This window comes from Roseibium aquae (assembly GCF_008711285.1).
In the GTDB taxonomy this organism is placed as follows: domain Bacteria; phylum Pseudomonadota; class Alphaproteobacteria; order Rhizobiales; family Stappiaceae; genus Roseibium; species Roseibium aquae.
Genome location: NZ_VXDC01000003.1, coordinates 285956 through 343626, shown reverse-complemented (window position 1 = coordinate 343626; position 57671 = coordinate 285956). Strand labels below are relative to the sequence as shown.

Here is a 57671-nt window from a genome sequence, read left to right as displayed (position 1 = left end):
TTCTTGCTGTTCAGGCGCTGAACGGCCTCCAGCTTGGCGTGCTTTTGTTCCTGATCGCCGCCGGTTTGACGCTGGTCTTCGGCGTCATGGATTTCATCAATCTGGCCCATGGGGTTCAGTACATGCTCGGGGCCTATCTGGCGGTTGCCATGTACCAGGTCACCGGCACCTTCTGGGGCGCTCTGATCCTCGGCCTCGTTCTTTCGCTGGTCTGCGGGCTGGCGTTGGAATTCCTCATTTTCCGACATCTATACGACCGGGATCACCTGGATCAGGTGCTGGCCACCTTCGGGGTGATCATCTTCGTCAACGAAGCGGTCAAGGTGATCTGGGGAGCCGCGCCGCTGGCCTTGCCGGGACCGGCTTTGTTCGACGGATCCATTCAACTGATGGAAAACCTGAAATACCCGGTCTACCGCCTTGCGTTGATCGGGTCAGGCCTGGCCGTCGCGGTGCTGCTGTATGTGCTCGTCACACGGACGCGGATCGGCATGCTGGTGCGCGCGGGCGCCACCAATCCGGACATGGTCGCGGCGCTTGGGGTGAACATTCGCCGCCTGTTCATGATTGTCTTCGGCTTCGGGACCATGCTGGCCGGGTTCGCCGGCATCATGGCGGCCCCCATTCTCTCCGTCGAACCGGGGATGGGCGACAATCTTCTGATCCTGGCCTTCGTGGTGATTGTGATCGGCGGAATCGGCTCGATCCGCGGGGCGTTCATCGCCGCGCTTCTCATCGGCCTTGTCGACACGCTCGGGCGTTCGATGGCCACCGATATCGCCCGTCTCCTGTTGCCGCCTTCGGCCGCAAACGATGTCGGCCCAGCCATTGCCTCCATGCTGATTTACATCCTCATGGCCGGCGTTTTGTTCTTCCGCCCAAGCGGGCTGTTTCCGGTAGGGCGCTCATGAACGGTATTCGCGAGATAATGCGCAGCCGCGCCGTGCCGGTGATCCTGTTTACCGTCCTTGCGCTCGTTCCTGTTTACGCGGCCGTCTTCGACGACCGCTTCCTGATGCTCTTTGCGACGCGGATCCTGATCCTCGCCATCGCGGCCCTCAGTCTCGATTTCATCCTTGGCCTTGGCGCCATGGTCAGTTTCGGACATGCGGCCTTCATCGGACTGGGAGCTTATGCGGTCGGTATCCTGGCCTATCACGACATATGGGCAGCCTGGATTTCCTTCCCCGCCGCCATTTTGGTCTGCGCCCTGTTCGCGGCCATCACGGGCGCCATCAGTCTGAAGACACGGGGCGTCTATTTCATCATGATCACGCTGGCCTTCGGGCAGATGGCCTATTACACGGCGACATCGCTGTCGGCCTATGGCGGAGACGACGGTTTGACCATGTGGGGCCGGTCGGAATTTCTCGGGACAGGCCTGTTTGAAAATGACACCGCCTTCTACTGTCTGGTGCTCGCCATCTTGCTGGCGGCCTATGTCTTCCTGAAGGTTCTTGCCGCCTCCCGGTTCGGCCGTGTGCTGAAGGGCGCAAAGCAGAGCGAGGCCCGGCTGCAAGCCATCGGGATCGATCCGTTCGGTTACCGCCTCGCGGCCTATGTCATTGCCGGCTCGATCGCCGGCATCGCCGGCGCGCTGCTGGCGAACCAGGCCGAGTTCGTTTCCCCCGCCTACATGTCCTGGCACCGCTCGGGCGAATTGATCGTGATGGTCGTGCTGGGCGGGCTTGGCTATCTTCACGGCGCCATTCTGGGCGCGATTGCCTATCTTGTCTTTGAAGAGGTGCTATCCCACTACACCCAGCACTGGCGCCTGATTTTCGGCCCCTTGCTCATTCTTGTCGTGCTGTATGCGCGCGGCGGCATTCTGGGCGCGATCAAGGGGAAATCGTCATGACCCGCCCCGTGCTTGAACTCAAGGAACTGAACAAGTCCTTCGGTGCCCTGCATGTGACCAAAAACGTGTCGTTGGCGGTCAATCCCGGGGAGTGTCATGCCGTGATCGGGCCGAATGGGGCGGGCAAGACAACGCTGATTGGCCAGATCTGCGGTGCCTTGCCGTCGAGCTCGGGCGATGTCGTCTTCGACGGTGAGAATGTCAACGGCCTGAGTGTGGCCAACCGCGCCTTGCGCGGTCTGGGGCGGTCGTTTCAGATCACGGCGATCCTGCCTGCCTTTTCGGTCCTGGAGAACGTGGCTTTGGGCGTCCAGGCCAAGGCCGGGCATTCCTATCGCTTTTTCAAGCCGGCCGCGCGCGACCGCGATCTGAACGCCAAGGCGGAGCACTGCCTTGACCTTGTCGGCCTGTCGGGCCGGGCCGGGGTGCGGGCGGGCGATCTGAGCCATGGCGAAAAGCGCGTGCTGGAACTGGCGATCGCCCTTGCGGGCGAGCCCAAGCTTCTTTTGCTCGACGAACCCATGGCCGGGGCCGGGCCGGACGAAACGGCGCGCCTCGTCGAGGTCTTGTCCGATCTGAAACGTCAGACGCCCATGCTGCTTGTCGAGCATGACATGGATGCCGTGTTCAAGTTGGCCGACCGCATTTCAGTCCTGGTCTATGGCGAGATCATCGCGTCTGGCAGTGTCGAGGAGATCCGCGGCAATCCCGCGGTGCGTGAAGCCTATCTGGGAACGGAGGAGGGGGTATGAGCACACCGCTTCTGAAGGTCGCCGGCCTGCAGGCAGGCTATGGCGAAACCCGCGTTCTTTTCGATGTGGGCCTCCTCGTCAATCCAGGCGAGGTCGTGACCCTTATGGGCCGCAACGGCATGGGCAAGACAACGACCATCCGAACGATCATGGGCCTGTTGAAGCCGCTGGGCGGGGGCATCGAAATCGAAGGCAAGGCCATGGCAGGTGCCCCGGCCTATGTCGTCGCGCAGGCGGGTCTCGGGCTGGTTCCCGAAGGGCGGCAGGTGTTCCCGACACTGTCGGTCGAGGAGAACCTGATCGCCACATCGGCCAATCGCAGCGGCGGGACCCCGCGCTGGACCCTGAAGGCCGTTTACGACTTTTTCCCGCGGCTGGAGGAGCGGAAAGCCAATCTGGGGTCGCAGCTTTCGGGCGGCGAACAGCAGATGCTGGCCATCGGCCGGGCGTTGATGACAAACCCAAAGTTGTTGATCCTGGATGAGGCCACGGAAGGATTGGCGCCGATCATTCGCGGCGAAATCTGGCAGTGCCTGAAAAACCTGAAGCAGGCGGGCCAGTCGATCCTGATCGTCGACAAAACGGTCTCCGCGCTGGAACGGCTCGCTGACCGGCATGTGATCCTGGAAAAAGGACAGACCGTGTGGACCGGAACCAGTCCGGAACTGGCGGCCGATCCGGGGCTCAAGGAGCGCTATCTCGGGGCATGAGATCTGGGCCACGTCCCATCGTCCGCCCCGTCCGCCTAGCCTGCGGAGCGTTCCTCGCAGCGTGGCGGGGCGGGCCGTGCGACATCTCCGCCATGGGAGGGTGGCAGCGCCATTTTAAACCTTTGTTAAGCATAATAAGCGAAAAAAGATAAGGAAAACATATCATTATTTGAAAGCGATAATCGATGGGTGCTCGACCGGTACGCGCCATCCGATGGCCCGAGCACGGCTCCTCTTTGCGGCGGAGGGTGCATGCCATCTGCTATCCGTTCGCCGCCATTCTTGCGCTGGCTCTTGCGGGCTGCGCCAACACGCCGAAGGTCGCGCCGCTGTCCAATTCCACCTTGCCGCCAAAGGAGCAGGCCTTTGTCACGCCCCCGCCTGGCGGACCGGCAGTTCTGGGTATTGTGCAGAAGGACTATTCCAACGGCGTCCAGCAGGACATCACGCTCGCCAACCGCAGCAAGACGCCGGGGCAGAACCTGTTGCGGGTTCAGGTCATTGGCGGGCATCCCGAGGCGCCGGAAAAGGCCGGGCGCCTGTCCGACGCCTTTCCGGACGAGCAAGAGATTTCGCGTGAAATCAAACAATTCTTGCCGGGCATGCGCCTGACGCGGGCATCTGTCCTTTTGCAAAACAGCTACGGCCCGTTTTCCTATGCCGCCGGACGGTCCGCGTCCGGGGACATTTGTCTCTATGCCTGGCAGCACCTGAGCCAACAGCTTTCGCGGAAGACAATCTTCTCACCGCGCGGGACGATTCAGATCCGGTTGCGGCTGTGCGATCCGAAGAAAAGCGAGCTGGACCTGCTGCGGACCATGTATGGCCTGAGCATCAATGTGGCGGTTCTGGAGTCCTCTTGGGATCCGTATCTGCGGCCTTCAAGCCCCCCGGATGCCTGGGGCCGGGCGGGGCATCCCATCTTGCCGCAGAGCATGGAGGGGTTCGTCGGCGTGGTTCCAGCCCGTCAGGTGCCCGCAAGATCGGCCCCAAGGCTGGCGCCGCCGCCGGTGCCCGTTGCGCAGCCTGTCCAAGCCGTCAATCCCTCCGGCGCAGTGCGAGGCGATGAGCCGAAACCGGCTATCTCGGTGATCGTGCCGCCGCCGCCATCCAGCGCCATCACCCTTCCAAGTCCGCCCGCTACATCTAATTTAAACGAAAACACTGTTTCTACTGGCGGCTGAACAAACCGTGTTCGGCATGTTGTGAGTTGATTTGATGAAACTCGTTCGAGTTCTTTTGGCCATTGGCTTGGGAGCGGCCTTCTTGTTCCTGTTGACGCTTCCGGTGAGCGCGGAGGCGCAGCTTTTCATTGGCTTGACGATTGTGCTGTCGATCGTTGGCTTGAAAATGATCGCGCCTGAAGGAACGTTTCGCGTCGTTGTCATTATGTTCGGTGCGGCCATCGTCATCCGGTATCTTTACTGGCGCACGACCAGCACCCTGCCGCCCGTTTCGGAGCTGCAGAATTTCGTTCCCGCGATCCTGCTCTACTCGGCCGAGCTCTACAGCATTCTCATGCTGGGTCTGAGCATCTTCATCGTGTCCAAGCCCCTTCCATCGCGCGCCCCGCGCCGGTTGCGGGAGGATGAGCATTTTCCAACGGTCGATGTGTTCATTCCCACCTACAACGAGGACGAGGAACTGCTGGCGGGAACGTTGTCGGCGGCCCTTGGAATGGAGTATCCGGCGGACCGCATGACGGTGTGGCTGCTGGACGATGGCGGGACCGCCGAAAAGCGCGGCGCTGCGAATATCCAGGACGCCCAGGCCGCGCAGCGCCGCTACGAAAACCTTCAGGTCTTGTGCGAAAAACTGGGCGCGAAATATCTCACCCGCGAGCGGAACGAAAGCGCCAAGGCGGGCAACTTGAACAATGGTTTGACACATTCGTCGGCGGAACTCGTCGTGGTGTTCGATGCCGATCATGCCCCCACCCGCGATTTCCTTCTGGAAACGGTTGGCCACTTCAACGACGATCCCAAGCTGTTTCTGGTTCAAACGCCGCACTTCTTTCTCAATCCCGATCCGCTTGAAAAGAACCTGCGGACCTTCGAGAAAATGCCGTCGGAAAACGAAATGTTCTACGGCCTGATCCAGCGCGGGCTGGACAAGTGGAACGGTTCGTTTTTTTGCGGCTCCGCAGCGGTCTTGCGCCGGAAGGCGCTGGAAGAAACCGACGGTTTCAGCGGGATCACCATCACCGAAGACTGTGAAACGGCGATCACGCTGCATGCGCGCGGCTGGAACAGCCTTTATATCGACCGGCCGTTGATTGCCGGCCTGCAGCCGTCGACCTTTTCCAGCTTCATCGGCCAGAGAAGCCGGTGGGCCCAGGGGATGATGCAGATCCTCATTTTCCACTTCCCGCTGTTCAAGCGCGGTTTGACGCTTCCGCAAAGGCTTTGCTACCTTTCCTCAAGCCTGTTCTGGCTGTTTCCCTTTTCCCGGATGATCTTTCTGCTGGCGCCGCTTTTCTATTTGTTTCTCGATCTGCAAATCTTCGTGGCCTCGGGCCAGGACTTCTTTATCTACACGTCCGTGTACATCATCGTGAATCTGATCATTCAGAACTATCTCTACGGCCGTTACCGATGGCCGCTGATCTCTGAGCTTTACGAGTACATTCAGTCGGTCCACTTGCTGCCGGCGGTGATCTCGGTGTTTTTCAATCCGCGCAAGCCGACCTTCAAGGTCACGTCCAAGGAGGTGGCTGTGACCGAGCGGCGCATGTCCAGCCACAGCATGCCGTTTTTCATCATCTTTGCCGTGCTTCTGGCCGGTGTCGCGGTAACCTTGTACCGGCTTGAGACGGAACCCTACAAAGCCGATATCACGGTTGTCGTGGGGATCTGGAACTTCCTGAACCTCATTCTGGCCGGCTGCGCTCTGGGGGTTGTCTCCGAGCGGGGCGAGCGGCAGGCCACCCGGCGCGTCAAGGTCAACCGCAGGTGCCAGATCCATGTTGGCGACGACTGGCTGCAGGCCGCCATCAAGAATGTGTCGACCCAGGGGATCCGCATCGATGTGATCGGCAAAAGTGCGCGAACCGTTTCGGTTGGCGAGGAGGTCGAGTTGCGCGTCACACCGCTCGCGGACCTGCCCGAAGACACCTTGCCGCTGACGATCACCAATCTCGAGAACACGCGCGAAGGCGCAATCTTTGGCGGCCAGTACGTGACGCAAAGGCCGGCGCACTACCGGATCGTCGCGGATCTTGTCTTCGCCAATTCTGCCCAATGGTCCGAATTCCAGACCCACCGGCGCTACAATCCGGGTGTCATCGGCGGTATCTTGCGCTTTCTGCGGATGTCGCTCTATCAGACCGGCCGGGGTCTTGCCTATTTTGGCGCGCAGTTTGGAAAAACGCAGGGCCGCTTGCCGGCCGGGGCCTCCCGGGAGGCCCGGTCATGATCTGGCGTATCCCGGTCCCGTTGCTGAACGTTTCTGTGTTCGCGCTTGCCGTTGCCGCCGCACCCATGACGCCGCTTGCGCAGCCTGCGCCTTTCAGCATGGAGCCTGAGCGATACCAGCAACTGGAAAGCGGCGGCGGTCCCGGGGGGGAGGTACCCTCCGGTGCTGCGGGGCGCGAGGACGCCGGCGCGTCCTCCATGACACCTTCGCCGGAGATGACCGCCGCGGGTGGTCTGCCGCTTCCAGGCGCGGATCAGGACAACGCGCGGCACTACATCGTCCCGGACCAGCAACTGCAATTGCGCGGAGAGATCGACCGGCGGTCATGGTCCGTCGTGCTGACACGGGCGCAGGCGGCCAGCCCGGCCTCGCTCACTCTGGGCTACCAGAACTCCGTTTTCGTCGCGCCGGAGTTTTCGGAGTTGAGCCTTTCGGTCAATGGCGAGCCGATCCTGCGGGAGACGATCTCGTCGCCCGATACGCCCCGCAATTTGCGCGCCGAGATTCCGGCCGGTTTGCTCCAGGCCGGACGGAACACATTCGACCTGTCCGCCCGGCAACGCCACCGCACGGATTGCAGCGTGGAATCGACCTTTCAATTGTGGACCGACATCAAAACGGCGGACAGTTTCCTGTCCTTTGAAGATCCGGCGGCGAACCGGTTTGGGGAGATCGCCGATTTGGCGGCCATCGGCAACGACCCCCAGGGTCTGACAGAAATCGTCATCGTCGCCCCAGGCCTTGATGAGGCTGGCTATCGCGATGCGCTGTTCCAGCTGACGCAGACCATCGCGCTTATCATTGACATGCCGCGCCCCTCCGTCTCGGTCACATCTTCCCCTAAGGGCACCCCGGCGGAGCTGACGGTTTATTTCGGAACCGATGCGCAACTGGCGCCCTTCGAAGAGCTGAGCGGCTCTCTTGGCAGTGCGCCGTCCGCCGGGTTCGTCGACAGTCCATCGGATGGCCGCCAGTTCCTGCTGGTCACCGGCGGGACCCTTGCGGAGCTCGAGGAAGCGGTGAACCGGATCGGCGCTGTGGCGGCCCAGGTGAACGATGACCGGGAAGCGGGGAGCCTGCGAACCCAGAACCGGTTCGCACCGGCACCGCCGCTGATCGAAACCGCCCGGCGCTTCGCGCTTTCGGATGTGGGAATTCCAACGCAGGAGTTTTCCGGCCGACTTTTCCGGGCGCAGTTCGAATTCGGGCTGCCGGCGGATTTTTATGCCGATGCCTATGGATACTTCCAGATCCTTCTGGATGCCGCCTATGCGCCCAGTGTCCGCCCCGGGAGCGCCTTGTCGATCTATGTGAACGGCAACATCGCCGCCAATGTCCCGATCAATCAGGTGGGCGGTTCGATCATGAACAAGTTCCCGGTATCCGTGCCGATGCGAAATGCCCGGCCGGGACTGAATACGGTCACGATCGAGGGGCGCTTCGACACGGCCGAGGACGCGGCTTGCGCGGCCGGGACAACCGGGACCGCCGACCGGCGCTTCGTGCTGTTCGACACGTCACAGGTTGTGTTTCCCGCGTTCGGCCGTATCGCGCAACTGCCCAATCTGGCGTCTTTTTCCGGTTTCGCGTATCCGTACAGCGCGCGGGACGACGCGACGCGGCTCTTCCTGCCGGATTTCGGGGACCTCACCTTGTCCGCTGCGACCACGGTGATCGCCAATCTTGCGGTGGCCGCCGGGCGTCCACTCGCGATCGACAGCGGTACGTCGGCACCGATCACGGCCCAGGACAGCGCGATCCTGATCGGCAGCATCTCCGACCTGCCCAGTCAAGCTCTGGCCTATGTCGGGCTTGAGGGGGCTGCGGACACGGATTGGGCGCACTCCGCGGGCCGGCCCGCCGACAATCGCGGTCTGACCCTGGACAACCGGGAAACGCTGGAGAGCTGGCGGAACCGCCTGGCCGAAGAGGGATGGCATGGCCGGTTCATGCGGTTCATGCGGGACATGCAGCGCAGCTTCAACATCTCCGAACAGAACCTGGCGCTCCGACCGCCCGCTCAGGGAAGCTATACGCCACCGCCGGGCACGAATGTGCTGGTGGCGCAGAATGCGGCCGGCGGCGTACCCGTCGCCTGGACGGTTCTCACCGCGCCGGACGGCCAGAGCCTTGAGCAGAGCATGGATGCCTTTCTGACTTATTCGGATCGGCTCAACGGGAGTGTAAGCGCGATCCAGGCCGGGCTTGGCGAAGTCGTGTCCGTCCGGCATGAACGCACCACCCTGATCGCCACCGAGCCGCTCGGCTTTTCGAACCTGCGTCTGGTCCTGGCAAACTGGTTGTCCATCAACGCTCTTGTGTTCTGCATGGTCTTGTTCGCGGTCATCGTATTGTTCGGCATGGCGGTCTCTGGACTGCTCAAGGTTTCGGGGAGGCGGTCATAGCGCTTTTGTCCACCCGGATCCGTGTTGCCTGGCGCGTGGCGGTGTTTTTGCTGCTGCAAGTCCTTTGGCTCGGGGGGGCGGAGGCTCAGATGCCGCAACAAGGCACGATTTCGCCGGAGAACTGGGCCGCTTACACCAGCCGGTTTCTGACGTCCGATGGCCGCGTCGTGGACGATGCAAACGGCGGCATCAGCCATAGCGAAAGCCAGGGCTACGGATTGCTGCTGGCCTTTCTGGCCGATGATGAAGCGGCATTCGACCAGATCTGGACTTTTACAAAAACCAATCTCTGGCTGCGCGACGATGGGCTCGTGGTGTGGAAATGGGATCCGCGAACCACACCCCGCATATCAGATGTGAACAATGCCTCCGACGGCGATCTTCTGATCGCCTATAGCCTGGTCCTTGCGGATCGGGCCTGGGAGCGTCCCGACCTGAGAGCGGCGGCCGAACGGATCACGCGCGCCATGGAACGTGAACTCTTCTTCGAAAAGGACGGTGCCGTTCTGATCAGGCCGGCCGTTGACGGGTTCGACGGGGATGACAGGCCGGACGGCCCGGTCGTGAACCTGTCCTATTGGATTTTTGAGGCGCTGCCCGTGCTGGGCGATTTGACGGGAGACGGGCGGTGGGCCGAGTTGTCGAAATCGGGGCTCCGCCTGGTGCGGGAGGCCAGGTTCGGGCCGGACAACCTGCCAAGCGATTGGATCAGCGTGCGTGCCGGGCTTGAACCGGCCGCCGGATTTCCTCCAGAATTCGGCTACAACGCGATCCGGGTCCCGCTTTATCTGCTGCGCGCAGGACACGTGTCGCCGGCGTTGTTGTTGCCCTTTCTCGACGCCATGAGCGCGCCGGACAACCGGGTGCCCATCTTGAATGTGGAGACAGGGGAAGCGAAGGACCGCCTTACCGATCCCGGATATCTCGTGATCGGCGCGGCCCTGCGGTGCATCTTCGAAGGTGTGCCGCTCGACAAGGCGCTCACGACGTTTCGCCCCACCCACTATTATCCCTCAACGCTCCATCTGCTGATGTTGTCCTATCTTGCCGAGAACCATCCGAGGTGCCGATGAATGCCTTGACCAAGCTTGGACTGCTTGCGGCCGTAGCCTTCTTCGCCCACACGGTCCTGTCCGCGGATGAAACCGATCCGGCCGGCAACGGGGCCGCGCGCAACGGGCCGGAGATCCGGTCGGTGGGACCCGCTTTCTTGCCGGAAGAGCAAGTGGCACCCGCTAATGGCGCTCTCCCGTCCAGCGCGGATGCGGCGGGGACACCTCTTCCAGCGGCCGATCTCTCGGGCTTGCGCTACTTCTTGCAGACCGGGGACGCGGAGCGCTACCAGAAGGAAGTCGAACGGCTCCAGCGGTTGTATCCCGGTTGGGAGCCGCCCACGGATCTGTCGGTCCTGCGGAACGGGGGCGATCCGGAACTTGACCAGATGTGGTCGTTGTTCGGGGAAGGTCAGTATGCGGAGGTTCGCAGACGGATCGACGAACGGCGCACGAGGGAGCCCGGCTGGGTCCCGCCTGACGACCTTTTGGAGAAGCTTGCGGCGGCCGAAGCCCGTGTCCGGCTGGTGAACGCCTCGGATCTGGCCCAATACGCCACCGTGACCCGGATCGCGGCCGAGAACCCGGACCTTTTGACCTGTGCCAATGTCGATGTGATCTGGCGGCTTGCGGAGGCGTTCGCCCAGACGGACCGGCGGGATCGCGCGCAGGACGCCTATTCCTACATTTTGCAGAATTGCGAGGTGCCGTCGGAGCGCATCGCCACCATCCAGAAGGCCATTGCCGATCTGCCGCCCGAAGTGGTGGATGAACTGGTTGCCGAGGAACAGGAAAAAGCCGGCTCCACGGAGGAACTGGAGGCAGTGCGCGCCGATCTGGCCCGGTTGAACGTCTCCCGAAGCCTCAATGACGGATCCAAGGCGGACCCGGCCGATCTCGCCCTTGTGGAAGCGCAGGCAGTAGACGGCGGGTCGGCCGACAATGCCATGCTCTTGGGGTGGTACCATCTGGATCAGAAGGACTTTGAAACAGCGCGATCGTGGTTTCAACGCGCTTTGGACGCCGATGGGCGGAACGAGGCCACGCAGGGGCTTGGGCTCGCGCTGATCGGCGAAGACAAGCCGTTCGAGGCCGAGCAGATCCTGCGTCCGGAATGGCAAGGCTCCGGGGAGGCGCGCGACAACTACCTCGCCGCTGCGTCAGCAGTTCTGGCCAAGCGGCCCGTTGTCGAGGTCAGTGCCGCGGCCCTGGCCCAGATCTCCGAGGCGACTGCGGCAGCCCGCGATGCCAACACCGCCCAGGAAATCGGCTGGTATGCCTACGAGATCGGGCAAATCCAGACGGCGGCGCAATGGTTCGAGGTGGCGCTGTCGTGGGATGCGGATTTCGAGCCGGCTGCCTTCGGCCTGGCGCTTTCGCTCAACAATCTGGGCGACCGGGACCGCTTGAGCGCGCTGGTCGCAAGCTGGGCGGGCCGCTCGGCCAGGATTTCCGAGGTCGGCGCGACAGTGCGCGTGCGGACATCCGCGGCCGGTGGGAGGCAAGGCGGGCAAGGCGGTGCGCCGGTTGCCCGCGGGTGTGCGGCCCCGGTCAATCCGCAAACCCTGTCGCCGAATGCCGCTCTTGCGCGCGGTTGGTGCCTGATGGACAAGGACAGGGCGCTGGAAGCCGCTGATGCTTTCGCTGTCGCCCTGGCCGGGGGAAGCGAACGGGTCCGGAGCGAGGCGGTGTACGGCCAAAGCCTGGCTTATCTTCGCATCGGTGCGGTCAACCGGGCGGCCGTTGCCGCGACCCAGGCCAGTTTGCCTCCCGAACGCGCGCGGGAATTGCAACTCGACCTGTTGGCGAAACGGGCAAGCGTGGCTTTCGAGGCGGGCCGCTACACCGAAACGCTCCTGATTCTGGATGAACGCCGCCAATACGCGCCTGAACCTTTCGACTTGTCGGAACTGCGCGGCTACGCCTATCTCGAGATGCGCCGGTTCGATGACGCGCTCCAGGTGTTCGAGGCCCTGGCCGCGGTCGGGCACAAGGGCGGCGAACGCGGCGTGCTGACGACACTGGAAACGCGCAGCGCGAAATTGAGCGTGCCGGGAGACTAATTCCCGGCAAAACGCCGGCCAAGACCCAACCACGGGCGGCTGCGGCGGTTATCGGCGCTTTTTCAATGCTGAAAACTGGGTGTCCGGCCCAATCCGGGGCACGGATCACTGTGTTCCTGATCCCCGTTGCCCCGGTCGCCCGGGATGGGCTGGAAACGCCCCCCTTGCATTTCGGACTGAACAGTCCACATAAGGGCCATGACCGAACACCACCTCCTCGAAAAGTCCGCCAAGACCGGGGCCGCGAGCCCCGGGCGTCCGCGCGCGTTCGATGAGGCCGAGGTGCTGGAAGCCGCCTTGCAGGTGTTTTGGCGGCAAGGTTTCGAGGCAACATCCCTGGACGACCTGACATCGGCCATGGGGCTGAGCCGGTCGAGCTTCTATGGGGCGTTCGGGTCCAAGCGCGGCGTTTTGGCCGCCGCTCTCGAATGCTATTCGAATACCGCTCTGTCGCGCTTGAAGGCTGTTGCCGACGAAGTGCGCGAGGATCCGGCCGGCGCCATGTTGATCGCGCTGGCGGATCCCGCCGGCGGGCAAAAGGGCTGTCTTCTGGTGAATTGCATCACGGAATTGGCGCCGCACCATGAAGAGGTCGCCGGGTTGGGCCAGCGCCATCTGTCGGAAATCGAGCGGCTGTTCGCCGAAGCGATCGATCCGTTGGCGCCGGACCAAGCCCGTGACCGGGCCCGGGCGCTCACCGCGCTTGCGATCGGCACGGTGACCTTGCGCAAGTCGGGTGTGGCGCCTGATCAGATTTCCAGAAGCCTGGCGGCGGCCCGCGCCATTCTTCATCCGCAACGATCGCAGGACTAACGAAAGAGACGCATCGCGCGGCCCTTGAGCCGCGATCACGCCTATTTATGGACTGATTGGTCCATAACCCGTTTCCATCCCGCCCGGGCTTGACATCGAGCGCCGGGTAAAACCGACCAAAGGAGTGTATCCATGGCCAAAGCCAAACTCTTCACCCCCGTTCAACTCGGCGACATCGCGCTCAAGAACCGGGTCCTGATGGCACCGTTGACCCGGAACCGCGCCCGCAGCGGGGACGACGCGCCCTACGACATTCATGTCACCTACTATGGCCAGCGGGCCGGCGCGGGTCTGATCTTCACCGAGGCCACCCAGATCTCTCCGCAGGGCAAGGGATACGACAACACGCCCGGCATTTACAGCAAGGCGCAGATCGAAGGCTGGAAGGCGGTGACGGACGCGGTCCATGCCAAGGGTGGCAAGATCATTCTGCAGCTCTGGCATGTCGGTCGCATCTCGCATCCCGACATTCAGGAGGGCGGGTTGGATCCGGTCGCCCCATCCGCGATCGCCGCGCAAGCCCAAACCTTCGTCAACGGCACCTTTGTCGACACGCCGACACCCCGGGCCCTTGAGACATCGGAAATTCCAGGTCTGGTCGAGGACTTCCGCAGGGCGGCCGAAAATGCCAAGACAGCCGGGTTCGACGGTGTGGAGGTCCACGCGGCCAACGGCTATCTTCTCGATCAGTTCATCCGGGACGGCGCGAACAAGCGTGACGATGCGTATGGCGGCTCGGTCGAGAACCGTGTGCGTTTTCTCGCCGAGGTTCTGGATGCGGTGATCGATGTCTGGGGCAGGGGCCGGGTCGGCGTTCGCCTCAGCCCGTTCAACGGCTTCAACGGGATCGAAGACAGCGATCCGGACACCACATTCGCACATGTGATCGACGTGTTGAACGAGAAAGGTGTCGCCTATCTGCACATGGTGGAAGGACAGATGGCGACGCCGCAGGCGGACAAGGAGCGCGAGGCGGTTGCCCGGCTGCGGGCCCGTTTCAAGGGGGCCTATATCGCGAACAACAGCTATGACAGGGCGATGGCGATCGATGAGGTGGAAACGGGAATGGCCGATGCGGTCGCGTTCGGGCGGTCCTACATCGCCAATCCGGATCTGGCGGAGCGACTTGAACGCAACGCGCCGCTCAACACACCGGACCATACCACCTTTTACGGCGGCACCGAGAAAGGGTATACGGACTACCCGTTTCTCAATGACACGAAGGCTGCCTGACCGGTCCGCCCTCCAGTTGACCGCATGACCACCCGCCGGGTATCGGGCGCCGTTGGAAAAACCGATGCTCTGGTGTGGTTGGTCTGCCCCGGGCCGGCCGGCAAGCCATCTTGGCGCGGCGGGTTTGCGCGGTCAGGCCGCGGTTTTCCGGTTTGTCGCAAAAGCACCGCGGAGCAGGGATCGCTTCTTCCCTTCCGCGGTGTCATCGATATAGACCATCCGCCGGCGCCCTTCGGACTTGGCATCCGACAAACACTTTCCCGCCAGTTCGAGGGCGCGGTCGACTGGTGTGGAGGCACGGCCGGTGAACACGCCCGCACTGAGCGTGACTTCAAGCTTGTGCGCCGAGACCTCGGACATCTGGACCGTCAGTTGCCGTCCGATCCGGTCGGCAAGCAATCCGGCCGCGTCGCGCGAAAGATCCAGGGTGAAGATCGCGATGTCTTCCCCGCTCACCCGGCCAGCCACCGCATCCGGGCTTATGGATTTCTTGCAGAAATGTCCGAGCAGCTTGAGGATGGCATCGCCCATCGGGCCGCCGAACCGGTCGACGATGGTTTCGAACCGGTCGATGTCCAGCAGGATGACGGTATACATGGCGTTGCGGTCAGTCCGGCTTTCAAGGCGCTCTGCTGCCTGCGCCAGGAAAGCGCGGCGGTTTGCCAGCCCGGTCAGATCATCCTGCAGGGCCTGGGCCCGGAACCGGTCTTGAATGCGTTCCAGTGCCATGGCGGCGATCAGGGCCGTCCCGACGATCATGGTTATCAGCAGGATCGCCAGGAAAACGGTCATGATATGGGTGTTGAACGATTGCAGGAAATCTGTGTAGCCCGCGTTCAAGTGGTAGGCGATGAAGATCGTGAAACCGGCTGCCTCCAGGAGCATCGTAGCGCCCAGAAGGCGGCCGGTCAGCAGCCCTTCTGTGTTCCGGCGGAAGCAGATCCAGGCCATCACAAGGGCCGTGACGAGAAAGAACCCATTGACGAAGACGACACGTGCGGCCACCGAGGCGCGGAAATCGGGCACGAAATACAAAGCTGTCCAGGCGCTGGCCATGACCAGAGGAAGCCAATAGAGCGTCCGTCTGCCGAAGAAGACCGCGATCGCGTTGGGCCGCAGCCCGGCGCCGATGATGCAAAGGGCATTGGCAAGACCGATGCTGATGTCGTCGGGAATTGAACCGCGCATTCCCAGCAGCAAAGTTCCAAGGGCGATAGACAGCAAGGCCGACGCCCAAAGCCACAGGCTTGTCGTGATCTCGCCAGTCCGGTGCCTCAAGGCGACGACAAAAACACCGAGAACAGCCGCTCCGGCGAAATCGGCGAGTGTAATGCTGGTGTAAAGGGTTGCAGTATCGAGAGCCATTTGCTCGTTTCGGTTGAAGCCTCAGCGCATACGTTAGATCTGCCGCGGTTAACACGGGCTTATTCAACGGTCACGATTGAGGGCGGAAAGGCCGCGGGCGGAAATGAAAAAACGTACCCAAGCGTACGGTTTTTGATCCCGCCGGCCTTTTCACTCCTTGCAAAAGCTGCCAAACCCCATGCCGACCCGATCAGCGACGGTCAGGCATCGAAAGGCGGTGTCTGCCTGCTGGCCCATAAAACCAAGAGGGAGTTTGAAACATGCCCCCCTATCGTTCCAGAACCTCCACCCATGGCCGCAACATGGCGGGTGCCCGCGGCCTGTGGCGCGCGACCGGCATGACGGACGATGATTTCGGCAAACCGATCATCGCGATTTCCAACTCCTTCACCCAGTTTGTCCCGGGGCATGTCCATTTGAAAGATCTCGGCCAGCTGGTCGCGCGCGAAGTGGAAAAGGCCGGGGGCGTCGCCAAGGAATTCAACACCATTGCAGTGGATGACGGCATCGCCATGGGCCACGACGGCATGCTGTATTCGCTGCCCTCGCGCGAGGTGATCTCCGATGCGGTCGAATACATGGTCAATGGCCACTGCGCCGATGCGCTGGTCTGCATTTCCAATTGCGACAAGATCACGCCGGGCATGCTGAATGCCGCCATGCGGCTGAACATTCCGGTGGTGTTCGTGTCCGGCGGGCCGATGGAAGCGGGCAAGGTTGTCCTGGAAAACGGCCAGATGAAGTCGATCGATCTCGTTGATGCCATGGTGGCGGCCGCCGATGACACCATGTCCGATGCCGATGTTCTGGAAATGGAACAGAACGCCTGTCCGACATGCGGGTCCTGTTCGGGCATGTTCACCGCCAATTCCATGAACTGTCTGACCGAAGCGCTCGGTCTGGCGTTGCCGGGCAACGGCTCGACGCTGGCCACCCATGCCGACCGCAAGCGGTTGTTCGTCGAGGCCGGGCACCTGATCGTTGATCTGGCCAAGCGCTACTATGAGCAGGACGATGAAAGCGTGCTGCCGCGCAACATTGCCAGCTTCAAGGCGTTCGAAAACGCCATGACGCTGGACATTTCCATGGGCGGGTCGACGAACACGATCCTGCATCTTCTGGCGGCGTCCTACGAGGGGGAAATCGGCTTCACCATGGACGACATCGACCGGTTGTCGAAACAGGTTCCCGTCCTGTGCAAGGTCGCGCCAGCGGTCGAGAACATCCACATGGAAGACGTGCACCGGGCCGGCGGCATCATGGGCATTCTGGGCGAACTCGACCGGGCCGGGCTCTTGCACTCCGACATCCCGACCGTTCATTCCCCGACCATGAAGGACGCGCTGGCCCGGTGGGACATTGCCCAGACCAATTCCGAATCCGTCCAGCAATTCTACAAGGCTGCGCCGGGCGGTGTGCGCACCACACAGGCATTCAGCCAAGAACGCCGGTGGGAGGATCTGGATCTCGACCGGGAGAACGGTGTCATCCGCAATGCCGAGCATGCCTATTCCAAGGACGGCGGCCTGGCGGTGCTTTACGGCAACATCGCCGAGGATGGCTGCGTGGTGAAAACGGCCGGCGTTGACGAAAGCATCCTGACATTCACCGGTCCGGCGCGGATCTTCGAAAGCCAGGATTCGGCCGTGTCCGCCATCCTGACAGGCAAGGTCAAGGCCGGTGACGTGGTGCTGATCCGCTACGAAGGCCCGCGCGGCGGTCCCGGCATGCAGGAGATGCTCTATCCGACCAGCTATCTGAAGTCCAAGGGTCTCGGCAAGGCGTGCGCCCTGATCACGGACGGACGTTTTTCCGGTGGCACGTCGGGGCTGTCCATTGGCCACATGTCGCCGGAAGCCGCCGAAGGCGGGGCGATCGCGCTGGTCGAGGAGGGAGACACGATCATCATCGACATCCCGAACCGTATCCTGAAGGTCGATTTGCCGGACGAAGAGTTGGCGAAACGCCGTGCGGCGATGGAGGTCAAGGGCGCGGATGCCTGGAAGCCGTTGGAGAAGCGCACCCGCAAGGTCTCCAAGGCGCTGAAGGCCTATGCCCGGATGACCACCTCGGCCTCCAAGGGCGCGGTGCGCGAGCTGGACTGAGCTGCGGAACGATCAACGTCAGTTCAAAGCGGGCCTTCGGGCCCGTTTTTCATGTGGATCCATGCGCGGCCAGCCATGCGCTCGGTGATTGGCCTTTCACCCGCAAAAATTCACGGTTGAAGTTCGACTTCGTGTTGAAGCCGCTGGCATAGATTGCCGATGTGACCGGGGCGCCTTCGGCCATCAGCCTGCAGGCCGTATCGATCCGGAACCGGTTGACATAGCGGGGCAGGTTCTCGCCGGTCGCTTCATTGACCGCCGCCGAAAGCTGCTTTTCCGGGACGCCAAGCTGACGGGCCAGCTTTCTCAGCGTCAGATCCGGGTTGAGATAGCTCTGGCTCTCGCGCATATAGCTGTCCAGGCGCTGAAGGAGAGCAGCGGCAACTTGTGGCTCGACAGGCTTGGGCGCGGTTTTTCCCCCGCCTTCTGGTGTTTGATCCTGATCGGCAAGTGGACGGTTCAGGGTCTCCGACATGCTGAGCCCGCCGATAACCAGAAGAAAGAGGCCGGAATAGGCGGAGACGATCACGGGCTTCAAGTCGCCGTGACCAGCCATCACCGCATAGCCGATGCCCAAGTCGCCCAAGGCGGAACCGATCAAGGCAAACGCCACGAACCGCCACAACAAAACGGCCTTATCGCTGTTTTCAATGCGGATCATCGGCAGGTCGGCGGCCGGACCCTTTATCCGGATCCAGATGAGACCGGCGTACCCGCAGAATACCAGAAAAAGAAGCCAATCCAGAAGTGAGGACATGGTGGCGGCGGCAAGGGCAATGGCCAGTATCGGCACCAGGTGAAGGCAATCCGGCCAAGGATGCAGGGGGCGCTGGGCAGTGATCAGAAAGGTCAGATACGCCGCGACCGGTATGAGCCCGGCCGTCACTGGCTGGAGGGGCGCCAGGACCTGGATCCCGTAGTGCTGGTTGAGGACAATCAGAACCGATTGCCCCGCACAAAGCATGACCAGCGCCAGCACCATCCGTGGGGTTTCGCCGATGAAGGCGGCGCGCATCGCCAGAAACAGCAGAACCGCCGCCGTAAAAAGTGGGATGGGCAAGGCAATCATGGGGTCAACGGGCATCCGGCAAACAGGGCAAGGCCAGGCTCGAAACGGTTCCAAATCCGGATACCGGACGTCCTGAAACCGGATCTAGGACTTGGCGGCGGCCGAAATCAAGCAGGTTGCGGGCATTGTCAATCACGGAGCATATGACGATGCGAACCGCAGATCCTAAACCTACGTCTTCCAATCTTTTGAAAAAAGCAATTCTGGCCGCAGCCGCTCTGGCCACGGCTGTCCTGCCGGCCGCAGCAGCCCAGAAATTCGCCGGTTATGACCGGATCGACATCAGGGCCGAGCATCGCAGCGGTCTGATACCGGGATCGGTTTGGTACCCGGCCGGCGGACACATCTATACCGCGCCGGTTGGGGACAGCATCGTCTTCAAGGGCACCCCTGCCTTGATCGGGGCGGCCATAGCGGAGGGGTCTTATCCGCTGGTTGTGATCTCGCACGGATCGGGGGGCAACATGGACGGTCTTGGCTGGTTGTCCTCCGAGCTTGCCCTGCGTGGCGCGATGGTGCTCGCGGTGAATCATCCCGGCAGTACCTCCGGGGACAGTTCGCCGCGGCGCTCGGCACGTTTTGCGGAACGGGTCTGGGATCTGACCGCCGCGCTCGATCATGTCTTGGACGACAAGGTTTTCGGCCCCCACATAGATCCCAGCCGGATTTACGCCCTTGGGTTTTCACTTGGCGGCGATACGGTTCTGCAGGCGATGGGCTTGCAGTTCCGGGCGCATGATCTGGGCGTTTATTGCGCTGAAAGGCCCGCCGCCCCCGGGTGTGATTTCTACGGTGCCGGGGGGGTGGATTTCCGAGCGGTGGATTTCGCGCTGACCGATGGCAACTATGCCGATCCCCGGTTCGCGGGTGTGGTGGCTGTCGATCCGGGCTGGCCCAACGGATTTACACAGGAAAGCGTCGCCGCGATGGACAAGCCGGCGCTTCTGATCAATCTGGGATCCCAAGACACCATTTGGCCGGAGGTGAACATGGGAGAGAAGGGGGCTAACTGGGGAACGAAGTTCCGGCAGGCGACCTTTGTTGAAATCGCCCCGGCGCACCATTTTTCTTTCCTTGGAATTTGCAAGGATGGGGCGGCCGAGTTGCTCCGCGATGAGGGAGAAGACCCGATCTGTGACGATCCTGAGGGAAGTGTTCGGAGTCAGGTCCACCGGCGCGTCATTGAGGCCACCTCCGCCTTTCTCGGGCTAGAGTGACGTAAAGGCCGGGTCCGGCCAGTCCTTTTCGAACAGGCTCTGCGGTGCTCTCATTGCAGGGCCTGAACCGCTCGCGGCGGGCAGGGGCACAGGTGCTTCCGACGGCCGATCTGCCCTCGCCAACAGGTCGCCGGCCATGTGCTTCCAAACGCATGGTGAGGGTTTTCGTATCCGAGGGGTGTTTTTCTGCTTATTTATTATGCAAAACGGATCAATTTTAAGCATATTTACGGAGTATACACAAAGTTAAAAGTTGCAGTGCGAAGATTAGCCTCTCGGTTTTCGACTTTCCCGACTTGGATATCATGAATTTTAGATCTGTTTCTGTCGGCATCATTATGGCTTCGCTTGTGCTGCCGGACAACGCGAGCGCTTCCGGGGCCTTGTTGGGCGGCGGCGGGCAGACATATCTGGACATGACCTGGGTCCTGGTGGCCGCCGGCCTCGTGCTGTTGATGCAGGTCGGCTTCATGTTGCTTGAAGCGGGGATGGTCAGGTCCAAGAACTCCATCAACGTTGCCCAGAAAAACCTGCTCGATCTCGCGCTTTCGGTGATCGTCTTCGCCGCCTTTGGCTTCATGGTGGCCTTCGGGTCCGGCGGCAACTGGCTTGCCGGGTTCGACACGGATCTTCTGTTTCTGCAAGACATCGACCCATGGACCTATACGGTCTTCGCTTTTCAGGTGATGTTCTGCGGCACTGCGGCCACGATCATTTCCGGCGCGGTTGCCGAACGCATGCGCCTGTCCGCCTATGCCTGGTGCGCCTTGCTGACGGCGGGGTTCATCTATCCGATCTTTGCCCATTGGGTCTGGGGCGGCACGCTCGATCCGTCCGGGACGGCGTTCCTGGCCGACAGGGGGTTTGTCGATTTTGCCGGATCCACCGTTGTGCACGGGACGGGAGCCTGGATCGCGCTTGCCGCCTGCCTGGTTATCGGCCCGCGGCTTGGCCGGTTCGACGAGGCTGGCCGCCCGGTCCGTATTCATGGTCACAGCGCCGTTCTGGCCACAACCGGCGCGCTGATCCTGTTTGTCGGCTGGCTCGGGTTCAATGGCGGATCGACGCTTGGCGTGTCCGCAGACTTGCCCAAGATCATGGCCAACACCGTTCTGGCCGCAGCGTCAGGGACGGCAGCGGGCTATCTGGCGGGGTACTGGAAGGACCGGCTGGTCATCCCGATCAACTCGATATCGGGCTTGCTCGGCGGTCTCGTGGCTGTGACCGCCGGGTGTCACATCCTGACACCGTTCGGTGCGCTGGCAATTGGCGCCCTCGGCGGCATGGCAGCCATTGGCGGGGCCTATCTGCTGGAGACGCGGTTCAAGGTCGACGACCCGGTCGGCGCCATCAGCGTCCACGGGTTTGGTGGAGTGACCGGAACCCTGGGCCTTGCGGTTCTGGCGCCCGCGGATTTGCTGCCCCTTGGATCGATGCTTGACCAGTTTCTGGTCCAGATGCAGGGCGTTGTTTTGAATTTCCTCTGGTGCTTCGGGGTCGGATATGCCGTGTTGAAAGGACTGGATGCACTCTCTCCGCTGCGCATCGATCCGGTCAGTGAGGAAATCGGCATGAACGAGGCGGAACACGGCACCCGCCTCGGCATCGGCCATGTGGAAGACGCGCTGGACCGGCTGATTGCCGGCAAGGCGGATCTGTCCATGCGTCTGGCCGTTTCAAAAGGCGAGGACTCCGAACGCCTCACGCGCTTGTTTAACGCCTTGATGGATACCATCCAGACCGAGGAGCAGGCCATCAGCCGGGAAGCCGATGCCATCCGCTCGCGTGAGGAGGCAGAACGCCTGTCGGCGTTGGCGAATGCCACGTTCGATGCCATTGTCATCTCCGTGGATGGCCGGATTCTGGACGGGAACGAAGCTTTCGCCAATTTGCTGGGCTATACGCTGGATGAACTGCAGATGCGTGGCCTCTACGAATTTGTCCGTCACGAAGGGGTGGGCGATCTTGAGCGGCATCTCGCCAAGGCGGAAAAACAGGCGATGGAATTCGCCATCGTCAACCGGGCCGGAGAGGAAGTCCCGGTCGAGATCCGCACGCGCGTGATTTCCTATCGTGGTATCCCGACCCGGGTGTCCGCGCTTGTCGATTTGCGCGACCGGAAGAAGGCCGAAGCCCAGATCCTTCATCTGGCACAGCACGATCCGCTCACCGACCTGCCCAACCGGGCCGTGTTCAACGCCGAACTGGCCCAGGTCCTGCGCGGAGCGGATTCCGTCCCCGTCAAGGCGGCGCTCATGTTGCTGGATCTTGACCGCTTCAAGGATATCAACGACCTGCACGGTCACCCGGTGGGCGACCAGGTGATCAAGGTCACCGCCGACCGCCTGCGGGCAATCACCAGGGGCAAGGACACCGTTTCCCGGCTTGGCGGCGATGAATTCGCCATCGTGCTGAAGGATATCCAGTTCGCCGTTCAGGCGCAGGATATGGCAATGCGGATCGTGCAGAATCTGTCGGCTCCGATCGATTGCGAGGGCGGACTGACGATCCGGCCGAGCGCCAGCGTCGGTGTCGTGGTGATTGGAGGCAGCCGCGAAAGCGCTGAACAGGTCATCTCGAATGCGGATGTCGCGCTCTACCGCGCCAAAAGCATGGGGCGCCATACCTATTGCATTTTCCAGCCCGGCATGGGCGATGAGGTGCGCCAGCGCAGAAGCCTGGAGAAGGACCTGAGCGATGCGATCTATGAAGAGCAGTTCGAACTGCATTTTCAACCGCGGGTGGATTTGAAGACGCGGAAAATAAACTCCTACGAGGCGCTGATCCGCTGGAACCATCCCGAAAAGGGCCTGATCAGTCCGGGCGATTTTATTCCCGTGGCCGAGGGCTCCGGCCAGATCGTGCAAATCGGCAAGTGGGTTCTGGAGGCGGCCTTGCGGGCGTCCGCGTCTGCGATTTCCCGGCACCGGATCAGCATCAACGTGTCCCCTGTTCAATTCCGCGACAAGGATTTCGTCGACGATATCCGTCAGGCGATTGCCGGGGCGGGCATTCCCCCGGAGCGGCTGGAAATCGAGATCACGGAAACCACCCTGATCGAGGACGACAGCCGCGCGCTCTCCATTCTGACGGTCTTGAAGGAGATCGGGGTGAAGATTGCCCTCGATGATTTCGGTGTCGGTTATTCGTCCCTTGGCTATTTGAGCCGGTTTCCGTTCGACAGCATCAAGATCGACCGGTCGTTCGTTCACGAGGCCGGCCGCAATGCGAGCTCGCGCGCCATTGTGGAAACCGTGGTCCGGCTTGGGCGGGCCTTGAACATGCGGATCGTCGCTGAAGGGGTGGAGGACACCGATACGCTGTTGATGTTGCGCGAGTGCGGTTGCGACGAAGTGCAAGGCTATCTCCTTGGCCGTCCGCAGCCAGTCGCGCACCTCGTCCGCGCGGTTGAGCCTGAGATCATGAAGGTGCTGGAGAGCCCGGATGGGCGAACCCGCATTGGCGCCGAGGCGATGATCGTGGCCGGTCTTTCAAGCTGACATCTCCGGTTTGCACTTGCCATTTCCACCGGTGTAACCACATACCCGGCTAAATGTGCGCTCCGGCCTTCAGTTCTTGGACAACTTCATGGATTCTCTTACGCAATTCGTACTGGGCGCGGCGGTGTCGACGGCGTGTCTCGGGTCGAAGATCGGCCCCAGAAGGGCGGCGCTTATCGGCGGTGCGCTCGGAACGTTGCCGGATCTCGACGTATTGATCCCGTTTGCCGACCCGGTCGACACCTTCGTCTATCACCGGGGGTGGACCCATTCGCTCTTCGTCCATGCGATCGCGGCCCCCTTGATCGGGGAGGCGATGGTACGCGGGTTCAAAGCCTTGCGGGAGCATCGCTGGCTGACCTATGGCGCGGTCTACCTGATCCTTGCCACCCACGCGATGATCGATGCGATCACGGTCTACGGCACGCGGATTTTCTGGCCCTTCTATCCCGATCCGGTCGGTGTTGGCTCGGTGTTCATCATTGATCCGCTCTACACGCTGCCCTTGCTTGGCGTCGTGATCTGGGCGCTGTTCAAGCGCCAGTGGACCCGGCCGCTAAAGCGCGGGGTTGCTGCGGCTCTGATCCTCTCGACCGCCTATATGGGCCTTAGCATGGTGCTGCAGCAGCGCATGGAAGTCCGGGCGGCCAAGGTCTTTTCCGAGGCCGGGATTGAGCCGGACCGGGTGTTTGCCATCGCCGCGCCGTTCAACACGGTCTTGTGGAAGGTCATCGGTCTGGAAGACGACCGGTACCACAATGTCTATCTGTCGTTTCTCGATGGCGAAGACGCCCCGACAATCTACAGCCATCCCCGCCATCCGGAATTGACCGCCTGTTTGGATGACAGTCCGGCCCGCGACAAGTTGGTCTGGTTCAGCCGTGGGTTCTACCGGGCGGATCTCGTTGAGGGAAAGGTTGTCCTCTCGGATCTGCGCATGGGATTGACGCCCGGCTATGCGTTCCGGTTCGCTGTGGCGCAGTCCGGACAGGACGGATTCGATCCCATTGTGCCCGAGCGCGACTACAGCCACCGCAGGTCGACGGAGGGCGACCTGGCCTGGTTGCAGGCCCGCATGGCGGGGATGCCCGCCGTGAGGGCGGCCGAGGCGCAACTCGAAACGGCAGAGGCCTTGCCAGGCCTGGCCGACGCTTCCACTTGCGGGCGCGGGTGAGGGTCCGCTACCAATCGAGGGCGAAAAACACCGTGTCAGTGACCGGTGTGTCGTAGTAGGCGGGAATTTGGAGAAATCCGTGGCGCTCGTAGAGCGCGATCGCGGCTGCCATGGTGGGCAGTGTGTCGAGCACCATCCGCCGGTAGCCGAGCGCCTTGGCCCGGTCGATAATCGCGGCCACAAGCCGGCCGCCCAGGCCAAGGCCGCGTCCCTCCGGCGCAACGTAGAGCCGCTTCATCTCGCACCACCCGTTCTGCGCAAAGGGCCGCAGCGCAACGCAGCCGACCGGGGGATCGGTCTTGTCTCCCGCAAGCAGAAGCGCGCCGGCGGGAGGAGCGTATTTGCCCGGCAGGCCGACAAGTTCCGCCTCAAACCCCTGATAGGCGAGATCGATGTTCAGCCAATCGGCATAAGCGCGGAACAGGCGGCGGATCTCGTTCATGTCCGCCGCATTTTCCGCGGGCCAGATGGGAAGGAAGGGTGCGCGTTCCATCGCCGCTTCGCGTCCGCTCCAGGTTACACGGGCTCGGTCACGGAACGGGCCGCGACCAGTTTGCTCACCACATTTTCGATGATCCGGTGTCCCGCGTCCTGATCCAGCGACATGATGGATTCGGGATGGAACTGGACCGCGGCGATCGGCTCGTCGTCATGCTCGATGGCCATGACCACCTGGTCATCCGTTTCGGCGGTGATCCGGAACCCGGCGGGCAAGGTGTCGCGCTTGGCATGAAGCGAGTGATAGCGTCCCACGATGACGGGCGCGGAAAGACCCTCGAACAGGAGGGAATTGCCGGAAATGGAGATCGCCGACGGCTTCCCGTGAACGGGAATGTCCAGCTGGCCGAGTTCCGCCCCGAAACTCTCGGCAAGTGCTTGCAGGCCGAGGCAGACCCCGAACAAGGGGAGGTTCCGCGCCCGCGCCTTCGAGATCGTGGCGGCGCAATCAAAATCCTTCGGATTGCCCGGGCCGGGCGACAGGACGACGAGATCGGGTTTGACCTCCTCGAAAACGCTGTCCGCGACGGGCGTGCGATAGGTCACAACCTGTGCGCCGGTCTGGCGGAAATAGTTGGCCAGCGTGTGGACGAAACTGTCCTCGTGATCGACCAGCAGGATTTTGAGCCCGTCTCCGGGGTTTTTCTTGCGCGCTGCCGCAATCGCCTCCGTCGCAAGACCGGCTTCACGCACGGCGGCGCGCATGGCTTCGGCCTTGAGTTCCGTCTCGGCCTCTTCCTCTTCCGGGATACTATCGTAGAGCAGGGTGGCGCCGGCCCGGATCTGGGCGACGCCGTCCTTGATGCGGACGGTCCGCAAGGTGAGGCCGGTGTTCATGTCGCCGTTGAACAACACCGCGCCAATCGCCCCGCCATACCAGGCGCGAGGGGACTTTTCATTGTTCTCGATGAACTCCATCGCCCAGCGTTTCGGCGCGCCGGTGACCGTCACCGCCCAGGTGTGGGAGAGGAAGGCGTCCAGCGCGTCCATATCCTCGCGCAAGATACCTTCAATGTGGTCCACGGTATGAATCAGCCGGGAATACATCTCGATCTGGCGCCGGCCGATGACCTTGACTGACCCCGGCACGCAGACCCGGCTCTTGTCGTTGCGGTCCACATCCGAGCACATCGTCAGCTCCGCCTCGTCCTTGGCGGAATTCAAGAGCTTGCGGATCTGCGCCTCGTCCTCGATGGCGTTCTTGCCGCGCCGAATCGTGCCGGAGATCGGGCAGGTCTCCACCCGCCGCCCGCCGGTCACCCGGACATACATTTCCGGCGAGGCCCCGACCAGATATTCGGCATTGCCCAGATTGAAAAAGAAGGAATAGGGTGCCGGATTGATCTGCTGCAGCCGGCGCGAGACGGCCGAGGGCGGGTTGGCGCAAGGCTCATAAAATACCTGTCCGGGCACGGTCTCGAACAGGTCGCCCCGGCGGAAATAGTCCTTAGCCTTGCGCACCAGGTCGGCATATTCGCCCGGTTCATGATCGCCCCGGCCCGGATCTTCATTGGCGGGTTGGTAAGGGGCTTTTTCAGATTCGCGCGGCAAGCCGGCCGTGCCCTGACCATCGACTTCGAACTCATATTCAAGCACATAGGCGCGCTTGGCGTGGTGATCGACGATCAGGATTTCGTCGGGCAGGAACAAGACGATGTCGCGCTGGTCTGCGGGGCGCTCCAGCTTGAGATCGATAGGTTCGAACTGGAAGGCGATATCGTAGCCGAAGGCGCCATAAAGGCCGAGCTGATCGTCGGCGCAGGCAAACAGATCGCGCAGGGCGCGGATGACAGAAAAACTGGAGGGCTGGCGGGATCGTTCTTCTTCCTGGAAGAGGCGGTCCGGCGCCTTGACGGTCAACCGGATCGCCGCACCCTCCCGGTCGAGCGCCTCCACATCCTCATGGGCTTCCAGTGTGCGTTTGATCACCGGAAGCAGGATTTCCCCGCGCGAATTGAGGGCGGTGATGGTCACGCGCCGGTCGGTCGCTTCCATGGCCAGCGGCGGGTTGGCCAGCGCCATGTCCCAGCGGGTGTAGCGGCCCGGATATTCATAGGACGAAGAGAGCACCGCGCCGCGCTCGCAATCCAGCCGGTCGATCCAGCGCGACGTGCCTTCCGCGTAGTCGGCGGGGCGGACCGAGCGTGTGATGGTGATCCCGCCCGGTGTTTCGAAGATCTGGTCTGCCAAAGCCGGCATGGCGCTGTTCCTGTCTTTGTTGCGGCCGCCCGCCGGACGGTCTGCCACAAACACCAAGGCCGCCCGGAGTTCCGCGGCGGCCTTTGGTTGTTCAGATCCCGATTGGCATCACAAAGGGTCGGCCGCCTATGTCGCGCCGCGCCACCACCAGATGCTGGTCAAAATCATGTTCATGCGACTGGCATAGCCCAACTGGTCGAATCCGGCAACGGAAGAATAATGCAATGCGTCCACGGCCATTCCCATATTTTTAATAGTCCGTCGTGAAAGGTCTTGATCCCGACCGCGCCGACCATATCAATTTATGTGCTCTTTATGTTGACAGCGTAATACTGGGGAAATTCTTGGAACCACGCCCATCGGATGCTTCGGAGAGCTAAGACCGTGAACACTCGTCTCTACCTGATCCCTATAATCGCAGCGTGGCTGTTGTTTGCAGCGTGCTGTGCCGCAAGTGGGTCCTTGGCTCAGGACACCGAAAACTGCGAGATGACAGCGTGGTTTGGGCAGGAAGAGCCCTATCTTCTACGGGATGCGCGCACGGGCCGTGTAACCGGGCCGGACGCCGAACTCATGCGTGAGATGCTTGCGGCGATCGGATGTAGGCTTGTCTTCCTCGAGTTGCCCTGGAAACGGGCTATTGCCCTCGTCAGGGCAGGCGATCTGGATATGGTTCCGTTCGCCAGTTACACTGTTGAAAGAGAGGAATTCGGGCATTATTCCGTCCCCTATAGAACCACTTACCACCGATTTATAAGCACGCCGGAAAACGGGCTCAGCGATCACTCCCTTCCTGATTTCCTCGCGCGTGGCGGGCGGATTGCCACCATGCTCGGATACAGCTATCCGCTAGGTATTAGTACGACGTTGAGTCACCCAGCTTATGAAAATCAGATAATCATTTTAACATCTTACGATCAACAAGTTCAAATGCTCAGGACGGGCCGTGTAGATGGAATTATCGCCTCCGACACGACATTGCAGCACCGGGTGATAAAAGCCGGTGACGTGGATTTCGAAATTAAGGTAATCGATGTCTACCCGGCCAATCTGCATTTCCTCTTCTCCCGAAAAAGCGTTTCCGGACAGACCGTCGAGCGCATCAATCAATTTCTTGAAACGCGTCCATCGCCGGGAAACTGACGGGACCGGCGGGGGCCAATCGACCGGTCGACCCTACTCACTTCCAGTCGTCGAGGCCGTATCGGGTCATGATCTCATCGATTTCACCAGATGCCCGAAGCTGGTCCAGGCCAGTGGAGAGCACCTCCGCCAGATGCGCGGAGTGCGGCTTGGCAGGCGACAAAGCGAGAAAAATGTCTTCTTCGGAAAAGACATGCGCCAGCTCGAATTGGTCGCGCAATTCCATGTCTTCCGCCTTATTCCAGAAGATGTTGACGTCCTCGATCACCAGATCGATCCGGCCGGCGGCCAGTTTTCGCAGGTTGATGTCGAGCGGTGCGTCGCCCCCTTGGTAGCTGGGGATGGTGCGCTTTTCCAAAAGGGTTTCCAGATCCTCGCCATACGCATAGTCAAGGATCAGGCCGACACTTCGCCCGTCGAGGGACGTCTCATCGACATAGCGCCATGGGGAATCCGCCCGTTTGAATAGACCGACCCGCGTTTGCCCCATTGGTTGCCGGGGAAAGACGAAATCCGGCGCATCTTCGCGGAGCGCGCCGAATACGCCGTCATAGTGTCCCTGGCGGGTGTAGAGCAGCGCACGGGCCCAATTGATCGTTTCATAGCGCACGGAGTACCCTTTGGGCTCCAGGATGGCGCGGGCTATCTCCACCATGAAGCCGGGTTTTTCCGACCCGGGTGTGCAGTTGACCGGACACCACTCATCGGCGGCGAATACGAGCGGTCTGTCGTCCGCCCGCACTGGTCCGGTCGCCCCCTTGGCCACCACCCCGGCGAGCAGGACGGAAACAAGCAGGTTGGAGAAGATGGTCGGCATGGGAGAGGGGATCCCGCTGGGCATTCAAGGGTCTGACGTCAGGATGCAGCATAACCGACCAGCCATCGATGAAAAGTGCCGTGCCATCGCATGACGCTCCGGCCGGCCAATCATCAGGAGCCCGAACTCCAGTCCTTCAGGCCGTATTTGCTCAGGATTTCGCCAAGCTTTCCAGAACTCCTGAGCGCCTTCATTCCGGCATCGAGTTCCTCGGCCAGCTTGCCGGATTCCGGTCGCGCCGGCGAAAACGCGATGTATACCGGATCATATTCGCTCTCGCCTTCTAGGCGAACCTGATCCGAAACGCCCATTTGATCGGCGCTGTAGTTGAAAACACTGGCCTCTTCGACAAGGGCGTCGAGCCGTCCGGCCAGAAGCTTCTTGATGTTTGTTTCCAGCGCATCGTCGCCGCCGGCAAAGCTGGCTTCCCCGTGGGTCTCGATCTGAGTGCCGAGATCGCCATAATCGTAGTCGCGGATCAACCCGATCGTCTTGCCGCTCAGGTCCTCGGGCTTGGAAAAGCTCCAGTCGCTGCCGGCCGCCACGAAAATGGCGTTGCCAGCCTTTCCCTGGGCCTCTTTCGGGAAGACGAAGTCGTCCGCGTCGCCAATGGATGCGCCGAAAACAGCGGCATATTTGCCTTCGCGCGTTTCGACCAGCGCCCGCGCCCAGTTGACCTGTTCGTAGGTCACCGTGTAGCCGAGCGGTTCGAACACCTCTCTTGCGATTTCCACCATGTAGCCGGGCTTGTCGCTGCCGGGCTCGCAATTGAACGGGCACCACGGGTCAGCCGCGATGACAAGTTCGTTGGCCTGTGCGCTGCCAAAGCAGGCAAGTGCGAGCGTGATGGCGAAACCGGTGGTGCGGATGTGCGTCTTGAATGGCATTGGGCATGGTCCCTTTGTGAAAGGTGACCAAAGGGAAGCATGCTTCTGTAAAATATTTTTAAAATCATTTTTCGGGTTGGAAGATTCATAGACTTTGATTTGAAATTCAAAAATCGAGGTTAATTTCGCTTTCCAGGAGGCAAGAAGGGGCTTTCAGTTCTGGAGCTGGCTGCAGATCTCGGAGGTTTGATTTGTCCAACCGACCCGGGTTTGCGGTGGCGTTTGCGCGTGGGTAGCTGTATGGCCACGACGCCATCCGAAAATTGTGTCCAACCGCCGGAACATACCACGTGGCGCGGGCTCCGTTGAGGGATCTTCAGGGCGTCCGCGGGGACAGCTTCATTCTCAGCAGAGCCAGCAGCCGTCCGGCGTGCGGGCCGTTTCAACCGGGCCGCCATTGCTCAGATAGCCGACAATTCCGTCGGCAACGCTGGCAACATTGGTGAAACCTGCCTGGCTGGCCAGATACTCCGAAAGGACCGCGCTGCGATTGCCGGTCCGGCACAAAAACACGATCTCCTCGGCTGGATGCGCGACCAGCTTTTGCAGTTCCGATCCGAAATTGGGGTTCACCTGACCCGCTTCATTGAAGAATGTGATCAGATGACTGCCCGGCACGACACCGGTCTGTTTCCATTCGTCCGGACGGCGGATATCGATCACGGTCGCGCCCGATGCCAACTTGGCGCCGAGTTCGGATGAGTCCACCTCGCCAAACTTCTTCGCCTGGACCTCCAGCAGTTCGATCTCGAATTTCAAGGTCGCATTGGGCGGGATCACGCCGCCCGCACCGCGCGAGCCGTAGGCAAGCTCCGGGGGGATGATCAGTTCGCGCTTGCCGCCGACCTGCATGCCCTCAACGCCCTGTTCCCAGCCCGGGATGACCCGGCGCTCGCCGAGCGTGAAGGAAAACGGGGTACCGCGGTCGAGCGAGGAATCGAACTTCGTACCATCCATCAGCCACCCCGTGTAGTGGACGGTGACGGTCTCTCCGACATCGGCGGTCTCGCCGGTGCCTTTTTCGATGTCGGTGATCTGAAGCTCCTGCGCAAAGGCGGGCAGGGCGAAAAGAAGGCCAGCAAGAGCGGCGAGAATACGACGGGCCATGAAGTGCTCCTTCAGGTTACACGGGCTGCCGGACCTCGCCGCCTGAAAAAGGCGAAGGTATGGCAGCCGTGATAGGAAATACGTGAACGAAGCGGAGCGGTTGGTCCGGTTCAGTCTTCGCCCAGGCTGCGCTTGGTCATCTGGTTCAGCTTGTCCAGGTCGGCAACCTGACAATAATTGGCAGACTTGTAAGCCTTGAACCACTCGGACGCGTATTCGGTGTTTTCCGTTTCGGGATACCACGGACCGCCATCGGTGTAGTGGATCGCCTGCGGGGTTTCGATGCCCTTGGTGTAACCGGCAAGGTAGTTCCAGCTGGCCGGAACCTCGCCGATCAGATCGTCATTGCCGAGCCACTTGAATTGGTGCAGCTGAAGGCCGGTGGCCTCATTCACATATTCGGGCGTCAAAGCCGTGCATTTGGCATTGTTGAACATCATGACGCTCGACCAGTTCTTCTTTTCGTATCGGGTCTGCTTTTCGCCCAAAAACTTTGTCTCTTCGGTCGGATTGTGGTCGTGCTTCACGCACATCACCGCATACCGGTCGTCGCGCAGGGCCCACAATTTCGCGATGTCGTCGAGAAAGACGATGTCGTTGTCCATGAAGATCGACCAGCCGCTGTAGCCGGACAGATAGGGCGTCAGAAAGCGGGAAAAGGAAAACTCCGTGGATTGGTTTGGGTCGGTGTCCCGCCAAAAGATGTCGCGCATGTTCCGCAAATTCAGCGGCAGGACGGAGACGGGAAGGCTACTGTGCTCTGTAATGGAGTGCGCCAAGACGGATGAGGCGACGTGAATCCGCCGGTCGTAACCGACAAAAATCCGAACAACACTGTCGTGCATGAAAAGTCCTTTATTGGGTTATGCGCCGTTGCGTCCGCCGCCTTTGTAGTCAGGCTGGTCCCGGCGATCAAGGAAGGCATGGAGAAAGGCGGTGCCGGCGGCAACCTGCGCGTCGGTCCAGACCAGTCCTTCGATCTCACGGTCGCTCAGGGGGGTTTGATGACAATCCCGCAGAGCCGCGATCATCCCGGGCAGGTCGGAAAGGTGCCGAACGGCATAGGCGGGGGCGCGATCGTCTGACGTTGGGGGGATCATCCGCGCAGGCACATGATGATAGTGGCGGCGCAAGGTGTTGAGGAAAACCGGAATGCGATTGTTGAGAGCTTCCTGGATGGTGGCCGAATTGTTGCCGACAAGCAGGTCCATGGTTTCGAAAAAACGGCCAAGCGGGGTCTGTGTGTCCACCATGACCCGGCCCGCATATCGAGGGTTTGTCAGCTCCTGTCTGAGCCAGTCCAGCGGCAAGCCGGTCTTGCCAGGCTTGATCTTGATGACCAGTTTGACCGCGTCGACACGGGCCGCCGCGCGGGCGAACTCGAGCAGGCCGTGGAGGAATTCCCCCGGCAACTCCGTCACCCAGGGAACGTGTTCTTCGGCGATCCGGTAGTTGCCCGCCATCACGATCTGAAAGGGTGCCCCGTCTTTCGGCCGCCGGGAATAGCGCTTGCCGACCTCAATTGCATGGATGGCTGGCGCGCTTGGATACGCCTTTTGCGCAAGGGGAGCCGTGAGCGGGCTTTTGCAAAACAGGTGCTTGACGCTTGGGGCGTTGACCCGGCCGTGGCGGGCCCAGAACGTGGCCCCGAGGTTGGACACTGGCGTATCCTGAGCCGTATCGCTGCCGTGATTGATCATGATGGAAGGAATGCCTTTCGCGGCCAGGTCACGCTCCGCGCGGATCACCGAGGGCTGGATCAAGTGATCGAGAACCAGCAGATCGGGGGTCAGAGCGTGCGCCAAGTCGGCACCGGCCCTGCAGTCCTTCAAGAGCCGGGGCAGGTAGTGCGCCAGCACGGGCGCCAGGATCCTGTCGAGGTCCGGATCGTTGGTCAGGGGGGTGGGCAATGAAAGCTCGAGGGATCCGGCCGGCCGGCGCATGGACGCGCGAAAGAGCCGGACCGGTTTTGAGGCGTCCGGTTTCCTCGGTGCCTGCCGGATCGATCTCAACCCCCGGCGCAGTGTGGCCAGGATGGTCTTTCCCGGATGTCCCGTTGACAGGATCGCGGCATCGTTCCGGCCTTCGGCGATGGTGCGGGCCACCCGGGATGTGAAGGGTGTGGGAAGGTCCAGTTGCAGCAGGTGCGGGCGTTTGCCCAAACGCCAGAGGATAATCCGGTTGATCCAGAGCGCCAGGCGGGCATGTACGTCGCTGTAGTCACTGGACGGAAGCAAAGCGTCGAAGCCCCGCGCAATATCTTGCGCCAGACGCTCCAGAAGAGCGGCCGCCGGCCCGACGTGTTCCGGGTTGCCATTCTTCAAAAGCGTGTAGTGGTCATCGCTCAACGAGTTCAGGCATTGCCGGATTAGCAAGACCGGCGGCAGGAGATAAAATAAAAAGAGGCGCACGCTTTGTACATCGCCCGGATGCCAGCCCGCATCCGAAAGACGTTCATCCACCAGTGAGAGTATGCGATCGGACCGGATTAGTGTCCTGGCATGGGAGCAGCTTGACAGGATATCCGACGCCTCCAGAACCTCGGCCCCTGTTTCGCGCAAAACAACCGCTGCGTCAGGGGAAAAACACAGGAACCGACCGCGATCTGTGCCGGACCGTGGGGTCGGGTCGAGATCTGCGGGATGCATGACAATGGTGAGGGATGAGCGCATGCCGGATCAGTTCAGGGTTGCGGATATGGCACCTACATAAAGGGCTTTTCCGTTCTGGTATAGGCCGTCTGGAGGCCGGGTAGGGTGAGGAGATGACCGAATGGCGGGAACGTCGTGCCAAGGCGTTTGACAAGGGACTGGCGGCAATGGGACTGACTGTAGTAGGGAACCGCGTGCCTCTCTGACCGCATCGACCCAAAGGCCACACGCCAAGACAGCGGTTCTTGCAGACAAATAACCAGCGGCACCAAACCCGCTGGCGGAAGATGAAAGGGCAACAGCCTTGACGGTCAAAGAATACAGGGTGGAAACGCTCGACACTTGTCCGAATTGCGAGAGTTCGGATTTCGCACCTTGGGTGACAAGCCGCGATGTTCTTCTGGAAAATTCCGATGAGGATTTTGTCTATGCGCGCTGCCAAAGCTGCGGGGTTACGTTTCAGCAGGTTCGCCCAACCGAGGATACAGTTGGTTTTTTCTATCAGGGCGACTATGGGCCGTATGCGCTGAAGCGGCGCAAGGACCCACCGCTCAAGCAACTGCACAAGAAACTGCTGAAGCTGACCGCTGCCATGACCGGTGAAAAGCGGGAGCGGAAGCGGATACAGGCGGTTTATGCGAAACACCTCTCGCCAAGGAACGCGGTGTTTCTGGATTTTGGATGTGGCGGCAGTCTCTTGATGGATGATCTCAAGGCGCGATACGGCTGTGCGGCAATCGGTATGGATTTTGACCAGAACCAGGTGGCGGCTGCCCGGGACAGGGGCCACCGGGCTTATCTGGCGTCAGACGAAGGCTGGGCGCAGATCGAAGATGCGAGCGTTGATCTTGCGGTGATGAACCATGTTCTTGAGCATCTTTTTCACCCCGAGGCCGTGCTTCGAGAGATCCACCGGGTCCTGAAGCCGGATGGTGCGATCATGATTACGGTGCCCAATCCGGATGGGTACTCGGCCCAAACGTTTAAAGAAGACTGGTTCGGGCTCGACTGTCCAAGACATATTATCCTGTTTTCGCCCGCCGCCGGTGAACGGCTTCTTGACCGGGTCGGTTTCGACAATCCTGAAATCCTCAGCCGGTCCGTTGCCAAGGACATCGTTCGGAGCAAGGCCCGGCGGAGCGGTTCGGTGTCCGCCTGGCCCCTGGATGCGGATGGCATAAAGGCGATCCAGAACGCCTTTCTGGCCAAACGGCAAGCGGCAAAGGGCCGGTATGACCAGTTCACCTTGATAGCCCGGAAACCAGCGTCTCCGGGATTGATGCCCTGATCCGGACGAGACATGCGGGTTCTTTGGATTGTCAGCAGTTTGAGCATGAAGGTGGCCAGTGTCCGGCTACGCACCTTGCTGCCCGCGCTTTCCTTGGCGAAAGCAGGCCATGAGCTTCTTGTCTGCGAGGGTCTGCCGCAGGACGACCAGATTGCCCGTGCGGATATTGTGGTGATCAACAAGTGCTTCGGCGATGCATATGCGACTTTCGCCAGGACCTGCGCCGGGCGGGGCATTCCCGTGCTTTATGATCTTTGCGACAATGTGTTCGCGCCGGACTATGGGGATGGATCTGGAAAGGCCGCGCAAAGCGTGCGTGAGATCCTGGTGCATTGCACCGCGTTGATCACCACCGGCCCGTTGCTGGCCGACGCGATTGTGCGCCATACAGGTTTTGATGGGTCCGTCCATTGTATCCCGGACAGTGAGGAACCGCGCTTCGCGATCGACGAACTGCTCCGGGCCTGGGAGCAGGGGCAAGGGGTCCTCGCCGAAGGCCGGTTGACCTTGAGGCCGGCCCAGCCATTCGAGATGGAACGGCAGATTTTCCCCGAACACCGGGCGCGGACGCTGTTCAATGCCGTTTTCCGGAAGGATGGCTGGCTGAGGCGGGATCGCAGGACCGTTCTGTGGTTTGGGACGCCGGGCCGCATGGACAGCAAGACGGGGCTTTATGCGCTCAGGCTGATGAAGGACGCCCTGGCGGCGGTAAATGCCGAGATCCCGCTTCAGCTTCTCGTGGTGTCCAGCAGCAGGAAACTGTTTCGGCACCATACGCAGGATTATCCCGTCCCATGCGTCTTCCGGCCCTGGTCGCTTTTGTCGATGTACGGCCATTTCCAGTCCGCTGACGTGACCATGATCCCGAACCCGCAAGACGCGTTCTCAATTGTGAAATCAGCGAACCGGACGATTTTTTCCTTGTCTGAGGGCACACCTGTCATTGCGGACCCCGTCCCCGCGCTGTCGGATTTCGAGGACTGCACCCACCAGGGAGATTGGGCGGAGGGCCTGCGCGCCTATCTCGGCCAGCCCGGGCTGGCGAAACAGCATATCGAACGGGCCCGCAAGGTCATCGCGAACCGGTATTCGCTTGCCAGCATTTGCGAGGATTGGCGCCGCGCGCTTGAAGGTGAGGGGTGCTGACGCCCAGATCGCCGGGCACCGGCTGCCTGATCACCCGTTCCACAGCCAGGCCGCGCCGCGGACGCCCGACGAATCTCCGTGCTTTGCCTTCCTGATCGGGGTGTCGAAACTGTCTGAGAAGATATGGGGCCGGATCGCGGCGGGCAGGTCATCGTACAATTCGTCGATGTTGGACATGCCGCCGCCGAGCACGAAGACGTCCGGGTCGATCAGGTTCGCGGCCATGGCCAGCGCCCGGCCGAGCCGGCTGACATAGGCCTCGTAGTGGCGGGTGGCGAGTGGATCGCCCGCGCGTTTCAGCTCCATGATGTCCGGCCCCGTCAGGTCCGACCCGGTTTCCGCCCGATATCCGGCCTGAAACCCGGTGCCCGAGCACCAATGGTCGATGCAGCCGTGGTGACCGATCCAGTTTTTTGGGCCCGGGTACTCGTCCGCCGTCATCCAGGGGACGGAAATCGCGCCCCATTCGCCGCCGATGCCGTTGGCGCCGCGATGCACCTTGCCGCCGATCGCGAGCCCTGATCCGCAGCCGGTCCCGATGATGATCCCATGCACGAAGGGGGCTCCGGCGGCCGCGCCATCGGTTGCCTCCGAAACGGCAAAGCAATTGGCATCGTTTTCGACGCGGACCGGCCGCCTCAGTCGGGCTTCCAGATCGGCCGCCAGGGGCTTGCCGTTCATCCAGATGGAATTCGCGTTCTTGACCAGCCCGGTCTTGGGCGAAATCGAGCCCGGAATCCCGAAACCGGCCGTGCCCGTTTTGCCGGTTGCCTGTTCGGCGGCCCCGATCAAGCCGGCGGCCGCCTCAATGCATGCCGGGTAGTCCCCGCGCGGGGTTGGGATGCGCTTGCGGAACAGTTCCGCGCCGGACACGTCCAAGGCGGCGACCTCCATCTTGGTGCCGCCCCAGTCGATCCCGAGCCGCATGGTCATTGCGCCTTTTCGGGCAGTTCGAACGCCGCGCCCGCCGCCGGGTCCTGTTCTCCCGCCTGCTTGCCGTAATTCTTGAATTTTCGCAGGATTTCGGCCATCTCCGCGGCATCCAGAAGCACCGGCTCACCAACGCTCAGGGCCGACAGATACTGATTTGCCAGATCCTCGACCCCTTCCGCCAGCGCCAGGGCCTTGGACAAGTCCGGCCCGCAGGCAATCTGGCCATGATTGGCCAGAAGGCAGGCCGAACGGTCCGCCAGGGCCGTCATCATCGCCGCGGACAAGGCCTTCGTGCCGAAGGTCGCGTAGTCCGCGCAGGCAATCCGGTCGCCGCCGGCCATTGCCACCATATAGTGAAAAGCTGGAATCGGCCGCCGCAGGCAGGACAGCGCCGTGGCCCTTGGGCTGTGGCAATGGACGATGGCCCCGGCCTCCGGCTTGCCGAGATAAAGATCGAGGTGCATCCGCCATTCGGAAGAGGGCAGCAGGTCTCCCTGGTACCGCCCGTGCAGATCCATGGCCACGATCTTGTCTTCGGTCAACTGATCGTAGGGCGTGCCGGACGGGGTGATCAAGAAGCCGTCCGCTGTCCGCCCGCTGACATTGCCCGATGTGCCCTTGGTCAGTCCGAGTTTCTGCAAGGCCCGCGCCGTGTCGATGACGGCCCGGCGCAGGTCCGGGCTGTCGGGCGGAAAGGGTGCAAGTGTCATTTATCGCAATCCGGTTCGATCCTTGCCGCATCTAACCCGTTGATCCGGTGGGCGGCAAGGCCGGAAGATGCATGCGCTTTTCAGTTGAATCCGCTAGAGAAGTCGGGTGAGGCATGGAGATGATGCGAACGCATGCGGGATCGGGACACTCGACAGCAGCGCGGAAAACGGCCGGGCCGGCGTGAGCCTCCGCGCCCCTCGCACCGCCGTGTCAATTGGAGCGGCGCGCGGGCAGCCAGATTGCCGCATGAACGGGCGGCGGCAAGCTGGCGCAGCCGCATGCTGGTCAGTCTGCCGCTTGTGCTTCTGGTGGCGGCGTTTGCGGGGCTTGGCCTGTCCCGGCTTCTGCCGGTTTCCCCACCACAGGACACCGCAAGCCCGGCCGGGCCGGACCCGCTCGCGGCCCTGCCCGCGTCCCTGCGGCGGATGCTGACAAACCCCGAACCGGTGATGCCGGCCCGGCTGACCTTGACCTTCACCGGCCGTCCGGCGGATCTGTGCGATCAGCTCAACGCACTCGGCATGACCAATTCCGGCTGGCGGGGCGCACCTTTGATGATGGGCCGCTATCAGTGCGCCTCGGAGCTGATCACACTGACCACGCCGAGCGTCGATTATGGCCCCTCAACGCTGTTTTTCCTGCTGCGCGGCCGGCAGGATGACCGGATCGACTATTTGCGTCTCAAGCTGGTGGTGGATGATCCGGCACACAAGCCGGTTGGCGTAGATGCGGTTGAGCTTGTCATTGGCGCCCTGTCCGACCGCTACGGCTGGGCGGTGCCGAACGTCTTCTGGCGGGCTGTGGCGGAATTCGAGCCGCTGGAACTCATCGATCGGGGCGTGCGCCTGTCCGTCGCGCCGGAGGATCCGGACCTGACCGGTGATCCCAAGGCCGATCGGCGGCTGAACATCGTCCTCGATTTCAGCGAACCGGACCTGATCCGCCCCGCCGACACTTTCCTGAAGGCGCCGCCCTTCGACCCCGACTGGACGGTCACGGTCCCGCCCGGTCCGGCAGCGGAATGAACTCCTCCGCGTCGCCCGGCACGGTGTCGAACCGGCCTTGCCGCCAGTCTTCCTTGGCCTGTTCGATCCGCTCCTTCGATGAGGAGACGAAGTTCCACCAGATGTAGCGTTTTCCGTCCATCGGCTCGCCGCCGAGCAGCACGAACCGCGCGGGGGCGTCGGCCAGGTTTTCGATGACCAGGTGATCGCCGGGCTTGAAGACCATCAACTGAGCCGGATCAAATGTCTGGCCGGCAATGGTGATCCGGCCGGCAATCGTGTAAAGCCCGCGCTCTTCCCAGCCGGCGTCCAGTGGCATCTTTGCCCCCGGATCGAGGGTGACATCGGCATAAAACATGTCCGAGGCGGTCTGCACGGGTGCCTTGTGACCGAAGAGCGCGCCCGCGATCAGCTTCACCGAGGCGCCCTGATCGCCGAATTCCGGCTGTTCGTCCGTCCCGAAGTGCTGGAAGCTCGGATCGCTTTCCTCCAGATGCTTGGGCAGCGCCACCCAGCTTTGCAGGCCGAACAAAGGCCGCTTGGCGCTCAGCCGCTCGGGGCGCTCGCGCTCGGAATGCACGATGCCCTTGCCCGCGCTCATCCAGTTGAGGGCGCCGGGGGCGATCGCGATTTCCGTGCCCAGGCTGTCCCGGTGATACATCTCGCCTTCGAAGAGATAGGTGACGGTGGCCAGCCCGATATGCGGGTGCGGGCGCACGTCGATGCCGCCGCCGACAAGAAGCTCGGCCGGTCCCATCTGATCGAAAAAGATGAACGGGCCAACCATGCGCTTTTTCGCCGAGGGCAGGGCGCGGCGCACCGAAAACCCGCCAAGGTCCGACGTGCGCGGCATGATGATGGTCTCGATCGGATCGCAGCTTGCAGCATCACCGGGAATCGGGTCGGGGCAGTTCAACCAGCTCATGGGGCGCTCCAGTGGGCAGAGTGGGCAGATCGCTCGTGATCTATGGCGCAAAGATAGGGTCCCGGTCTGCCGACTGTCCATTGAACAGTGTGTCTTCCCGGTCGAGCACGGTCTCCGATGTGGCGGGGATGCGTGGTCCCTGTTGTATCGGTTGGACGGGCTCTTGCGGGTCGCGTCCGGATCGCGGCGTGGGATCAGGACGGTTACCCGAACACTGCCCGGTTTTCCGCGACGATCCGGTTCAAGAACTCAAGGGCGGTCGAAACAGGGCGCAGGGAGCGGGTGCTTTCGTGGCAGACGGTCCAATAGGCGCGCTCGACGCGAATGTCGGGTAGCACAGGTACGAGATCCGGTTCGGACCGCGCGATGAAGGCATGCAGGATGCCGATGCCGGCCCCGGCCTTCACGGCTTCGGTCTGGCCGAGCGCCGAGGCGATCTCGAACCGCGCGGGCCAGGCCTTCGCAAAATCCTCGAAGTAGTTGAGCGCCGGTGCATAGATCAGGTCTTCCACCGCGCCGATCAGACGGTGGCTTGCCAGATCCTTCTGCGTTGCGGGCGTGCTGTTGCGCGCCAGGTAATCCTTGGAGGCGTAAAGCCCCAGCGCGTAGTCGACCAGCTTGCCGGCGATCAGCCGGCCATGTTCGGGCCGCTCCACTGTGATGGCAATGTCCGCCTCGCGCCGGGACAAGGAAAAGGACCGGGGCACGGGCACCAGCTGAACGGTCAGATCCGGGTGCTGTTCGGTGAGCGCCCCGAGACGCGGGGCGAGGAATGCCACCCCGAACCCGTCCGGAGCACCGATCCGCACCGTCCCCGACACGCCGATCTCCGTGTCGGCCAGATCGGCTTGCGCTGCCAGCATGTCCGCCTCGATCTGTTCCGCGCGGGCCAGAAACCGCGCGCCCTTTTCCGTCAGCACCGATCCGGATGTCGACCGGTCGAACAGCTTGGCATTCAAGCCGGCTTCCAGCGCGGAAAGCCGCCGGGCCACCGTGGCGTGGTTCAGCCCGAGCCGCTTGCCCGCCGCCAGGATCTGCCCCGAGCGCGCGACGGCGAGAAAGATGCGGATGTCGTCCCAGTTCATTTGGTTAGCCTCTTTCGAAGATATGCCGCCGGCCTATGCTTCCCAAAAGGGTCATGCCGGCCGACGGAGCGCGGAGCCGGGATTGCGGAAGCCAGCCGGTCTTGTCTGTACCCGATTCCGGATGACCCCCTGGCGGGCTCTCCGGGATGACGGATTTGAGAAGCGCCCATTTTGGACTGGGCTATATTTTGCGCACAACGGATGCGGAAATCTGGAGCTTGTATAGCGCAAAAATGCAAGGCAAGAAAGAACCATGAAAGTGGCGTAGAGTACGCCTCAAACGGCACAGCGAGCACCGCCGGCTTTTGGGAGAAGCGAACATGGAACAGATCGGACATTTCATCGACGGCAAGCGGGTCGCGGGCACGTCCGGCCGCACGGCCGACGTCTTCAATCCGGCGACTGGGGAAGTGCAGGCGCAGGTCGCGCTGGCAACCAAGGCGGAGCTGGAAGCAGCTGTGGCGAACGCGGCCGCCGCGCAGCCGGCCTGGGCCGCACAAAACCCGCAAAAGCGCGCGCGCGTGATGATGAAGTTCGTCGATCTTTTGAACCGCGACATGGACAAGCTGGCCGAAAAGCTGTCCTCCGAGCACGGCAAGACCTTTGTAGACGCGAAGGGCGATGTGCAGCGCGGTCTGGAAGTGATCGAGTTCTGCGTTGGCGCGCCGCACCTTCTCAAGGGTGAATTCACCGACAGCGCGGGCCCGGGCATCGATATGTACTCCATGCGTCAGCCGCTGGGTGTTGTCGCCGGGATCACCCCGTTCAACTTCCCGGCGATGATCCCGCTGTGGAAACTGGGTCCGGCACTTGCCGCAGGGAACGCGATGATCCTGAAGCCTTCGGAGCGCGATCCGTCCGTCCCGCTGATGCTGGCCGAGCTTTTGACAGAAGCCGGTTTGCCGGACGGTGTGTTGAACGTGGTCAACGGCGACAAGGAAGCCGTGGACGCGATTCTCGACAACCCGGTGATCCAGGCGGTCGGCTTTGTCGGGTCCACGCCGATCGCCCACTACATCTATCACCGGGCAGCCGAGACCGGGAAACGCGCCCAGTGCTTTGGCGGCGCGAAGAACCACATGATCATCATGCCCGATGCCGATCTCGATCAGGCGGCGGACGCACTGGTTGGGGCCGGGTATGGCGCGGCGGGTGAGCGCTGCATGGCGATTTCCGTTGCTGTTCCGGTGGGCGATGAAACGGCGGACCGGTTGATCGAGAAACTGGTTCCGCGAGTTGAAGCGCTGAAGGTCGGGCCATGGACGAGCGGCGATGACATCGACTTCGGTCCGGTCGTGACCAAGGCCGCGCAGGAGAACATCCTCCGCCTGATCAATTCGGGCGTCGATCAAGGGGCGAAGCTGGTCGTCGACAACCGGGACTTCTCGCTCCAGGGCTATGAGAACGGCTTCTTCGTCGGCCCGCACCTGTTCGACCATGTCACCAAGGACATGGACATTTACAAGACCGAGATCTTCGGTCCGGTCCTGTCGACCGTGCGCGCCAAGACCTATGAGGAAGCCATCGGCCTTGCCATGGATCACGAGTACGGCAATGGCACCGCTATCTTCACCCGGGACGGCGACACCGCCCGCGACTTCGCCAACCGGATCAACATCGGCATGGTCGGCATCAACGTGCCGATCCCGGTGCCGCTCGCCTACCACACGTTCGGCGGCTGGAAGAAGTCCGGCTTCGGCGATCTGAACCAGCACGGTCCGGACGCGTTCAAGTTCTATACGCGGACAAAGACCGTGACGTCCCGCTGGCCGTCCGGTATTCGGCAGGGCGCGGAGTTCTCCATTCCGACCATGAAGTAGGCCGGACCCGCCAGCCGATGGCGGCGGCCGAAAAAACGAAAGGCGGTGCCGTGTGGCACCGCCTGGACTTTTGGGTCCGGGACTTGAAGGGGACACACCTCGTCTTGGGGGGAGGAACCGCAACGCAGCGAGGCCGCGACAGACGGGCTTCCGATCCGATGGGTGCGGCGGATCCTTCGAGACGGTCCTTCGGCCCTCCTCAGGATGAGGGAAAACGGGGTCTTTTAGACACGAAGAGGCGGTGCCGTTTGGCACCGCCTCTTTTTTTGACCCTCAGGCCGGCTTTACTCGATCACAACTCCGCTCGGATGCGGTGTGGAAGCTGTCTCGGGCGGAAGGATCGGATAGACGACTTCCGGAACCTCGCCGGTCAAAGACTGCAGGAAGGCGACGATCGCGTCGATTTCCTCGCTGGTCAGGTCGGCGCCCAATTGCGATGTCGCCATGATTTCGACAGCCGTGCGCAGATCCCAGACCGCTCCAGAGTGGAAGTAGGGGGCGGTCACCGCAATGTTGCGGAGCGGCCCGGCCCGGAACACATATTCGTCGTCTGCGGTCGCGGTCACCGCGTACCGTCCCTTGTCACCCTCGGGAAGGATATCTGCGCCGGGTTTTTCGATCAGGCCGAACGGATAATAATCCTGGCCCCCAACGTTGATCCCGGCGTGACAGGCTGCGCAGCCTGCATCCACGAACACCTGCAGGCCGGTCTTTTGCAGATCGGTCAGGGCATCATCATTGCCGTTCAGCCACGCATCGAACGGCGCGGGGGTGATCAGCGTCGCCTCAAAGGCCTCGATCGCCTTGGCGAAATTGTCGAACGTGACCGGATTGGCTTCTTCCGGGAACGCGCTCTGGAACCATTCCACATATTGCGGCATGGAATTCAGGGTCTTCAGGACATTTTCGGGCGTATTGGCCATTTCGACCCCGGCCTGAACCGGGCCTTTCGCCTGGGCCGCGAGGTCCGGTGCCCGTCCATCCCAAAATTGCGCGCTGTTGAAGACCGCGTTCAGAACGGTTGGCGAATTGCGGGGTCCCTTCTGCCAGCCATGGCCGATCGATGTCGGCATGTTGTCGTCGCCGCCGGTCGCCAGATTGTGGCAGGAATTGCAGGAAAACACGCCGGAGGCGGACATGCGCGGATCGAAGAACAAGGCCTTGCCCAGTTCGATCTTTTCCGGAGTGACCGGATTGTTCTCGAACGACGGCGTTGTCGAGGGGATCGGGGCAAACATGTCCAGAGCCATGGTGCGCAGGTCGTCCTGGGCGAGGGCGGTGCCGCTCACAAGACACCCGATTGCAAGGAGGGAGGAGAAAGTTTTCGTCATCGCGACGTCCTTTGGCAAAGAATGGACGTGCGTTCGGATCCGGCACGCCCGGCTAGTCGGACTGGCTCATCAAGAGACCAGGCGGACGGTACCTGCGCGCGGCTCCAAAGCCTTGACTAAGGTCAATGACGCTGCGTTTTTCGCCGTATTTCGGAGCATGATCCGGTTTCAGCGTCTGTTGCGTCAACGGTTCCTTAAACCGCAGCGTCGTTCCACCGGGCCGGCGCGCGATACCACCGGTCCGCCTCGGTGGCCGTCGGTTTTGCCATCCAGTCCGGCCACCTATCCAGTTCTGCCACAAGGTCCGGCCATTCCGGCTCCGTCAGGTCGTGCGCGGCCGGCCGCCGTCCTGGTCTTCTTCGCCGATGGAATGGGGAGCCGCGGCCTCGGGGGCGGTGGAAAGGGGTTCTGCCGCCTGTTCTTCTCGCGCATGCTTCTGGGCCCATTCGTTCGAGCCCTGCGGCGGGTAGTCGAGCGTGTCCTGAAGCGCGTCCATGCGGGCGGGAGACAGCCGGGGGAAGGGGAGACAACCCTCATCCCGCCAGCGGGCCACCTCGGCATCGGCCGCCCGGCCCAGGTCCTCGTCGAGCCCGTCGTCCTTGGCCATGTAAAGCGTCTGGGAGGGAAAGGCGAAACCGGTGCCGGACCCTTCGATGATGGTCTTGATGCGCAGGAACACGTCTTCCTTGATGGCGTGGAATTCGTTCCAGTCGCGGGTCAGGGCGTAAACCCGCAAGGACACATCCAGCGAGGATGCCCCGTAACTGTTGAAACGGACCCGGATCGTCTCCTTGTCGATCATCGGGTGGGCGTGCATCATTTCCCGGATCTTGACCAGCACATAGCGGAGCTGGTCGTCGCTTGTCTCGTAGCGAAGGCCGACAACGGTGCTGATCAGCATCTTGTCGCAGCGCGCCCAGTTGATCAGCTCCATGTCGACGAATTTGGCGTTGGGCACGGAAATCAGGGTCCGGTCGGTTGCCCGGATCTGTGTCGAGCGGATCCCCACATCTTCCACCGTTCCGCTCATTCCGCCAAAGGTACAGAAATCGCCGACGCGAACCGGCTTGTCGGAGAACAGGATCAGGCCGCTGATGAGGTTTTCGAGTGTCGGGCGGATCGCCAGCGCCACCGCCAGACCGCCGACCCCGAGACCTGCGAGAAGCGGGACGATGTCGACGCCCAGACGTTCCAGACCGAAAGCGCCGACCCCGATGCTGGCGGCGACGGCCAGGATGCCAGACAGCAAACGGACAAGGCTGGCGTCGAAACCCCGGCTGGATATGGTCGACGAGGCGAGGATCGTCGTCCCGATGGCACCGAACAGCCGCCACACGGCCCAAATATACAATGCCAGTTCCAGAACTCCCGACGTGAACAGAAGATAGCCGAGTTCCACTCCGGTGAAATTGATGTCGTCATCGACAAACCGGGCCGCGACCCCGACGAAATAGGCGGATACAACGGGGGCGAAAATCCCGAGCCAGGCGGTGGTCGCACCCGGGAACCGTTGGCTCAAGGTGTCGAAGCCCCGGAATGTCAGCCAGCAAACCAGGAACAGGGTCCCGCCGGTGAGAAAAAGGCCGGCCCACTGCCAGAGTGTCTGGCCGGATATCAGCACATTCACCCAGGCTGGAAGATGCTCGAGAAGCTCCCCAATCACGTGTGTGCTCGGGACAAGGTAGCCCGGTGTCGTGATGTAGAACCTGTAGAAACCAGGGGTCACGTTCGATGAGCGGAAATCCGACAGCGTCAGTTCGCTGCCGCTCCGGTAAGGCAGGTCCTCCAGCGCCTTGTAGCTCTCCAGCAGACCGGACACCGTGGCGCTGTCGAACAGATAGTTTTCGGCATTCGGTCCCGACTGCATTCTCTCTATTTCGATCCGGGTGCCTGGCAGCCGCCAGCGATATCCCTGACCCGGCTCAAGATTGGCCAGATCGGCCGCATCGGGCACGGCATCAAGGCGGGGAAGAGGGATCCGGTCGAGGACTTCCTTCAGCAGAAGCGCCGCCTCGACCCCTGTGTCCTTGCGCAGGACCGGCGGGATCTGAGACAGATCGAAGACGGAAGTCGCCTGGTAGAGATGATCGTCCGCCACGGCCTGGGCGGCCCGCGCATCTTCGATGGATATCTGGGGAGGGACCGCATCCAGCGCCCGTTCCGCGCTCATCGCGATTTCATAGGCCGCGTTCACATTGAACATGAACGCTTCGAGGGTTTCCCGCGGACTGGACGTGCCCGCGCTCTGAAGACGGGTTGCGATCGCGTCCGAGGTGATACCATGGGCGTCGGGCCGGTTCATATACTCCTGATAGAGGTCGGTCTGACCATCAAGCCGGGGAAGTTCCGCGGCCCGGCGGTAGTCCAGTTCCAGTTCTCCGATCGTCCCGGTGTCGAATTTGAAGTCTCCCTCGTCCCGGCCGGAACCGACCCGTTCCATCCGCAGGTCTGTGCCCGGCAGGGTCCAGGATGTGAGGCCATCGCGCGCCACTTCTTCGGGTCCGGGTATCGCGCTTGCCGGGGGAACGATCGTCCGCGCGATGATTTCGCGCGCAAGCAGGATCCGCTCGATCTGTTCCGATGTGGAAGCTGCGTAGGGCGAGTTTTCGAAGTCGAAACTTTCGACCGCCGCGCGCAGGAAGAGCCTCTGCTCGTGCACCGGTGCGTTGGACCGCCAGAGCGCGATCAGGGCGTCGGTGTTCCTCAGAAAACTCTGAAGGGAGTCGCGCGGGCTGCCGGTTTGGGCGGGATTGAGCGGGGACGGGGCCTGAGAGGGTGTTTGCGCCAGGACCCCGGAAGGCACCGCCGCCACGATCCACGCCATGGACAGGGCGAAGACTATTGGAGGAATCGCCGTCTGCATCCGTCCAAAACGCCGAAAAAACAAAGCGATGCGCATGAAATCCATCCATCTAACCAATCAGGCCCCTGTGCCCTCCTCTATGCCGCCACAACCTTAAGGAGTTGTTAGAGTGCCGGATTGACGGGAGGCGATTTTCTGACCGATGGGGAGCCCGGTTCCGCCAATCATTCAAGCAGCGGCCACCTGTGATGGCGCGATGGTGATGGCGTGATCGCCTGGGTGATGGTGCGATAAAGGTGAAAGCTTTGGCGGATGCGTGGAAATCCGGACTTTCTGCTTTTTCGGTCGTATTCTAGATAGATCCGATACAGACTGTGGCAAAATTGAGGGGAAATCGGCTGGAATGAACGCGCGCGCGATGGGACGGATCGCAGCTGCAGCGACAAGTGAAAACGGAACCGCAGATCCGGGGCGTACCCCGGCATGACGGTGTCTTTCGAGCTTGACGCGACGGACAAGGAGAAAAGCCTGGGCAAGCGCGCAGGCGATCTGTCACGCGCGGGAAAACCGGGCCGGGCGGTGCCGAAGCCCACTCTTTTGCAATCCGCCGATCTTGCAGCCTTGCGCAGGGCGTCCTGGTTTGCCATCGCCGCCGACATGATTTGGATCCCGCAGGCCGCATTGCTCGCATCCGTTCTCGCGACCTGCCTTCTGGCCGCCACCGTTGGCGGTGCTGTCGATACGACATGGCTGCTTGCCGGTGTGGCTGGATTTGCCGCGCTCGCGCTCCCGCGCACGGCCCTTCAATATACCTCGGGACGGCTGGCGGGCGATGCGGCGCGGGCCGTTCGGGCGCGGGTCCGCACCCAGGTGTTGACCCGGCTGGCGGGGACGAGCCCGGCGGCCGATTTGCCCTCGAGCGGGTCCGTGGCGATCTCGCTGTCGGAGCAGGTGGATGCGCTCGGCCCCTATATCAGTCATTTCAAGCCGCAGGCCCAGCGGGTCCGGTGGGTCCCTCTGATCATCATCCTCACCGTTCTGCCCATGTCCTGGATGGCGGCGCTGATCCTGGTGATCGCCGGTCCGGTGATCCCGCTTTTCATGGCGCTGATCGGGATGCGGGCCAAGGCCGTCAGCGCCCACCAGCAGGAGGAACTCGCGCGCATGGGCGGTCTGCTTCTGGACCGCATCCGCGGGCTGGAAACGCTGCGCCTGTTCGGCGCCCTCGGGCGCACGGTCGGCGATGTCGAACAAACCGGCGAGGCGTTCCGCACCAAGACCATGGGTGTTTTGAAGATCGCATTCTTGTCTTCCACCGTGCTGGAATTGTTCAGCGCGCTGGGGATTGCGTTTGTCGCGGTCTATGTTGGCTTTTCGCTTCTGGGCGACATCACGATCGGCACCTGGGGCGGTGAACTCAGCTATTTCACCGGGCTTTTCATTCTTTTGCTCGCGCCCGAATTCTTCGCCCCCTTGCGCAGCTATGCCGCTGCCTATCATGATCGGGCGGCGGGACTGGCCGCCGAAGACAAGCTGCAAGGCCTGATGGAGGGGCTCGCAGAGGCACCGGACGGGGTGGTTACCCATCGGGAACAGGTCCGTTCGGTGCCGCCTTCTGGACAGGCCCCGGCGATCATCTGGTCCAACGTCACCCTGCGGCTCGGCCGGCGCACGGTCCTGGACGGGGCCTCCCTGGACATCCGGCCGGGAGAGACCATCATCCTTACGGGCGAAAGCGGAGCGGGAAAAACCACCGTGATTGACCTGTGCCTCGGGTTCCATCGCCCGTCCGCAGGCCGTGTGTGGCTGGGTGGCCAGGATCTGGAGCGGCTGGACCCGGAAAGCTGGCGCGCGTCCTTGGCTTGGCTGGGGCAGGACCCGACGCTCTTTCATGGATCCTTGCGCTCGAATCTCGCGCTGGCCAATCCGGATGCGTCTGCACAAGACTTGTTGGCGGCGTTGGCGGTCGCGGGCGCGTCCGATCTCGTGGAACGCCTTCCAAAAGGGCTTGATACAAGGCTTGGAGATAACGGTTTCGGCCTGTCCGTGGGCGAAATCCGGCGCGTCGCCCTCGCCCGGGCCGCACTGCGCAAAGACGCCCGGTTGCTGCTGGCGGACGAGCCCACGGCCGCCCTCGACCGGCAGACCGCGCAAGACGTCATGACCGGGCTGGATCGCTTGCGGCAGGGGCGGACCACCATCATAGCGACCCATGATCCAAACCTGATCGCGCTGGGCGATCGGCATCTTGTTCTGTCCGGCGGGCAGCTGACATGAGCGGGCTTGCGAAAATCGTGGCCTGGCAGTGGTCGCACAACCGGGGCGGTTTTGCGCTCGGGCTGCTGGTCGCGCTGGTTCCGGCTCTGTCTGGTTTGGCGCTCCTGGGGGTGGCTGGATGGTTCATCACCGCAGCCGCGATTGCCGGAGCCAGCGGCGCGTTCTTGAACATCTTCGCGCCGAGTGCGCTGATCCGGGGACTGGCCATCACCCGGACGGCTGGACGCTATGGCGAGCGGATCCTCACCCACGATGCCACGTTCCGGTTCCTGACCGATCTGAGGGGACGCCTGTTCCGCGGTCTTTCGGTCCGGGCCTTGTTGCGGCCGGGAACGGTGCGCAGCGCCCTGGTGCTGAACCGCCTGACCTCCGATCTCGCGAGCCTTGACACGGTGTATTTGCGGCTGGTCGTGCCCGCCGTTGTGGCGGGCGGCGCGCTGTTGGTGGTGTCGCTGGTCTATCTGATCAACCTTCCGGCCGGCCTGACGCTCGTCGGAGGGCTGTGCGCGGCGTTGATCGTGGCCGTGCTGCAGCTCTTGCGGCGGGCGGATGCGAAGGGCGCAAGGCGGCAGGAAGCGGCATCGGACGCCGTGCGGACCCGCAGCATCGATCTTGTTTCCGGCCGCAGGGACCTCGCGGTGTATGGAGGGCTGGCGCCCGCGAAAGAGCGGGTCGAGGCGGCCGCCGACCGTCTGTTGCGGACTGAAGCCGGACAGGAGCGCCGCGCTGCACGGTTCGTAGCGGCGACATCGCTGATCGGCCAGGCCTTCACGGCCAGCCTGCTTCTTCTGGTGGTCATGGCCACGCTCGCGGGAACCCTGCCGGTCGCAGTGGCGGCGGGACTGGTGCTGATGGCTCTGGCTTTGCCCGAATTGCTGACCGGTCTCGTTCCGGGCCTGATCGCGCTGCCGCGCACCCGCCTCGCCGCGCGCCGGGTTGTCCCGGCCGCCTCCACCGACGGCCTTTTCGACGCGGTTTTCGGCGGCGCGGAGACCCCGGGACCCGGCCCGGTACCTGGGATGCGGCCCACCCGCGAGGACACGGAGGACGCCACCTGCGTTCTGGCGTTTGACCGTGTCTCCTTTGCCTATCCGGGCGCCAAGGCTCCGGTTCTGGACGGCTTGGACCTGCAGATCCGGGCCGGCGAGGTCGTCGCCCTTGTTGGCCGCAGCGGCTGCGGAAAGAGCACCGTGTCGGCATTGGCCGCCGGGCTCCTGACGGCGGATGCCGGGGAGATCCGTCTGTGCGGCACGCCTCTGGCCGACCTGCCGGAAGCGGCCTTGCGCCGCTGCGTCACGGTTCTCAGCCAGCGTCCCTATCTTTTCCACGACACCGTCGCGGCCAATCTGCGCATTGCCCGGCCCGATGCAAGCGACGATCAGCTTTGGGCCGTTCTCGAGCAGGCCGCCCTTTGGCAGCAGATCCGAAGCCGTCCCGAAGGCCTGCAAACCGTTCTGGGCGAAGGCGGCCTCGGCCTGTCCGGTGGAGAAAAGCGGCGGCTCGGCCTCGCCCGGGCCTTCCTGACCGATCCGGCCCTCTGGATCCTCGATGAAGTCACCGAGGGGCTCGATGAGCAGACCGGCGAGGACGTTTTGCGGCGATTCTTCGCCCGGCGTGGCGGCTCCCCGGTCCTGATGATCGCGCACAAGGACCGCGAGATTTCCCGTGCGCACCGCACCGTTGCCATCTAGAAAGTAAATTCCTGTTTACTTTCAATAATTCGGAGACACCGCGACCCAATTTATCCGGTCCCCGGACGTGTTTCCACGTACGAGTTTTTCAAATCTCTTTGATACATTTGGTCGCATCCGGAAGGGAATGCCCGCCGGATAAGGCTGTCGGGCCGGTCTTCTGAGGGGCAGGGACCGCCGGGCCCAAACGAGGTGTTCACTATGGAACTCGATGTCGTCGGCTTGTCCCGGCTCCAGTTCGCCATGACCGCGCTCTATCACTTCTTGTTCGTACCGCTGACCCTTGGATTGTCGATCCTTCTGGCGATCATGGAAACGGTCTATGTGATGACCGGCCGCGAGATCTGGAAACGGATGGTGAAGTTCTGGGGAACGCTGTTCGGAATCAACTTTGTCCTGGGTGTGGCGACGGGGCTCACCATGGAATTCCAGTTCGGCATGAACTGGGCCTATTTCAGCCAGTATGTCGGTGATGTCTTCGGCGCGCCGCTGGCCATCGAGGGCCTTATGGCCTTTTTCCTGGAGGCAACCTTCGTCGGCCTGTTCTTTTTCGGCTGGGACAAGCTGTCGAAGCGCCAGCACCTGGGCGCGACCTGGGCCATGGCGCTGGGCACCAATTTCTCTGCGCTTTGGATCCTCATTGCCAATGGCTGGATGCAGCACCCGGTCGGCGCGATGTTCAATCCCGACACGATGCGCATGGAAGTCACCAGCTTCTATGAGGTGCTGTTCAACCCGGTGGCGCAGGCCAAGTTCGTGCACACCGTGTCGGCCGGCTATGTGACTGCCGCGATGTTCGTTCTGGGGGTCTCTGCCTGGTACATGCTGAAAGACCGCCACATGGAAGTGGCCAAGCGTTCCATGGCGGTGGCGGCCGCGTTCGGCTTTGCATCCGCTCTGTCTGTGGTCGTGCTGGGCGATGAGAGCGGCTACGAGGCCAATCTCAACCAGAAAATGAAGCTCGCCACCATCGAGGCCATGTGGCACACCGAACCGGCGCCGGCCGCCTTCAATGTGGTCGCCTGGCCGGATATGGAAAAGCGGGAAAACCTCTTCGCGATCGAGGTGCCCTATGTCATGGGCCTGATCGCGACGCGCTCGCTGGACGAAGAGATCCCTGGGATTCATGAATTGGTGGAACAGTCGAAAGACAAGATCCGCCAGGGCGCCATTGCCTGGGATGCGCTGCAGAAGATCCGCGACAACCCGAAAGACGTTGACCCCGCGGTGCGGGAGACATTCATCCAGAACCAGCACACGCTGGGGTATGCGTATTTGCTGCTGCCCTTTACCGATGAGCCGCTGAAGGCGACCAATGAGCAGATCGACGCGGCGGCCTGGTCCGCCGTGCCTGAAGTCTGGCCCATGTTCTATGCCTTCCGGATCATGGTGGCCTGTGGGCTCTTCTTCATTCTTTTGACCGCGGTCTTCTTCTATCTCTCCTCGGCGGGCAAGCTGGATACACTGCACCGGGACCGCCGTTGGCTCCTGCATGTTGCGGTCTGGTCCATCCCGCTACCGTGGATCGCCTGCGAGATGGGCTGGTTCGTGGCCGAATATGGCCGCCAGCCCTGGATCATCGAAGGCATGCTGCCAACCTCGGCCGCGGCCTCCAATCTGGCGGTCTGGGAAGTTCTGCTGACGCTCGCCGGCTTTGTGATCCTGTATTCAACGCTGTTGGTGATCGAGGTCAGCTTGCTGTTGAAATATATCCGAAAGGGTCCGGATGAAGAGCGGACGCCGGATGCGGCACCCGCTGCCCCCATGCCCCGCACCCTGCCTGTTGCAGCGGAGTAAACCAGATGGTCCTGCATGAACTGATCGACTATTCGACCCTGAAGATGATCTGGTGGCTGCTGCTGGGCGTGCTCCTGATCGGTTTTGCCGTGACCGACGGCTTCGACATGGGGGTCGGCACCCTTCTTCCCTTCGTCGCCGAAACCGATCTGGAACGGCGCGTTGCCATCAACACCATCGGCCCCACCTGGGAGGGAAATCAGGTGTGGTTCATCCTTGGCGGTGGGGCGATCTTCGCCGCCTGGCCACCGCTTTATGCCATCAGCTTTTCCGGCTTTTATCTGGCCATGTTCGTCGTTCTGGCGGCTATGATCCTACGGCCGGTCGCTTTCAAGTACCGCTCAAAGAGGCCAGACCCCGCTTGGCGCTCGGCCTGGGACTGGGCCTTGTTCGTCGGGTCCGCCGTGCCGGCGCTGGTGTTCGGTGTCGCGGTCGGCAACGTTTTGCTCGGTGTGCCCTTTACCCTCGATACTGACCTGAGGATGACCTACGAGGGCTCGTTCTTCGGTCTGTTTACGCCGTTCACGCTGATGTGCGGCGTGCTTTCCCTGGCAATGCTGGTGATGCATGGCGGAGCCTGGCTCAGCCTGCGGGCCGATGGTCCCGTGGCCGATGGCGGGCGCCTGTTCGGCAGTGCCGCCGCCGTGCTGGTGCTGGTGCTGTTCGCCCTGGGCGGCTGGTTTGTCATGGACGGCGCGATACCTGGATACCGGATCGTATCCGAGGTCGATCCGAACATGCCGGCCAATCCGCTCTGGACCGAGGTTGCGCGCGAACCGGGCGCCTGGATGCAGAACTATGCCGCGCATCCGGTTCTATGGCTGGCACCCGCGCTCGGCTTTCTAGGCACGATCGGGGCCTTGATCGGGTTGCAAACCCGGTTCGAGGCGCTCACCTTTGTCAGTTCCAAGTTCGCCGTGTTCGGGATCATCTCCACGGTCGGGGTATCGATGTTCCCGTTCTTGTTGCCCAGTTCCGTCCAGCCGGACGCCTCCCTGACCGTTTGGGACGCGGCCTCGAGCCATGCGACCTTGTTCAACATGCTGGTGGCGACCGTCATCTTTCTGCCGATCGTGCTGGTCTACACCGCCTGGGTCTACAAGGTGTTGTGGGGCAAGGTGGACGAGCAGTCCATCGAGCGCGACAAAGACACCGCTTATTGAGGAGACCGAACGATGTGGTACTTTGCTTGGCTACTGGGCATGCCGCTGGCTTGCTGTCTTGCGATCCTCAATGCCATGTGGCTGGAGATGCGCGAAGACGAGAAGAAGCGGCAGGCGGCCGCTCGGCCAGAGAGAGCCATCTGAGGTATCTGCTGTCTTGCCGCGCTGACTGGGCTTGGCAGTTTTCTTAACCTACCGCTTACGTTGAAAGCCAGAAAGCCCTGCAATCTGTTCAAATCGGCAAATTGCAGGGCTTTTGTGCGTCTGCTTGTCATGACTTGGTAATATCCCGCGGGCACCTCTCGTTACGGAAAAAAATCCGGTGCAACTTCGAGGAACCATCAATGAAATCTGGACTGATCGCCACACTGTGCTTGACCGCTTCCCTGGTCATGTCGGCTTCGACCTCGGCCATGGCCGAAACCAGCGGCGCCATCTTGTTCAACGGGATGAAAAACGACGGCGGCTTCAACGAGCAGGGCGTTGTCGGCACCGAACGCGCTACCGGCGAAGTCAAGATCGCGATCCGCGAACGGGTGACCGCCGATGAAGCCGAAACCGAGCAAACCCTCCGGCAGTTTGCCGATCGCGGTGTTCAGCATCTTGTCACGCTCGGGTTCGCCAATACGGATGCGGTCAAGAAGGTCGCGGCGGAATATCCTGATGTGAAGTTCACGATCATCGACGGGTTCATTCCCGATATGCCGAATGTGCGCTCCGTTCTCTTCGCGGAACAGGAAGCCGGGTTCCTGGCCGGCTATGCCGCCGGACTGAAGAGCCAATCCGGCAAGGTCGGCACGATCGGCGGTATGGACATTCCCCCGGTCCGCAAGTTCATGTGCGGCTTTGCGGCGGGCGCCAAGGCAGCCAAGCCTGACGTCACTATCGCAGCAGAGTATGCTGGCGATACACCGCTCGCTTTCCGGGATGTGGAAGGCGGTCAAAGGATTGCCGAAGGCATGCTGGCCGAGGGTGTCGACGTGATCTTCGCCCCGGCTGGCCGGACGGCGGAGGGCGTCGCTCAGGCCGCGCAAACCGCCGGCGCATTCGCAATCATGGTCGACACAAATCAGAATGGCTTCATTCCCGGCACCATCCTGACCTCCGCCACGAAGCGTGTTGACGAAGCCGTCTACACGACTTGGAAAGCCGCCGCGGATGGTTCCTGGGAGCCAGGTGTTGTAACGATGACCCTCGCCGAAAATGGCGTTGATTGGGCGGTTGATGAGCATAATGAGGCCATCGTGTCCGGGATCAAGGCCGAGGTGGAAGGCGCCAAGGCAGCATTGGCCAATGGCACCATGACCATCGGCGCTGTGAGTGAAATCGCGGGGTGCGCCGACGTCCTCTGACGCTGGCCGTTTGCGCATTGACACGGATCGGGGTCCCGGGCGCGCTGCGCGGGGCCCCTTTTGCGTGCTTGCAACCGGCAATCGCACCTCCAGCGTTCGGGTGGGGCCACCGCCCTGCGCGTACCGGCCCGTCGATGGCCAGTCGATGGCCGTGTCCGGATGACGCCCGAAGCGTGAGACAATGCCCCGCCGGAGATTTGCAGACGCGACTTGGCTGGACATTGAATGTGCCACATGTTTCCCAGAGCATCGGGCGTTTCAAATAAAACACCCGATGCGCTAATGCGGTTTTGACAGGAAAAGCGCGGGGCAGGTGATGACGGGCACGACGGAAATACGAGTGGGACAACAGTCTCCGGGATGGCTCTTGGGCATCGTCCTGTACCTATCCCTGTGTCTGTCCATGGCGGGTCCGGCCCTGTCGTTTGATCAGCGGGTTCTGGATTCAACCGTTTCGGTTCTGCCGCAATGGCCTGGAAAGGCGGTTGGCGGGCTGGGCGGTCCGGCGGGACGCGCGCCGGAAGGATCCGGCGTGGCCATAAGGCCGGGCGGTTACATCGCGACGGCCTATCATGTGATCGAGCCGGCGGTGGGCCTGGAGGTACGGCTTTCGGACGGGCGCATCCTGGCGGCCGAGCTTGTCGGCGCCGACGAGGCCAGTGACATCGCCATTTTGAAGATTGCTGCCGACCTTCCAGCCTTCGTCCCAGCCCCCCGCGCGCCGGTCGGATCCCGTGCGTGCATCGTCGCGAATGCCTATGGATTGGACCTGTCGGTGACATGCGGCGTCGTTTCGGCGAACAATGTCGCCAATGCCGGGTTCAACGCGGTCGAGGATTTTATCCAGACCGATGCGGCCGCCAATCCGGGCAGTTCTGGCGGGGCTCTGGTGGACGGTGAAGGCCGGCTGCTCGGTATGGTGTCCGCGATCTTTGCCTCGCAAGGGGATGGAAACATCGGCATTAATTTTGCCGTTTCGTCCGGCTTGCTGGAGCGCGTTGCCGAAGACCTGATCGCCGGGGGAGCGGTTACGTATGTGGACGCGGGCTGGCGGTTGGAGCGGCCGCCGCGCGACATGCTCTCCCAGAAGGCCGGCGCCCTGGTGGCGGCGCTTCCGCCCTCCGGTGCCGCAAGTCTCGCCGGGGTTCAAACGGGCGACCTGGTCACCGCAATCGCTGGGCGTCCTGTCCGTCATCCGCGAGACGCCATGTCGGCTCTGGCGCTGGTGCGCCCCGGCGGCGAGGTCGTGCTCGATCTGTGGCGCGACGGGCGGGACCGCAGGGTCACGGTCTCCTTTCCAGCGCGTGAGGAGAGGCCCGCGGTTCCTGCCACGGCTGCGCAGGACTGCGCTTTCCCGGACCCTGTCTGTCTGGCGCGGCAAGCCGTTTTCCCCGTCAGCGGGTTTGATCCGCTCGCCAGCAGCGTGCGGATCGGCCGCGGGCTTCTGGTGACCAACCGCCATGTTGTCGGCGACCGGGACACGGTCACCGTGTACACACCAAGCGGACCCCGCCCGGGCCGCGTGCTGCCCTCCAGCTACCCGGGCGATCTTGCCCTGATCGAGGTGGAGGGGCTTCCCGAGGACGGACATGTCCTCAAGGTCCGGGGACCGGAGGACCTCACGGGTCCGCTTCACACGGTCGGGGCGGATATCGACCGCCGGGAAATCCGGGTCTTTGAACCGGGCCGCCTGGTGTTCGAACCGGCGGCCGATGCGCCGCTTGGCCGCTTGCATGTGACCAGTTTCATGCAGCCTGGGGTCAGTGGCGGCGCGCTGGTCAACGAGGCCGGCGAGTTGGTGGGGATTGCCGTCGGTGGCGGCGAAGGACGGTTCGAAGCCATTCCCCTTTCCGATGTCACAAGGCTCGTGCTGGGCCGGGGCGGGCCGGATGCCGGCGCCGTGCAGGCCCGTCTTGGCGAGGCCCTCGTTGCCTGCCGGGCGGCACTGGACGCGTTTGATCCATCGGTGGCGGAATCGGATGCCGAAACGGTGGTGTCCCTGACCGCAAGCTGCCGGGACTCCGACAACTACGGGCTGCTTCTGGAGGCCGGGCGGGCGCTTGGGGCGGCCCGGGTGTTCGACGCGGCGCTTGACCTGCAGCTTGAGGCAGCCGAGCAGGTGCCAAATTCCATGAATGCCTGGCTATCGGTCATGGTGTCGCTTCAAGCCGCCGGCCGCCTTGAAGAGCTCGAACAGCCTGCCCGGACCGTTCTGCGTCTTGCGGATGGAAATCCGAGTGCCTTGCGGCGCGCCTTTGCCGCCGGGATTCTCGTCAAGAACAGGGACCTTGCGGAAGCGGCCCATGCCGCGAT

41 protein-coding genes and 2 pseudogenes (2 of these 43 running past the window's edge) are annotated in these 57671 nt (G+C 62.3%); 27 read left to right on the top strand and 16 right to left on the bottom strand.

Going from position 1 to position 57671, the window contains the following annotated elements; genetic code table 11:
* From F0184_RS07155 to F0184_RS07105, 11 genes are all read left to right on the top strand, one after another.
* Window positions 1-911 carry the 3' portion of a branched-chain amino acid ABC transporter permease gene (locus tag F0184_RS07155; protein WP_150495473.1) on the top strand. It extends 13 nt beyond the left edge of the window, so the window shows 911 of its 924 coding nt (coding positions 14-924); the start codon falls outside the window, past its left edge; its stop codon occupies window positions 909-911.
* Window positions 908-1858, top strand: a complete 951-nt coding sequence (locus tag F0184_RS07150; RefSeq protein WP_172972020.1) for a branched-chain amino acid ABC transporter permease — start codon at window positions 908-910, stop codon at window positions 1856-1858. The genes F0184_RS07155 and F0184_RS07150 overlap by 4 nt, the downstream gene beginning before the upstream one ends.
* Window positions 1855-2610 (top strand): ABC transporter ATP-binding protein, encoded by a 756-nt coding sequence (locus F0184_RS07145; RefSeq protein WP_150495472.1) that lies wholly within the window; start codon window positions 1855-1857, stop codon window positions 2608-2610. Before F0184_RS07150 ends, F0184_RS07145 begins: the two co-directional genes overlap by 4 nt.
* Complete coding sequence (locus F0184_RS07140; RefSeq protein ID WP_150495471.1) at window positions 2607-3320, top strand: ABC transporter ATP-binding protein; 714 nt, start codon at window positions 2607-2609, stop codon at window positions 3318-3320. Before F0184_RS07145 ends, F0184_RS07140 begins: the two co-directional genes overlap by 4 nt.
* Window positions 3321-3505: 185 nt before the next feature.
* Entirely contained in the window at window positions 3506-4504 is a 999-nt protein-coding gene (gene bcsN / locus F0184_RS07135; RefSeq protein WP_150495470.1) for a cellulose biosynthesis protein BcsN, read from the top strand.
* A 34-nt stretch (window positions 4505-4538) separates the two neighbouring features.
* Entirely contained in the window at window positions 4539-6734 is a 2196-nt protein-coding gene (gene bcsA, locus F0184_RS07130; RefSeq protein WP_150495469.1) for a UDP-forming cellulose synthase catalytic subunit, read from the top strand.
* Entirely contained in the window at window positions 6731-9139 is a 2409-nt protein-coding gene (locus tag F0184_RS07125) for a cellulose biosynthesis cyclic di-GMP-binding regulatory protein BcsB (protein WP_150495468.1), read from the top strand. Before bcsA ends, F0184_RS07125 begins: the two co-directional genes overlap by 4 nt.
* Before the next feature lie 35 nt (window positions 9140-9174).
* Complete coding sequence (locus F0184_RS07120) at window positions 9175-10212, top strand: family 8 glycosyl hydrolase (RefSeq protein ID WP_425299501.1); 1038 nt, start codon at window positions 9175-9177, stop codon at window positions 10210-10212.
* Complete coding sequence (locus tag F0184_RS07115; protein ID WP_150495466.1) at window positions 10209-12254, top strand: tetratricopeptide repeat protein; 2046 nt, start codon at window positions 10209-10211, stop codon at window positions 12252-12254. Before F0184_RS07120 ends, F0184_RS07115 begins: the two co-directional genes overlap by 4 nt.
* 198 nt (window positions 12255-12452) lie before the next feature.
* Window positions 12453-13067 carry a TetR/AcrR family transcriptional regulator gene (locus F0184_RS07110; protein ID WP_150495465.1) on the top strand — a complete coding sequence of 205 codons (615 nt, stop codon included), beginning with the start codon at window positions 12453-12455 and terminating at the stop codon, window positions 13065-13067.
* A 132-nt stretch (window positions 13068-13199) separates the two neighbouring features.
* Window positions 13200-14300 carry an alkene reductase gene (locus F0184_RS07105; RefSeq protein WP_150495464.1) on the top strand — a complete coding sequence of 367 codons (1101 nt, stop codon included), beginning with the start codon at window positions 13200-13202 and terminating at the stop codon, window positions 14298-14300.
* 132 nt (window positions 14301-14432) lie between these two features.
* Here F0184_RS07105 and F0184_RS07100 read toward each other — a convergent pair whose 3' ends face one another.
* Window positions 14433-15665, bottom strand: coding sequence for a GGDEF domain-containing protein (locus F0184_RS07100; protein WP_150495463.1), 1233 nt, complete (start codon window positions 15663-15665; stop codon window positions 14433-14435).
* A 260-nt stretch (window positions 15666-15925) separates the two neighbouring features.
* Between F0184_RS07100 and ilvD the strand changes: the two genes are divergently transcribed.
* Window positions 15926-17770 (top strand): dihydroxy-acid dehydratase, encoded by a 1845-nt coding sequence (gene ilvD, locus F0184_RS07095; RefSeq protein ID WP_150495462.1) that lies wholly within the window; start codon window positions 15926-15928, stop codon window positions 17768-17770.
* A 49-nt stretch (window positions 17771-17819) separates the two neighbouring features.
* Here ilvD and F0184_RS07090 read toward each other — a convergent pair whose 3' ends face one another.
* Entirely contained in the window at window positions 17820-18839 is a 1020-nt protein-coding gene (locus F0184_RS07090) for an AraC family transcriptional regulator (protein WP_172972019.1), read from the bottom strand.
* 188 nt (window positions 18840-19027) lie between these two features.
* On the opposite strand from F0184_RS07090, the gene F0184_RS07085 reads away from it, so the two are divergent.
* The 3 genes from F0184_RS07085 to F0184_RS07075 all read left to right on the top strand — a co-directional run bounded on the left by F0184_RS07085 (window position 19028) and on the right by F0184_RS07075 (window position 24730).
* On the top strand, window positions 19028-20056 hold the full coding sequence (locus F0184_RS07085; RefSeq protein ID WP_206668312.1) for an alpha/beta hydrolase family protein: 1029 nt from the start codon (window positions 19028-19030) through the stop codon (window positions 20054-20056).
* Window positions 20057-20361: 305 nt separating this feature from the next.
* Window positions 20362-23556 (top strand): ammonium transporter, encoded by a 3195-nt coding sequence (amt, locus tag F0184_RS07080; protein ID WP_208998357.1) that lies wholly within the window; start codon window positions 20362-20364, stop codon window positions 23554-23556.
* Window positions 23557-23644: 88 nt separating this feature from the next.
* Window positions 23645-24730 carry a metal-dependent hydrolase gene (locus tag F0184_RS07075; protein WP_150495460.1) on the top strand — a complete coding sequence of 362 codons (1086 nt, stop codon included), beginning with the start codon at window positions 23645-23647 and terminating at the stop codon, window positions 24728-24730.
* A 7-nt stretch (window positions 24731-24737) separates the two neighbouring features.
* On the opposite strand, the gene F0184_RS07070 is transcribed toward F0184_RS07075, so the two are convergent.
* Both F0184_RS07070 and F0184_RS07065 read right to left on the bottom strand, forming a co-directional pair.
* The gene (locus F0184_RS07070; RefSeq protein ID WP_150495459.1) at window positions 24738-25223 is read right to left on the bottom strand and encodes a GNAT family N-acetyltransferase; all 486 of its coding nucleotides are present in this window, start codon (window positions 25221-25223) and stop codon (window positions 24738-24740) included.
* Between the two features lie 23 nt (window positions 25224-25246).
* Window positions 25247-27427, bottom strand: coding sequence for an anthranilate synthase component I (locus tag F0184_RS07065; protein ID WP_150495458.1), 2181 nt, complete (start codon window positions 27425-27427; stop codon window positions 25247-25249).
* Window positions 27428-27811: 384 nt separating this feature from the next.
* On the opposite strand from F0184_RS07065, the gene F0184_RS07060 reads away from it, so the two are divergent.
* Window positions 27812-28570 (top strand): substrate-binding periplasmic protein, encoded by a 759-nt coding sequence (locus tag F0184_RS07060; RefSeq protein WP_172972018.1) that lies wholly within the window; start codon window positions 27812-27814, stop codon window positions 28568-28570.
* A 37-nt stretch (window positions 28571-28607) separates the two neighbouring features.
* Here the strand turns inward: F0184_RS07060 and F0184_RS07055 are convergent, their stop codons facing one another.
* The 6 genes and pseudogenes from F0184_RS07055 to F0184_RS07035 form a co-directional block, all read right to left on the bottom strand.
* Window positions 28608-29387 (bottom strand): substrate-binding periplasmic protein, encoded by a 780-nt coding sequence (locus tag F0184_RS07055; RefSeq protein WP_172972017.1) that lies wholly within the window; start codon window positions 29385-29387, stop codon window positions 28608-28610.
* Between the two features lie 113 nt (window positions 29388-29500).
* Window positions 29501-30274, bottom strand: coding sequence for a substrate-binding periplasmic protein (locus F0184_RS07050; RefSeq protein ID WP_150495455.1), 774 nt, complete (start codon window positions 30272-30274; stop codon window positions 29501-29503).
* 345 nt (window positions 30275-30619) lie between these two features.
* Window positions 30620-30958 (bottom strand): annotated as a pseudogene (locus F0184_RS21075) (rhodanese-like domain-containing protein); the annotation flags it as partial.
* A gap of 42 nt (window positions 30959-31000) precedes the next feature.
* Window positions 31001-31381 (bottom strand): annotated as a pseudogene (locus F0184_RS21070) (FKBP-type peptidyl-prolyl cis-trans isomerase); the annotation flags it as partial.
* Window positions 31382-31491: 110 nt separating this feature from the next.
* A complete protein-coding gene (locus tag F0184_RS07040; RefSeq protein WP_150495453.1) occupies window positions 31492-32226 on the bottom strand; it encodes a glycosyltransferase family protein in 735 nt (244 codons plus the stop codon).
* Window positions 32227-32244: 18 nt separating this feature from the next.
* The gene (locus F0184_RS07035; RefSeq protein WP_150495452.1) at window positions 32245-34053 is read right to left on the bottom strand and encodes a hypothetical protein; all 1809 of its coding nucleotides are present in this window, start codon (window positions 34051-34053) and stop codon (window positions 32245-32247) included.
* A gap of 283 nt (window positions 34054-34336) precedes the next feature.
* On the opposite strand from F0184_RS07035, the gene F0184_RS07030 reads away from it, so the two are divergent.
* Both F0184_RS07030 and F0184_RS07025 read left to right on the top strand, forming a co-directional pair.
* Window positions 34337-35320: a class I SAM-dependent methyltransferase gene (locus F0184_RS07030; RefSeq protein ID WP_150495451.1), complete on the top strand. Its 984-nt coding sequence runs from the start codon at window positions 34337-34339 to the stop codon at window positions 35318-35320.
* A gap of 12 nt (window positions 35321-35332) precedes the next feature.
* Window positions 35333-36466 carry a glycosyltransferase family protein gene (locus F0184_RS07025; RefSeq protein ID WP_150495450.1) on the top strand — a complete coding sequence of 378 codons (1134 nt, stop codon included), beginning with the start codon at window positions 35333-35335 and terminating at the stop codon, window positions 36464-36466.
* A gap of 30 nt (window positions 36467-36496) precedes the next feature.
* Here F0184_RS07025 and F0184_RS07020 read toward each other — a convergent pair whose 3' ends face one another.
* On the bottom strand, window positions 36497-37393 hold the full coding sequence (locus tag F0184_RS07020; RefSeq protein WP_150495511.1) for an ROK family protein: 897 nt from the start codon (window positions 37391-37393) through the stop codon (window positions 36497-36499).
* Window positions 37394-37395: 2 nt separating this feature from the next.
* Window positions 37396-38109, bottom strand: a complete 714-nt coding sequence (locus tag F0184_RS07015) for a class II aldolase/adducin family protein (RefSeq protein ID WP_150495449.1) — start codon at window positions 38107-38109, stop codon at window positions 37396-37398.
* 279 nt (window positions 38110-38388) lie between these two features.
* Between F0184_RS07015 and F0184_RS07010 the strand changes: the two genes are divergently transcribed.
* Window positions 38389-39135 carry a DUF6030 family protein gene (locus F0184_RS07010; RefSeq protein ID WP_150495448.1) on the top strand — a complete coding sequence of 249 codons (747 nt, stop codon included), beginning with the start codon at window positions 38389-38391 and terminating at the stop codon, window positions 39133-39135.
* Here the strand turns inward: F0184_RS07010 and F0184_RS07005 are convergent.
* A complete protein-coding gene (locus F0184_RS07005) occupies window positions 39104-40039 on the bottom strand; it encodes a pirin family protein (RefSeq protein ID WP_150495447.1) in 936 nt (311 codons plus the stop codon). The genes F0184_RS07010 and F0184_RS07005 overlap by 32 nt on opposite strands.
* A gap of 203 nt (window positions 40040-40242) precedes the next feature.
* Complete coding sequence (locus tag F0184_RS07000; protein ID WP_150495446.1) at window positions 40243-41124, bottom strand: LysR family transcriptional regulator; 882 nt, start codon at window positions 41122-41124, stop codon at window positions 40243-40245.
* A 320-nt stretch (window positions 41125-41444) separates the two neighbouring features.
* Between F0184_RS07000 and F0184_RS06995 the strand changes: the two genes are divergently transcribed.
* Window positions 41445-42944 carry a CoA-acylating methylmalonate-semialdehyde dehydrogenase gene (locus tag F0184_RS06995; RefSeq protein ID WP_150495445.1) on the top strand — a complete coding sequence of 500 codons (1500 nt, stop codon included), beginning with the start codon at window positions 41445-41447 and terminating at the stop codon, window positions 42942-42944.
* 284 nt (window positions 42945-43228) lie between these two features.
* Here the strand turns inward: F0184_RS06995 and F0184_RS06990 are convergent, their stop codons facing one another.
* Together F0184_RS06990 and F0184_RS06985 are read right to left on the bottom strand one after the other, a co-directional pair.
* Entirely contained in the window at window positions 43229-44275 is a 1047-nt protein-coding gene (locus tag F0184_RS06990) for a cytochrome-c peroxidase (RefSeq protein WP_150495444.1), read from the bottom strand.
* Between the two features lie 322 nt (window positions 44276-44597).
* Complete coding sequence (locus F0184_RS06985; RefSeq protein ID WP_172972016.1) at window positions 44598-47174, bottom strand: mechanosensitive ion channel family protein; 2577 nt, start codon at window positions 47172-47174, stop codon at window positions 44598-44600.
* Between the two features lie 387 nt (window positions 47175-47561).
* Between F0184_RS06985 and cydD the strand changes: the two genes are divergently transcribed.
* From cydD to F0184_RS06950, 7 genes are all read left to right on the top strand, one after another.
* Window positions 47562-49355, top strand: a complete 1794-nt coding sequence (gene cydD, locus F0184_RS06980) for a thiol reductant ABC exporter subunit CydD (RefSeq protein WP_150495442.1) — start codon at window positions 47562-47564, stop codon at window positions 49353-49355.
* Window positions 49352-51046 carry a thiol reductant ABC exporter subunit CydC gene (cydC, locus tag F0184_RS06975; RefSeq protein WP_150495441.1) on the top strand — a complete coding sequence of 565 codons (1695 nt, stop codon included), beginning with the start codon at window positions 49352-49354 and terminating at the stop codon, window positions 51044-51046. Before cydD ends, cydC begins: the two co-directional genes overlap by 4 nt.
* A 201-nt stretch (window positions 51047-51247) precedes the next feature.
* Window positions 51248-52843, top strand: coding sequence for a cytochrome ubiquinol oxidase subunit I (locus tag F0184_RS06970; protein ID WP_150495440.1), 1596 nt, complete (start codon window positions 51248-51250; stop codon window positions 52841-52843).
* Window positions 52844-52848: 5 nt separating this feature from the next.
* Window positions 52849-54006: a cytochrome d ubiquinol oxidase subunit II gene (gene cydB, locus F0184_RS06965; protein ID WP_150495439.1), complete on the top strand. Its 1158-nt coding sequence runs from the start codon at window positions 52849-52851 to the stop codon at window positions 54004-54006.
* A 12-nt stretch (window positions 54007-54018) separates the two neighbouring features.
* Entirely contained in the window at window positions 54019-54150 is a 132-nt protein-coding gene (gene cydX / locus F0184_RS06960; RefSeq protein WP_150495438.1) for a cytochrome bd-I oxidase subunit CydX, read from the top strand.
* Window positions 54151-54350: 200 nt separating this feature from the next.
* Window positions 54351-55358, top strand: coding sequence for a BMP family lipoprotein (locus F0184_RS06955; RefSeq protein ID WP_150495437.1), 1008 nt, complete (start codon window positions 54351-54353; stop codon window positions 55356-55358).
* A 340-nt stretch (window positions 55359-55698) separates the two neighbouring features.
* On the top strand, window positions 55699-57671 hold the 5' portion of the coding sequence (locus F0184_RS06950; RefSeq protein WP_172972015.1) for a serine protease. It continues 73 nt past the right edge of the window; 1973 of the gene's 2046 nt are visible here — the first part of the coding sequence; it begins with the start codon at window positions 55699-55701; its stop codon lies off the right edge, out of view.

Excerpts from the sequence above, each read along its gene's own strand:
- F0184_RS07015 (WP_150495449.1), bottom strand. The coding sequence starts at position 38,109 with ATGACACTTGCACCCTTTCCGCCCGACAGCCCGGACCTGCGCCGGGCC.
- F0184_RS07090 (WP_172972019.1), bottom strand. The coding sequence starts at position 18,839 with ATGATTGCCTTGCCCATCCCACTTTTTACGGCGGCGGTTCTGCTGTTT.
- F0184_RS07110 (WP_150495465.1), top strand. The coding sequence starts at position 12,453 with ATGACCGAACACCACCTCCTCGAAAAGTCCGCCAAGACCGGGGCCGCG.
- F0184_RS06990 (WP_150495444.1), bottom strand. The coding sequence starts at position 44,275 with ATGACGAAAACTTTCTCCTCCCTCCTTGCAATCGGGTGTCTTGTGAGC.
- F0184_RS07115 (WP_150495466.1), top strand. The coding sequence starts at position 10,209 with ATGAATGCCTTGACCAAGCTTGGACTGCTTGCGGCCGTAGCCTTCTTC.
- F0184_RS07035 (WP_150495452.1), bottom strand. The coding sequence starts at position 34,053 with ATGCGCTCATCCCTCACCATTGTCATGCATCCCGCAGATCTCGACCCG.
- F0184_RS07040 (WP_150495453.1), bottom strand. The coding sequence starts at position 32,226 with ATGCACGACAGTGTTGTTCGGATTTTTGTCGGTTACGACCGGCGGATT.
- F0184_RS07065 (WP_150495458.1), bottom strand. The coding sequence starts at position 27,427 with ATGCCGGCTTTGGCAGACCAGATCTTCGAAACACCGGGCGGGATCACC.
- F0184_RS07150 (WP_172972020.1), top strand. The coding sequence starts at position 908 with ATGAACGGTATTCGCGAGATAATGCGCAGCCGCGCCGTGCCGGTGATC.
- cydC (WP_150495441.1), top strand. The coding sequence starts at position 49,352 with ATGAGCGGGCTTGCGAAAATCGTGGCCTGGCAGTGGTCGCACAACCGG.
- F0184_RS07105 (WP_150495464.1), top strand. The coding sequence starts at position 13,200 with ATGGCCAAAGCCAAACTCTTCACCCCCGTTCAACTCGGCGACATCGCG.
- cydD (WP_150495442.1), top strand. The coding sequence starts at position 47,562 with ATGACGGTGTCTTTCGAGCTTGACGCGACGGACAAGGAGAAAAGCCTG.
- cydX (WP_150495438.1), top strand. The coding sequence starts at position 54,019 with ATGTGGTACTTTGCTTGGCTACTGGGCATGCCGCTGGCTTGCTGTCTT.
- cydB (WP_150495439.1), top strand. The coding sequence starts at position 52,849 with ATGGTCCTGCATGAACTGATCGACTATTCGACCCTGAAGATGATCTGG.
- bcsA (WP_150495469.1), top strand. The coding sequence starts at position 4,539 with ATGAAACTCGTTCGAGTTCTTTTGGCCATTGGCTTGGGAGCGGCCTTC.
- F0184_RS07005 (WP_150495447.1), bottom strand. The coding sequence starts at position 40,039 with ATGAGCTGGTTGAACTGCCCCGACCCGATTCCCGGTGATGCTGCAAGC.
- F0184_RS07025 (WP_150495450.1), top strand. The coding sequence starts at position 35,333 with ATGCGGGTTCTTTGGATTGTCAGCAGTTTGAGCATGAAGGTGGCCAGT.
- F0184_RS07145 (WP_150495472.1), top strand. The coding sequence starts at position 1,855 with ATGACCCGCCCCGTGCTTGAACTCAAGGAACTGAACAAGTCCTTCGGT.
- F0184_RS07075 (WP_150495460.1), top strand. The coding sequence starts at position 23,645 with ATGGATTCTCTTACGCAATTCGTACTGGGCGCGGCGGTGTCGACGGCG.
- F0184_RS07000 (WP_150495446.1), bottom strand. The coding sequence starts at position 41,124 with ATGAACTGGGACGACATCCGCATCTTTCTCGCCGTCGCGCGCTCGGGG.
- F0184_RS07010 (WP_150495448.1), top strand. The coding sequence starts at position 38,389 with ATGCTGGTCAGTCTGCCGCTTGTGCTTCTGGTGGCGGCGTTTGCGGGG.
- F0184_RS06985 (WP_172972016.1), bottom strand. The coding sequence starts at position 47,174 with ATGCGCATCGCTTTGTTTTTTCGGCGTTTTGGACGGATGCAGACGGCG.
- F0184_RS07050 (WP_150495455.1), bottom strand. The coding sequence starts at position 30,274 with ATGCCATTCAAGACGCACATCCGCACCACCGGTTTCGCCATCACGCTC.
- F0184_RS07020 (WP_150495511.1), bottom strand. The coding sequence starts at position 37,393 with ATGCGGCTCGGGATCGACTGGGGCGGCACCAAGATGGAGGTCGCCGCC.
- F0184_RS07100 (WP_150495463.1), bottom strand. The coding sequence starts at position 15,665 with ATGGCTCTCGATACTGCAACCCTTTACACCAGCATTACACTCGCCGAT.
- F0184_RS07125 (WP_150495468.1), top strand. The coding sequence starts at position 6,731 with ATGATCTGGCGTATCCCGGTCCCGTTGCTGAACGTTTCTGTGTTCGCG.
- F0184_RS07055 (WP_172972017.1), bottom strand. The coding sequence starts at position 29,387 with ATGCCGACCATCTTCTCCAACCTGCTTGTTTCCGTCCTGCTCGCCGGG.
- F0184_RS06970 (WP_150495440.1), top strand. The coding sequence starts at position 51,248 with ATGGAACTCGATGTCGTCGGCTTGTCCCGGCTCCAGTTCGCCATGACC.
- ilvD (WP_150495462.1), top strand. The coding sequence starts at position 15,926 with ATGCCCCCCTATCGTTCCAGAACCTCCACCCATGGCCGCAACATGGCG.
- F0184_RS07140 (WP_150495471.1), top strand. The coding sequence starts at position 2,607 with ATGAGCACACCGCTTCTGAAGGTCGCCGGCCTGCAGGCAGGCTATGGC.
- F0184_RS07070 (WP_150495459.1), bottom strand. The coding sequence starts at position 25,223 with ATGGAACGCGCACCCTTCCTTCCCATCTGGCCCGCGGAAAATGCGGCG.
- F0184_RS06955 (WP_150495437.1), top strand. The coding sequence starts at position 54,351 with ATGAAATCTGGACTGATCGCCACACTGTGCTTGACCGCTTCCCTGGTC.
- F0184_RS06995 (WP_150495445.1), top strand. The coding sequence starts at position 41,445 with ATGGAACAGATCGGACATTTCATCGACGGCAAGCGGGTCGCGGGCACG.
- amt (WP_208998357.1), top strand. The coding sequence starts at position 20,362 with ATGAATTTTAGATCTGTTTCTGTCGGCATCATTATGGCTTCGCTTGTG.
- bcsN (WP_150495470.1), top strand. The coding sequence starts at position 3,506 with ATGGGTGCTCGACCGGTACGCGCCATCCGATGGCCCGAGCACGGCTCC.